The 56,754-nt window shown below is 62.5% G+C and carries 53 protein-coding genes and 1 pseudogene (1 of these 54 only partly in view); 25 read left to right on the top strand and 29 right to left on the bottom strand.

Annotated elements, in window-relative coordinates; all coding sequences use genetic code 11:
• Nucleotides 1–1,304, bottom strand: the 5' portion of a protein-coding gene (locus NFJ07_RS12595; protein WP_269994785.1) for an amidohydrolase family protein. 85 nt of this gene lie to the left of the window's left edge; only the first 1,304 of its 1,389 coding nucleotides appear in the window; its start codon is at nt 1,302–1,304; its stop codon lies off the left edge, out of view.
• An 81-nt stretch (nt 1,305–1,385) separates the two neighbouring features.
• Here NFJ07_RS12595 and NFJ07_RS12590 point away from each other — a divergent pair, with 81 nt between their 5' ends.
• Nucleotides 1,386–2,306 (top strand): polysaccharide deacetylase family protein, encoded by a 921-nt coding sequence (locus tag NFJ07_RS12590; protein WP_269994783.1) that lies wholly within the window; start codon nt 1,386–1,388, stop codon nt 2,304–2,306.
• On the opposite strand, the gene NFJ07_RS12585 is transcribed toward NFJ07_RS12590, so the two are convergent.
• The 15 genes from NFJ07_RS12585 to NFJ07_RS12515 all read right to left on the bottom strand — a co-directional run bounded on the left by NFJ07_RS12585 (nt 2,296) and on the right by NFJ07_RS12515 (nt 15,380).
• Complete coding sequence (locus NFJ07_RS12585; RefSeq protein ID WP_269994781.1) at nt 2,296–2,976, bottom strand: maleate cis-trans isomerase family protein; 681 nt, start codon at nt 2,974–2,976, stop codon at nt 2,296–2,298. The genes NFJ07_RS12590 and NFJ07_RS12585 overlap by 11 nt on opposite strands.
• Before the next feature lie 41 nt (nt 2,977–3,017).
• Nucleotides 3,018–3,635: a helix-turn-helix domain-containing protein gene (locus NFJ07_RS12580; protein WP_269994780.1), complete on the bottom strand. Its 618-nt coding sequence runs from the start codon at nt 3,633–3,635 to the stop codon at nt 3,018–3,020.
• A gap of 152 nt (nt 3,636–3,787) precedes the next feature.
• Nucleotides 3,788–4,531: an aldolase/citrate lyase family protein gene (locus tag NFJ07_RS12575; protein WP_269994779.1), complete on the bottom strand. Its 744-nt coding sequence runs from the start codon at nt 4,529–4,531 to the stop codon at nt 3,788–3,790.
• Nucleotides 4,531–4,932, bottom strand: coding sequence for a cupin domain-containing protein (locus NFJ07_RS12570; protein WP_269994778.1), 402 nt, complete (start codon nt 4,930–4,932; stop codon nt 4,531–4,533). The genes NFJ07_RS12575 and NFJ07_RS12570 overlap by 1 nt, the downstream gene beginning before the upstream one ends.
• Before the next feature lie 29 nt (nt 4,933–4,961).
• The gene (locus NFJ07_RS12565) at nt 4,962–5,885 is read right to left on the bottom strand and encodes a polysaccharide deacetylase family protein (protein ID WP_269994776.1); all 924 of its coding nucleotides are present in this window, start codon (nt 5,883–5,885) and stop codon (nt 4,962–4,964) included.
• Between the two features lie 80 nt (nt 5,886–5,965).
• Entirely contained in the window at nt 5,966–6,808 is an 843-nt protein-coding gene (locus NFJ07_RS12560; RefSeq protein WP_269994775.1) for an MBL fold metallo-hydrolase, read from the bottom strand.
• Nucleotides 6,805–7,530 carry a hypothetical protein gene (locus NFJ07_RS12555; protein WP_269994774.1) on the bottom strand — a complete coding sequence of 242 codons (726 nt, stop codon included), beginning with the start codon at nt 7,528–7,530 and terminating at the stop codon, nt 6,805–6,807. Before NFJ07_RS12555 ends, NFJ07_RS12560 begins: the two co-directional genes overlap by 4 nt.
• Before the next feature lie 29 nt (nt 7,531–7,559).
• Nucleotides 7,560–8,234, bottom strand: coding sequence for a cysteine hydrolase family protein (locus NFJ07_RS12550; protein ID WP_269994773.1), 675 nt, complete (start codon nt 8,232–8,234; stop codon nt 7,560–7,562).
• A 104-nt stretch (nt 8,235–8,338) separates the two neighbouring features.
• Complete coding sequence (locus tag NFJ07_RS12545) at nt 8,339–9,931, bottom strand: ABC transporter substrate-binding protein (RefSeq protein WP_269994772.1); 1,593 nt, start codon at nt 9,929–9,931, stop codon at nt 8,339–8,341.
• Nucleotides 9,932–10,004: 73 nt separating this feature from the next.
• On the bottom strand, nt 10,005–10,820 hold the full coding sequence (locus tag NFJ07_RS12540; protein ID WP_269994770.1) for an MBL fold metallo-hydrolase: 816 nt from the start codon (nt 10,818–10,820) through the stop codon (nt 10,005–10,007).
• Nucleotides 10,821–10,829: 9 nt separating this feature from the next.
• Nucleotides 10,830–11,654: a hypothetical protein gene (locus NFJ07_RS12535; RefSeq protein ID WP_269994768.1), complete on the bottom strand. Its 825-nt coding sequence runs from the start codon at nt 11,652–11,654 to the stop codon at nt 10,830–10,832.
• A 63-nt stretch (nt 11,655–11,717) separates the two neighbouring features.
• Nucleotides 11,718–12,779 (bottom strand): ABC transporter permease, encoded by a 1,062-nt coding sequence (locus tag NFJ07_RS12530; RefSeq protein WP_269994767.1) that lies wholly within the window; start codon nt 12,777–12,779, stop codon nt 11,718–11,720.
• Nucleotides 12,776–13,588, bottom strand: a complete 813-nt coding sequence (locus NFJ07_RS12525) for an ATP-binding cassette domain-containing protein (RefSeq protein WP_269994766.1) — start codon at nt 13,586–13,588, stop codon at nt 12,776–12,778. The genes NFJ07_RS12530 and NFJ07_RS12525 overlap by 4 nt, the downstream gene beginning before the upstream one ends.
• Before the next feature lie 2 nt (nt 13,589–13,590).
• On the bottom strand, nt 13,591–14,481 hold the full coding sequence (locus NFJ07_RS12520; protein ID WP_269994765.1) for an ABC transporter ATP-binding protein: 891 nt from the start codon (nt 14,479–14,481) through the stop codon (nt 13,591–13,593).
• The gene (locus tag NFJ07_RS12515) at nt 14,478–15,380 is read right to left on the bottom strand and encodes an ABC transporter permease (protein WP_269994764.1); all 903 of its coding nucleotides are present in this window, start codon (nt 15,378–15,380) and stop codon (nt 14,478–14,480) included. Before NFJ07_RS12515 ends, NFJ07_RS12520 begins: the two co-directional genes overlap by 4 nt.
• A gap of 272 nt (nt 15,381–15,652) precedes the next feature.
• Between NFJ07_RS12515 and NFJ07_RS12510 the strand changes: the two genes are divergently transcribed.
• From NFJ07_RS12510 to NFJ07_RS12485, 6 genes are all read left to right on the top strand, one after another.
• Nucleotides 15,653–16,630, top strand: a complete 978-nt coding sequence (locus NFJ07_RS12510; RefSeq protein ID WP_269994763.1) for a branched-chain amino acid transaminase — start codon at nt 15,653–15,655, stop codon at nt 16,628–16,630.
• Nucleotides 16,631–16,678: 48 nt separating this feature from the next.
• The gene (locus NFJ07_RS12505) at nt 16,679–17,584 is read left to right on the top strand and encodes an acetamidase/formamidase family protein (protein WP_269994761.1); all 906 of its coding nucleotides are present in this window, start codon (nt 16,679–16,681) and stop codon (nt 17,582–17,584) included.
• 33 nt (nt 17,585–17,617) lie between these two features.
• A complete protein-coding gene (locus NFJ07_RS12500; protein WP_269994759.1) occupies nt 17,618–19,042 on the top strand; it encodes a dihydroorotase in 1,425 nt (474 codons plus the stop codon).
• A 161-nt stretch (nt 19,043–19,203) separates the two neighbouring features.
• Complete coding sequence (locus NFJ07_RS12495) at nt 19,204–20,202, top strand: aldo/keto reductase (protein ID WP_269994758.1); 999 nt, start codon at nt 19,204–19,206, stop codon at nt 20,200–20,202.
• A gap of 152 nt (nt 20,203–20,354) precedes the next feature.
• Entirely contained in the window at nt 20,355–20,969 is a 615-nt protein-coding gene (locus tag NFJ07_RS12490; protein WP_269994757.1) for a PepSY domain-containing protein, read from the top strand.
• Between the two features lie 122 nt (nt 20,970–21,091).
• Nucleotides 21,092–21,979: a helix-turn-helix transcriptional regulator gene (locus NFJ07_RS12485; RefSeq protein ID WP_269994755.1), complete on the top strand. Its 888-nt coding sequence runs from the start codon at nt 21,092–21,094 to the stop codon at nt 21,977–21,979.
• 413 nt (nt 21,980–22,392) lie between these two features.
• On the opposite strand, the gene NFJ07_RS12480 is transcribed toward NFJ07_RS12485, so the two are convergent.
• On the bottom strand, nt 22,393–22,680 hold the full coding sequence (locus tag NFJ07_RS12480; protein WP_269994753.1) for a YciI family protein: 288 nt from the start codon (nt 22,678–22,680) through the stop codon (nt 22,393–22,395).
• A gap of 38 nt (nt 22,681–22,718) precedes the next feature.
• Nucleotides 22,719–24,365, bottom strand: a complete 1,647-nt coding sequence (locus NFJ07_RS12475) for a putative bifunctional diguanylate cyclase/phosphodiesterase (RefSeq protein ID WP_269994751.1) — start codon at nt 24,363–24,365, stop codon at nt 22,719–22,721.
• 254 nt (nt 24,366–24,619) lie between these two features.
• Between NFJ07_RS12475 and NFJ07_RS12470 the strand changes: the two genes are divergently transcribed.
• On the top strand, nt 24,620–25,243 hold the full coding sequence (locus NFJ07_RS12470) for a PadR family transcriptional regulator (RefSeq protein ID WP_269994750.1): 624 nt from the start codon (nt 24,620–24,622) through the stop codon (nt 25,241–25,243).
• 79 nt (nt 25,244–25,322) lie between these two features.
• Here NFJ07_RS12470 and NFJ07_RS12465 read toward each other — a convergent pair whose 3' ends face one another.
• Entirely contained in the window at nt 25,323–25,796 is a 474-nt protein-coding gene (locus NFJ07_RS12465; RefSeq protein WP_269994749.1) for a GNAT family N-acetyltransferase, read from the bottom strand.
• Nucleotides 25,797–25,900: 104 nt separating this feature from the next.
• On the opposite strand from NFJ07_RS12465, the gene NFJ07_RS12460 reads away from it, so the two are divergent.
• The 4 genes from NFJ07_RS12460 to NFJ07_RS12445 all read left to right on the top strand — a co-directional run bounded on the left by NFJ07_RS12460 (nt 25,901) and on the right by NFJ07_RS12445 (nt 31,869).
• Nucleotides 25,901–27,142: an amidohydrolase gene (locus NFJ07_RS12460; protein ID WP_269994748.1), complete on the top strand. Its 1,242-nt coding sequence runs from the start codon at nt 25,901–25,903 to the stop codon at nt 27,140–27,142.
• Nucleotides 27,139–28,557, top strand: coding sequence for a dihydrolipoyl dehydrogenase family protein (locus tag NFJ07_RS12455; RefSeq protein WP_269994747.1), 1,419 nt, complete (start codon nt 27,139–27,141; stop codon nt 28,555–28,557). Before NFJ07_RS12460 ends, NFJ07_RS12455 begins: the two co-directional genes overlap by 4 nt.
• Nucleotides 28,558–29,206: 649 nt before the next feature.
• Nucleotides 29,207–29,512 (top strand): hypothetical protein, encoded by a 306-nt coding sequence (locus tag NFJ07_RS12450; protein ID WP_269994746.1) that lies wholly within the window; start codon nt 29,207–29,209, stop codon nt 29,510–29,512.
• A gap of 164 nt (nt 29,513–29,676) precedes the next feature.
• Entirely contained in the window at nt 29,677–31,869 is a 2,193-nt protein-coding gene (locus tag NFJ07_RS12445; RefSeq protein WP_269994744.1) for an amylo-alpha-1,6-glucosidase, read from the top strand.
• 286 nt (nt 31,870–32,155) lie between these two features.
• Here the strand turns inward: NFJ07_RS12445 and NFJ07_RS12440 are convergent, their stop codons facing one another.
• From NFJ07_RS12440 to NFJ07_RS12430, 3 genes are all read right to left on the bottom strand, one after another.
• The gene (locus NFJ07_RS12440) at nt 32,156–32,917 is read right to left on the bottom strand and encodes a GntR family transcriptional regulator (RefSeq protein WP_269994742.1); all 762 of its coding nucleotides are present in this window, start codon (nt 32,915–32,917) and stop codon (nt 32,156–32,158) included.
• 12 nt (nt 32,918–32,929) lie between these two features.
• Entirely contained in the window at nt 32,930–34,453 is a 1,524-nt protein-coding gene (locus NFJ07_RS12435) for an APC family permease (RefSeq protein WP_269994740.1), read from the bottom strand.
• A 68-nt stretch (nt 34,454–34,521) separates the two neighbouring features.
• Nucleotides 34,522–35,472 (bottom strand): alcohol dehydrogenase catalytic domain-containing protein, encoded by a 951-nt coding sequence (locus tag NFJ07_RS12430; protein WP_269994738.1) that lies wholly within the window; start codon nt 35,470–35,472, stop codon nt 34,522–34,524.
• A 113-nt stretch (nt 35,473–35,585) separates the two neighbouring features.
• Here NFJ07_RS12430 and NFJ07_RS12425 point away from each other — a divergent pair, with 113 nt between their 5' ends.
• The 5 genes from NFJ07_RS12425 (at nt 35,586) to NFJ07_RS12405 (ending at nt 41,382) form a co-directional block, all read left to right on the top strand.
• Nucleotides 35,586–36,929, top strand: coding sequence for a glutamine synthetase family protein (locus NFJ07_RS12425; protein WP_269994736.1), 1,344 nt, complete (start codon nt 35,586–35,588; stop codon nt 36,927–36,929).
• A 17-nt stretch (nt 36,930–36,946) separates the two neighbouring features.
• Nucleotides 36,947–37,693, top strand: a complete 747-nt coding sequence (locus tag NFJ07_RS12420) for a type 1 glutamine amidotransferase (protein ID WP_269994734.1) — start codon at nt 36,947–36,949, stop codon at nt 37,691–37,693.
• A gap of 46 nt (nt 37,694–37,739) precedes the next feature.
• Nucleotides 37,740–38,465 (top strand): gamma-glutamyl-gamma-aminobutyrate hydrolase family protein, encoded by a 726-nt coding sequence (locus NFJ07_RS12415; protein WP_269994733.1) that lies wholly within the window; start codon nt 37,740–37,742, stop codon nt 38,463–38,465.
• A 118-nt stretch (nt 38,466–38,583) separates the two neighbouring features.
• Complete coding sequence (locus NFJ07_RS12410) at nt 38,584–39,840, top strand: cytochrome P450 (protein WP_269994732.1); 1,257 nt, start codon at nt 38,584–38,586, stop codon at nt 39,838–39,840.
• Between the two features lie 36 nt (nt 39,841–39,876).
• Nucleotides 39,877–41,382, top strand: a complete 1,506-nt coding sequence (locus NFJ07_RS12405; RefSeq protein WP_269994730.1) for an aldehyde dehydrogenase family protein — start codon at nt 39,877–39,879, stop codon at nt 41,380–41,382.
• Between the two features lie 23 nt (nt 41,383–41,405).
• On the opposite strand, the gene NFJ07_RS12400 is transcribed toward NFJ07_RS12405, so the two are convergent.
• Nucleotides 41,406–42,068, bottom strand: coding sequence for a GntR family transcriptional regulator (locus NFJ07_RS12400; RefSeq protein ID WP_269994728.1), 663 nt, complete (start codon nt 42,066–42,068; stop codon nt 41,406–41,408).
• Between the two features lie 114 nt (nt 42,069–42,182).
• Here NFJ07_RS12400 and gabT point away from each other — a divergent pair, with 114 nt between their 5' ends.
• Both gabT and NFJ07_RS12390 read left to right on the top strand, forming a co-directional pair.
• The gene (gene gabT, locus NFJ07_RS12395; RefSeq protein ID WP_269994726.1) at nt 42,183–43,529 is read left to right on the top strand and encodes a 4-aminobutyrate--2-oxoglutarate transaminase; all 1,347 of its coding nucleotides are present in this window, start codon (nt 42,183–42,185) and stop codon (nt 43,527–43,529) included.
• A 58-nt stretch (nt 43,530–43,587) separates the two neighbouring features.
• Nucleotides 43,588–45,111 carry an aldehyde dehydrogenase gene (locus tag NFJ07_RS12390; RefSeq protein ID WP_269994724.1) on the top strand — a complete coding sequence of 508 codons (1,524 nt, stop codon included), beginning with the start codon at nt 43,588–43,590 and terminating at the stop codon, nt 45,109–45,111.
• 360 nt (nt 45,112–45,471) lie between these two features.
• Here NFJ07_RS12390 and NFJ07_RS12385 read toward each other — a convergent pair whose 3' ends face one another.
• The 5 genes from NFJ07_RS12385 to NFJ07_RS12365 form a co-directional block, all read right to left on the bottom strand.
• Nucleotides 45,472–45,930: a flavodoxin domain-containing protein gene (locus NFJ07_RS12385; protein ID WP_269994722.1), complete on the bottom strand. Its 459-nt coding sequence runs from the start codon at nt 45,928–45,930 to the stop codon at nt 45,472–45,474.
• A gap of 28 nt (nt 45,931–45,958) precedes the next feature.
• Nucleotides 45,959–47,257 carry an FAD-dependent oxidoreductase gene (locus tag NFJ07_RS12380; RefSeq protein WP_269994720.1) on the bottom strand — a complete coding sequence of 433 codons (1,299 nt, stop codon included), beginning with the start codon at nt 47,255–47,257 and terminating at the stop codon, nt 45,959–45,961.
• The gene (locus NFJ07_RS12375; RefSeq protein WP_269994718.1) at nt 47,257–47,763 is read right to left on the bottom strand and encodes an HtaA domain-containing protein; all 507 of its coding nucleotides are present in this window, start codon (nt 47,761–47,763) and stop codon (nt 47,257–47,259) included. The genes NFJ07_RS12380 and NFJ07_RS12375 overlap by 1 nt, the downstream gene beginning before the upstream one ends.
• A 204-nt stretch (nt 47,764–47,967) precedes the next feature.
• Complete coding sequence (locus NFJ07_RS12370; RefSeq protein WP_269994716.1) at nt 47,968–48,693, bottom strand: GntR family transcriptional regulator; 726 nt, start codon at nt 48,691–48,693, stop codon at nt 47,968–47,970.
• Between the two features lie 80 nt (nt 48,694–48,773).
• Complete coding sequence (locus NFJ07_RS12365; protein WP_269994715.1) at nt 48,774–49,931, bottom strand: CaiB/BaiF CoA transferase family protein; 1,158 nt, start codon at nt 49,929–49,931, stop codon at nt 48,774–48,776.
• Nucleotides 49,932–50,124: 193 nt separating this feature from the next.
• On the opposite strand from NFJ07_RS12365, the gene NFJ07_RS12360 reads away from it, so the two are divergent.
• From NFJ07_RS12360 to NFJ07_RS12340, 6 genes are all read left to right on the top strand, one after another.
• On the top strand, nt 50,125–51,300 hold the full coding sequence (locus NFJ07_RS12360) for an acyl-CoA dehydrogenase family protein (RefSeq protein WP_269994714.1): 1,176 nt from the start codon (nt 50,125–50,127) through the stop codon (nt 51,298–51,300).
• Between the two features lie 133 nt (nt 51,301–51,433).
• Nucleotides 51,434–52,252 (top strand): HpcH/HpaI aldolase/citrate lyase family protein, encoded by an 819-nt coding sequence (locus tag NFJ07_RS12355; RefSeq protein ID WP_269994712.1) that lies wholly within the window; start codon nt 51,434–51,436, stop codon nt 52,250–52,252.
• Nucleotides 52,249–53,247, top strand: coding sequence for a hypothetical protein (locus tag NFJ07_RS12350; protein ID WP_269994710.1), 999 nt, complete (start codon nt 52,249–52,251; stop codon nt 53,245–53,247). The genes NFJ07_RS12355 and NFJ07_RS12350 overlap by 4 nt, the downstream gene beginning before the upstream one ends.
• Nucleotides 53,244–54,446: a CaiB/BaiF CoA transferase family protein gene (locus NFJ07_RS12345; RefSeq protein WP_269994708.1), complete on the top strand. Its 1,203-nt coding sequence runs from the start codon at nt 53,244–53,246 to the stop codon at nt 54,444–54,446. Before NFJ07_RS12350 ends, NFJ07_RS12345 begins: the two co-directional genes overlap by 4 nt.
• 50 nt (nt 54,447–54,496) lie before the next feature.
• A complete protein-coding gene (locus NFJ07_RS25925; RefSeq protein WP_333482056.1) occupies nt 54,497–54,739 on the top strand; it encodes a hypothetical protein in 243 nt (80 codons plus the stop codon).
• Nucleotides 54,688–55,941: an NAD-dependent succinate-semialdehyde dehydrogenase gene (locus NFJ07_RS12340; RefSeq protein WP_333482055.1), complete on the top strand. Its 1,254-nt coding sequence runs from the start codon at nt 54,688–54,690 to the stop codon at nt 55,939–55,941. Before NFJ07_RS25925 ends, NFJ07_RS12340 begins: the two co-directional genes overlap by 52 nt.
• 582 nt (nt 55,942–56,523) lie before the next feature.
• Here NFJ07_RS12340 and NFJ07_RS12335 read toward each other — a convergent pair.
• A pseudogene (locus NFJ07_RS12335) lies at nt 56,524–56,754 on the bottom strand (NADP-dependent phosphogluconate dehydrogenase); the annotation flags it as partial.

Below are 56,754 nucleotides of genomic sequence, written 5' to 3'. Positions count from 1 at the left end.
TCGGCGCTGGCCACTACGACGTCGGCATCCCGCCCCGCCTCGATCCGCCCACCGTTCGGTGCAATCCCCGGAATCAGCCCGGTCACTGCCGACGTCGCCATGGCCACTGCCCCGGCCAAGGATCGATAGCGGTGCTCGGCGACATCCTGCACGGCCGAGATCAATTCATCGTGATGGCCCTCGTGGCCGTAGTCGGTGGCGAGGACGTCCACGAGCCCGGGCTCCTTCAGCAGAACATCCCAATGCTCCCGCGTGGTCACGGTCTGTTTGCGGTGCAGGAGATCGAAAACGGAAACTTCGGCTGACCAGCCGTGGTCCCTGCCGAGCTTGGCCAGCGCCAGTGCCTCCGCTGGGGTGTGCGAGGGGTGGTTGGCGTGGGAGGCAATGACGCTCGCCTTGGCACTGGGTGTCTTCGCGCCGCGTGTCCCGTCCATGAGTTCTCGCATGACCCGTGCTGTCGCGGCTGCGCTGTGCAGGATCGCCGGCACGCCATAACGCGCCGCGGCCTGAACGCCTTCCCGGATGCCGTTGAGTGCCGGCTCGATGGAGGGCAACACGGAATCCGCGATGATCTTCCTCAATTCAGCGAGGTCGATTTGTCCTTCCAAGCCTGCCTCAGCGGCCGCGGCGCCCAGTTCGGCCATGTCGCAAGCGTCCGGGTCGATGAACCGGCCAAGCACGGCTTCCTTCATTCGCCGGGCCTGCGCCGAGTGCACCCGCACGCCGCTCGCCCTTTCGATGGCGCGCGGGATGTAGCTCAGATCCTGCCCTCCCCCGCCGAGGGTCTGCCCGCCGCCGAGCTCACCGATCGCGATCGCGCCGTCGTTGAGCATCTTCTCCACGGTGCTGTGGCCGGACTGCGCGGGCAGTCCCCTGCCGTCAGCCATTCGTGCGGCCCGCTCAGCCTCGGGCAAGTACGTTGTGGCTCCCCGGACATGGACCGCATGGCGCCGGTCCGCTTCCCGGACGTGGTCCATGGTGCAAAAGCCGCAAAGGTTCAGCACTGTGGTGGTTCCCGCAAGAAGGTGCCGGTCAAGATTCGCCAGCCATTCGTCGTCGGGCAGCGCGGGGGCGCCGCTGGGCATGAGCGGGCCGGGAGTCACCCCGTGGACGTGGCTATTAATGAGGCCAGGCATCACGACGCATCCGCTCGCGTCGATCACCTCGCCGTCGAAGGCTTGATCGCGATCCCAACGCTCGAGAACGTCGGCGACGCGCCCGTGGCGCAGGATGACCGCTCCTGATTCGACCACCATATTGCCCGTGCCTGGCACTACGGTGCCACCGTGGATGAGCGTAGACATTCGACTCCCTATCGATTACGTTCATGATATCGAAGTATCTTCACTATAACCACAGATAAAAGCCGCAGAGGAGATTCCATAGTGTCCGTCCCCTCCACCACCCGAGATTTCGTTGGCTACGGCGAGGATCCACCGGAGTTCCGTTGGCCTGGAGGCGCACGCGTCGCCGTGTCCCTGGTGATCAATGTCGAAGACGGCGCTGAGCGCAGCATCGCACGCGGAGGCCCCGCGGACGATCTCGGAGCGCATTGGATCAAGCACCCCGCCCACCCCGCGGTCCGGAATCTCACGCTGGAATCGGCTTTCGAGTACGGATCCAGGGCAGGCATCTGGCGCGTTTTGCGCATTCTGAGGCGCCACAACGCGAGGGCAACAGCTTTCTGCTGTGCCACGGCACTCGAGCAAAACGAGCAAATCTCGGCGGCACTCGTCAGGGATGGCCACGAAATTGCCGACCACGGTTACAACTGGGACACCCACGCCGGGCTTGCTCCGGACGAGGAACGCGCGCTCATTACTGCGTCCCGCGACTCCATCGCCAGGAGCACAGGCGTTCCGCCCACCAGCTGGTACTCCCGCGACGGACTCAACCCGGGTACGCGGGACATTCTCGCCGCCGCTGGATTCATGTATGAGTCCAATAGCTTCAATGATGATTTGCCACATTTTGGAACGGGGACGGAGGGAACTGAGAGCAACGGGACAGCATTGCCCGTGTTGCCCTACGCCGGGGACACCAACGACTCGGGCCTCTTCAGGCAGTTCCCGACGGCCACCGCATTCGCCCGCCAATTGTGCGGCGCGCTGGACATGATGCTTACTGACAGCCGGTCCGGCCCGTCCGTCATGAACGTGGGCCTCCACCCGCGCCTCATTGGCCGGCCCGCCTACGCAGCTGCCCTGGACGCGTTCCTGTCCCACGCGAGCAAGAATTCCGCGTGGATTGCGACGCGTTCGCAGATCATCGAAGCTTGGCTGGTGAATACCCGCCCTAAGCGGTAGCGAGGAGCGCGCCCCATCCCGGGATCGGGCGCGCGGTTCCGGCCAGTCGGAGGAGATGCCACAGCGTGGCCGTTGCGCTGTCGACGACAGGCACCCCGAACTCGGATTCGAATCCGGCCGCCAGATACGCCGAACGAAGGTTCGTCCCGATACAGACCACCGCGTCGACGTCGGAGCCAAAGGCGGGCTTCATCAGCGCGCCGATATCCGCGGCGGACATTCGCGAAATTTCCGGATTGGACATCGACGTCGCGGGCACCGAGGAACGGACTACGTCCAGGCCGCTGGCCGCGTACTCACGTTCAATGAGCGCCATAATGATTTCCGGGCCGGGAAAAACGACGGCGACCCGGCCGGCGTCGAGCGCCTCCAGGGCGGCCACAAGCGCCAGGGATGCGGTGGTCGCCGGCGCGCCGGTGGCCTCCGTCAAAGATTCGGCGAGCGCCCGGTCGCCTTCGAGGCCGGTCCAGGAACCCGACGTTCCGTGGAACGCGATGGCATCCAGCTCAGCATCACTGAGCAGCGACGGCGCGTCGCCGAGAACCTTGGCGTCGATGCGGTCATCGAGGTCCGCCGGGAGCCGGAAACGGCTGTAGTGGACCCCGACGTCCGGCGATCCGGCCAGGATGTCAGCTGTCAGGGACTCCGCGTTGGAGTTCGACGACGGCACGAGCATCCCCAAGCGGGAAGAGGGGCCAGGCGGACGGCTCGTCAATGGGACTTACCCAGCGACGGCGGCGTCGAGATCGCCACCATGACCGCGGCGGTATCCGTGAGGTTGCTCCACCAATGCGGCAGGGTTGCGTCATAGGTCAGGCTGTCGCCCTCGCCCAAGGTGAATTCCTGCCCGCCGACACTCGCAACGAGCGTGCCGGTCTGGACCACAACACATTCCTCACCCTCGTGGGAGTGCGGAACCTCTGCGCCGTCGAAATGCGCAGGGATAGTCATGTTGATGACGCCAAGCTTCCGGTCCGCATCGGGCACGATCAGTTCCATGACGATTCCCTGGGAAGGAATTTCAATGCGGCGGCGATCGGCTCGGCGCACCAGCATGTGGTTCTGCGTCTCGCTGGGATCGGTGAACATGCTCGCCAGCGGCACACCGAGGGAATTGGCCAGGCGAAGGAGCGTGGCGAATGACGGATTACCGATGCCGCGCTCGATCTGGCTGATCAGTCCGGCGCTCACACCGGCCCGGTCCGCCAATTCCTCAACGGTGAATCGCCCGGCACGCTGTTCCTTGAGCATGGCGCCCAAGTGGGTGATCCACAGGTTGCGGTGCAGAGTGTCATCGTCCTCGACTTTAACAACTTCCGTGCTTCCCAATACAGCTCCTCAGTGTTCCAGCACTCATCAGTATATCGAAGACTCGTCAACTAAACGAAGAATCCGGGTAGGATCCTCCGGCGTCGAGCCTGCCTTCATCGTCACAGCATGCCAGCATCGGCATCGCTGCAGAAGAACCACGCTGCTCAATTTCACAGGGAGTCACACCTCTTCCAGCGCGTCTCCGGAGCGACGGCATCAGCCAGCTGCGCGATCATCGAGGCGAGCTCCCGCTCCCAGTACACCGCGGCACGATCGGCACCCCGGGCGTGGACATCCCCGGCACTGGCAATGTCGGCTGCGGGAAGGCCCACGCTTTGGCCGGCAGCTCCGAGGACGTCGACGACGCGCTGGACGGATTCCTCAAGCGCGGGCGCACCGGGCCTCCCCTGCTTCAGCAGTTCGGCGGCAAGGTCCGTGGGGCCCACCCAGCCGCCGTCGAAACACTCCAAAGCCACGAAGTCTTCGACGGCGTCGACGGCTTCCACCGTCTCAAAAAGCACCGTCAGCCGGGGCTCCAGCGAATAGTCCGCCCCGAACGCCGATGCGAACGAAGCCTGTTTTGGCCGGGACCCATAAGGGCCAAACCTCGTCGCCCGGTAGGCCCGTTCAAGTTCTTTCGGATGCCGCACCCTGGGGAGCACAATCTCGTCCACGCCTGTATTGGCGAAGGCTACCAAGGTCATGTCATCAAGGTCAGGGACACGGACGGCGACCCGGGTATTGGCGCCTGACAGCCGTTGGGCCGCGTCCGCGCACTGCTGCAGCGTCAAGGTTGTCTGTTCTGCGTCGAGGACCACGAAATCCAGGTTCCGGTAGGCGACCACGGACAACAGCGTGGGGGTCGGCTCGGCCGTGATGAGTCCGACCTGCCGGACCAGCGAAGACGTTGCCATCACTCGTCCGCCACGAACTGCCAGTCGGCGGGCTTGCTGACCCCGACAACCAGGTTGACGTCTTCGTCGCCGTCGTTGGTGATGCCATGGGTGGTGCCCCGGGGAATGTAGATGCCATCGCCAGGCTTGGCCCGGTAATCCGTGTCGCCCAGATGGACGAGGGGCTCGCCCGAAATAACCACGTAGAACTCGGAGGCATCGGGATGATGATGGCAGAGGTGATGTTGCCCGGGGAGAATCCTGCCCCAGCTGACGCACAGGTCGTCGGATCCGCTCAGCTCACGTGAGATGAGCGTGGAGACGAGGCCTTGGTCCCTTTGTCCGCGAAGTCCCGTCTTCTCCAGCGCGGTGAAGCCCTGCTCATTGACGTTATGGACCAAGCGCGAAATATCCGTGGCCATTGGAGTCCTTCCTCCCGGCATTGACGTAGTCACGCGCGGCCTTCGTAAGCTGCTTCGAGTTGGCCGGCAGCAGGCGGGTTCGCGATCCACCACCGGGCAATTTCCTCCCTCGTGGCGAACCAAACGTCGTTCCTTGCAAGGGCATACTCCAGGAAGCGCCTAACCCCCAAGGCGACGCTGGGCCGCCCACCGATGCGCAAGTGCACTCCAACGGACATCATCCTGGGAACGGTTTCCCCTTCGATCAGAAGGCAGTCGAGGCTATCCTTCAGTACATTGAAGAAGTCATCCGCTGTCCCGAGGCTTCCGGGGCCCCAAAACCTCGCGTCGTTCGTGTCGCCCGAGTAGGGCACCACAAGATGGCGGGATTCTCCGGCGGAGACGAAATACGGCAGGTCATCCGCATAGGAATTCGAGTCATAGAGAAAGCCCTCGTCCTTGAGGATCGCACGGGTGTTCTCAGTGATTCCTTCGCGGACGTACCAACCCACCGGCCGAACACCCGAGACTCCCTCGATCGCCGCGACGCAGGCCCTGATTTCGGCCAGTTCCTCTGCCGGAGTCATTCCGACAGTTCCCCGCCATTTGTAGCCGTGCGCGCAAATCTCGTGCCCGTCGCGAACGATCGCCTGGGCGGCCTCCGGGTTCCGTTCCAGGGCTACACCGCAAGCCATGAAGGTCGCGGGCACGTTGTAGTCCCGGAGCAAACCCAGAAAGCGCCAGATACCTACCCTGCTGCCGTACTCGAAAAAGGATTCCTTCATCAAGCTCCGCCGGGCCGGATCTGAAGACCAGCCACCGAAAATTGTGACGTCTTCATCGCTTTCGTCACCGGCTTCTATGGAGCTCTCCGCGCCTTCCTCGTAGTTGATGACCATGGAGATGGCCACCTTGGCACCATTTGGCCAAGTCACGACCGGGGGGTTTTCCCCGTATCCAATGAGGTCTCGCATTGACTCTCTCCTTGCCGTTCGTCGCTATCAATCGAAGCGTCGCATTCTTTCATTATATTGAATTGAACTTCACTATACAATCAGTGGCCTTCCGCAAAGACCTTCCTGTGCGCGGCCAGTGACGTCCTGAGCATTCCGTCGACGTCGTCGATCACGTTGCCGTGGGCCGGGCCGATCAGCTTCGTGGGAAGCGTGTCCAGTACGGCTTCTATGCCGCCGAAGGCATCACTGACGTCCACAAACTTCGTCCAGTAGAGAGCCCGCCCAGTGCCATACGCCGCTTGCTCCACGGTGGGAGGTTCCGGCATCTCGCCGGACAACAGGCGGCACTGGCCGGGAAGGTGGACCGGTTCGTCGTCGTCCTCTGCCGCTGCGCCATCCCCGCCCGCTGCGGGGACATCGTGGATAAAGGAGAAGCCGTCCGAAACAAACATCATCCTGGCGCCGTCGTCGTGGCCCCATAGCGTGTTCTCCAGGTCCCGGATGAAAGCCGGAAGGAAGCGGAACTCCCGATCGCCAAGATCGATCCGGCTTCCCGCCGCCTGGGTCCTGAACCTGGAGCGGTACTCGGGGAAATGCAGATGGTAGTCGCGGACATCCCCCACCACGAGCGCTTCGGGATACTTGTCCAGCAGGGCGGGCAAGTTCCCGGCGTGCGGGATTTCGGGATGGGTCGGGAAGACATAATCCAGGGGGCGTTCGCCGAGAACCAACTCCAGCTGGGCGAGAAGGAGGGCACGGTGAGCCGGATCCCCGGTGTCTACCAAAAGCGCTGCCTTGGAGCCCACCACCAGATAGGACGAGACGTGATAGTGGACTTCCTGCCCCTGGGCGTTGGCCGAAAGGCAGCCGCCCAGCCAGTAGGTTCCGTCGGCAAGCCATCGGAGTTCGACTGCATCGTGCTTCACTGGATTCTCATTCACTGGATACCCATCTCCTCGATTGCCCGCGCCAGCTCGCCTGCCTGCTCAAGGCACATGTCTGTGCCGATAAAGGGAGTTCCGTAGCCGGGGCCGACGGCGCGGACATCGCGGTCCCGGAAGATGTCGCCAACGTTCCTCGCGATCGGCCTGGTATCCGCCCCGGTGAACCAGCGGAATTTCCGGAGCCCCTCGCGCGTCTCCGGGGCGGCACTCCCGCCGTGCGTGAACGCATCCGAGGTCAGCAGCCCGCCCGATTCCGGATCGAAAACCCAGAGCGTCGGCAGGAGCCGGAGGAGCGGTGAAACGAGTTCGACGACGACGCCGTCCAGCACTTCCACACGCATCGATGTTCCGGGATCCACGGCAATCCGCTTGGATTCGGCCTTCGAACGAGGCACAGTGATTCCGCCCGTGTACCAAACGGAGTCAACGGTGAAATGCTCCTCGATGGCCGGGATGTTGAGGCAGCATTCCATTTCAGTACGGGTGAGGACAATGGATAGCGGCTCTCCGGGTGACATCAACCGGCCGAGCTGTTCGATGATGTCCGCCCGATGAAGGCGAATCCCGGTGTCCACCAGCACTGAACCGGAAGGGCCCTTGAGCAAGTAGCAGTTCACCGCTTGCGTACGCCGCACGCCAGGCGGGCACCAGCTCACGCGCTCATCCAGTTCGATGTCCCCGCCGAGCCGGTGGATCCGGCCGCTCAGCAAACTGCTCATTTTCACTCCTTCCCTTGGATCCGGATGGCTCAGGAGGTGCTGGCTGTCTCCCAGACAGCAATTGCTTCATCGAGGGTGCAGACGTCGTGCCGGGCCCGCATGACGGTCAACGCGGCGTCGTGCACCACCGTGTCGTAGGCTCCCACCGCATCCTCGAGCAGCACGGCATAGAAGTCGTTGTGCACGGCGTCGCGCAGGGTTGCTTCCACGCAGCCACCGGTGGAAACGCCCACGAACGCCACCGACTCAATCCCTTGGCTGCGCAGCAGCAAGGCAAGTTCTGTGGCGATGAAGGCGCTGGGGCGTCGCTTGGTGATCACGACTTCCCCGTCTTCGGGCATGCAGGGTTCGCAAAATTCCGTCGCGGGGTCCCCTTTGGTACTGAGCTTGCCGAGGTCGATGGGGCGGCCGTTCGCCGCGGTATAAAGGGCGCGCAGCCACGCCGCCGGCGAGCTTGCCCCGTCAGGGAGGTTCTCGACGCGAATGTGGAAAACCGGCACCCCGTTGGCACGTGCCGCGTCGATGGCGCGACCGCACTTTTCGACGACGGACGGCATCATGGTCATGTCATGCCCGGAATCCCCAATCGCGCCACCGTGCGAAACAGCTCCTACCTGCATGTCGATGACAACCAAGGCAGTGGTGGCAGGATCGAGCAGTTCCTGGAGGGTGTCGCGGACGGGTTTGCCGCAGATTTCAATCATGGTCTTCTTCCTTCACGGGGATGGGGTCACAGGGATTCTGGGGTCGGGTGAGTTCTGGCCGGCGGTCGCGCCGCCGGCCAGAACTACGTGCTTCACAGGGTTTGCTACTTGCCCAGACCGGCGAAATAGACCTGGTCGTTCGTGAGCGGTACCGCCCCTGTCAGGGTGTCCTGCTTGACGATCAGGTTCCGGACCTGCACTAGCGAGAGAATCGGGGCTCCCTGGTCCACCAATCCAGCCATCTTCTTGAGCAGGGCTGTCCGCTGGTCCGTGTTCGTGCTCGGGGTGGCGGCCAGCTGAGTCCGAGTGGCATCGAATTCAGGATTGGACCATCCGGTGCTGTTGCTCGGAGCCCCGGTGGAGTAGAACGCGTAGGTGTAGAACGCGGGATCGGCGATGACGATCGGCTCGGAGTACAGGACGGCTTGGAAGCGGCCGTCGATGAGCGCTGAGGAGAAGTCGGTCGGGCTCGCCACGTTCAACAGCTGCACGGTGATACCGACCTTCGCCAGCATGGATTGGATGAGGACGGCTGAACTCTTCGCGACTGGGCCCGGGCGGCTGACGCTGTAGCTAAGCGTCAGGGGGAACCCGTTCGGGTACTGGGTCTGCGCGAGCAGCTTCTTGGCCGCCTCGGGGTCGTACTTGTAGGTGGGCGAATCCTTCACCGTGGGAAAGATCGAGCCCGCCGGGTCCGCGAGGCCGGCGTAGGCGCCCTTGGCCAGGGCGGCGCGGTCGATCGCCATGGAAACTGCCTGGCGAACCTTCTCATCTGCCAGAGGACCGGTCTTCGTGTTGAACATCATGGTGTCACGGGTCTGGCTAGTGCACTTGAGAACACTGACTCCACTGACACCGGTCATGGAGCTGTATTGGTCATATTCGAAGCCGTTGGCAATCTGGGCCTCGCCGGTCTTCACCAATTGGGTCCGGGTCGCGGTGTCGGGAACAGCCTTGACCACAACCCGCTTTACCGAGCCTCGATCGCCTCCCCAGTTCGGGTCCGCGGTCACCGTCAGGGACGTGCCGGGGGTAAACTCCTCAAGCTTCCAACCGCTGTAGTCGGCCAGGTTCTTAGAGAGCCACTTGTTTGCCGTGGGGTCATCCGGCGTGACGTGAAGTTTCGCTTCCTTGCTGTCGTGGATGTAGAAGAGATTGTTCTGCAGCGACTCGAGCGTGTATGACGTCATCCCAAGGGTGTTGAGTTCAACAGTGCGGTCGTCGATCACGGTGACGAGGTTGTCCACGTTGAATCCGCTGCTCTTGAGCGTCCCCTTCATGACGGGCTGTCGCACCATGCCAATCGCCAGGCTCCATTTCACGTCCTCGGCCGAGAGCGTGTTTCCAAACTGGCTTGTCAGCTTCCGTAGCTTGACGATGACCCCCTTGCCGTCCGGGGCGGGTACGGCACTCTCGGCGAGCCGACCGGTGACCGCGGTAGACGGCGTCGAGCATGATTCGTCATCGCTCGCGCCGGTTTTGTACTCCAGCAACTGGGAACCGAGGCCGCTGAGCACCACGTGCGATGCGCTGCCGCCCCACGGGGCGGGGGTGAGACTGTCGGGGAGGGCGCCGACTGCGATGACCACCGACTCCGGTTTGGCCACCGCTGCGGTGGGAGTGGCTCCCCCGCATCCGGTGAGCGACACAGCTGCCGCGGCTGCGACCCAGCCGAGCAATATACGCGAATTCTTCATAAGCCTGGTTCCAATTTCTGTACAGAGGGAAAGGACGTGTTACGAGTAGTGCGCTGCTGATGTGGGCAGTGGATTAGTAACGGTAGGCGTGCTTGTGGCCGGCCCGGATGATGGGCGCCACCTCCGGTATATTGGTGATCACGTTGCCGTGGGTGGGCGCTACGATCTTGACCCCAAGGTCATCCATCAGCTTGCCGACGCGGTCGTAAACCTGGTCGGCGTCGTTGGCGAATCTGGCCCAGTACAACGCGCTGCCGGTGAAGAAGGCTGCGTTCTCGACCGCGATTGGCGCCGAGAGTTCATCTGTTGTCAGGCCACATTCGCCGGGGAGGTGCACCGGATCCTCATCATCGAGTTCCGGGCGGTGCATGTAGCAAAAGCCGTCGGCCGTGAAAAGCACGCCCGACTTCGGCACAAAGCCCCATTGGGTGTTTGGCAGGTCCCTGATCATCGCCTCGACGATCACGAATTCATATCCGCCGCCGAGATCTACCTTGTCCCCGGGAACCCGGGCGTGAAGGTTGGGAACGATCTGGGGATAGAAGAGGTGGTAGTCCCGAATGTCGCCAACAACCTTGATGTCCGGGTACTTCTCGACGAGGCGGGGAAGGTTTCCCGTGTGCGGAAGCTCCGGATGCGTCGGGAAGACGTAGCTCAGCGGCTTGTCCCCCAGCAACCCGTCAAGGGTTTCCGAGATGATGTTCCAGCTGGAGGGGTTGCCCGTATCAATGAGGATTGACGACTCGGTCCCTTGTGCGAGGTACGTGGAGGTGTGCCCGTGGATAACGCGGTCCTGGAGGTGGAACGGCAGGCACGAGCTCATCCAGGTGACGCCGTCGGCTACCTCACGCGGAAGGTCGCGGCTCATAGTTTCTACTAGTTCTTCCATGGGATTCTCCTAAGCCTTTTCGGGTGCCAATGCGGCGAGCATGAAATCAAGGTGCCGGCGGACGAGCTCACGCCCGCGGATCACGCAGCCACGGGAAGGGGCGATGGTTTCAGGGGCCAACGTCTCGAACTTGTCCGAGAGCCATTCCCGAAGCGGCTCGCACGTGGCCCGCGGGATCCACTCGTATTTCGCGTAGAGGTGCTCCGCGACCTGCTTGGCCGTGGTGGTGTCCTGGGCTAGCGAGTCAATGATGCGGGAACCGTCCGGACTCGTCATGGTTCCGTGCGTGAAGGTATCGGAGGTAAAGATGGTTCCGGTATTCGCATCCCAACCCCAGAAGGTCGGGAGGAGCCGCAGGAGCGGCGACTCGATGGTCAAGTGACGGCCGGGCGCGACCTCGATCTCGGGGGTGCGGGCCATGGAATCTCCGCCCTCTCCCTTCTGGTCGATCTGCTGCCGACGGCCACGGAGCGCGAGGCGGCTGAGGTCATCGAAGGCATCGAAGGGGTTGATGGCGCCACCGGTGAAGAGGCGCTCGATGTCGAATTTCCCGGCGATAGGTTCCAGGTTCGAAACGCAGTCCATCTCGCTCCGCGTGAAAAACATGGAGAGCCGGCCGTCGTCGTCGAGCAGCTCAACCAGGTCATCGAGGATCTCCTGGCTGTGGACTGCGAGCCCGGTGTCGACCAACAGCCGGCCGGACCCCTCACTGAGGAGATAGCAATTCGACGGCTGGAAGCCGGTTGCTCCGGCCGGTACCCAGCTCACGCGACCGTCGAGCGGAATGGTTCCACCGAGGGCGATAACTTTATCTTCATGAACTTTAGTGAACATATCTTCAATCTATTGAAGTCAGGAGTTGTCTGTCAAGACTTCTCGGAGGTGGCTAAGGGTTTCTTAGGAGATGGCTGTTGGCGTTGCGCCCAGGCGCCGCTGACGGCGTCCGGCCACGGCTTTGCTGCGTGTACGGGGGTCCAGAAGGGTTATCAAGGCGTCGAGAATGACATAGCCGAGCAAACTGGTGGTTCCCATGATGAGCACAAAGCCTTGAATAACGGGCACGTCGCCTTTGAGCACGCCGTCGAGCGACCAACCGCCCACTCCAGGCCAGGAAAAGACACTTTCCACAATTGCCGCTCCGCTGAGGGACGCGGCAAAAAGAAGTACCAAGTAGGTCATGAGTGACCCGCGAATGTCGCTGAGGGCATACCGGAACACCTGGCCGGGACGTAGTCCGCAGGCCCTCGCAAACTCGATTTGTGGTGATTGGAGCACCTGCAATAGTCCTGAGCGCACTGTCTTTCCGAACGGGGCCGCGAAGAACAAGCCCATAGTGACGATGGGAAGGACGGCGCGGCCGAGGATTGACGAAAACGTTCCCCACTGGCCGGCAATTATCGCGTCAAGAGGGATTGATCCCGTGACGTGCGGCGGAGTTATTTGCGCACTGGAGAGCATGCCGATCGGCGCGGGCGCGATGCGCAGTTGTTGATAGAAGACAAACAGCAGCAAGAGGGCCAGCACGAATTCCGGCATGGCCATGAGGATGGATATCCAGAAAGTGAAGGCCTTGTCGGCGAAGCGTCGGTAGCGATAAGCCGCGAACGTTCCGCTCGCCATGCCGACGATGAGGGCCAAGGCGAGCCCCGGCACCAAATAGATCAAGGTATTGGGGAGCCTGGTCAGGATTTCGCTGGATACCGAACTGCCGGTGAAGAGGGAATGGCCAAGATCGCCGCTCAGGGTTCTGGACATGTAGCCGAGGTAGCGGTCCCAGAAAGGCAAGTCCAGGCCAAGTTCCGAGTGAATGCGGGCGACGTCTGCCGGAGTTGCGTATTCACCCAGAAGGGCCACCGCCGGGTCGCCGGGAAGAAGGGATACGAGGCCAAAACTGAGGGTGATGAGGCCACACAGCAGTAAGGCTGCAATCACGAGCCTTGAAATGATATAGCGGATCATGAAATCTGCCCCTGGGAATTCGTAGTGCCAACGACGGCGGAATAGGGAACCACCGGCAACGCAGCGGAAATGAGCGACTGCGTATAAGGGTGCTGCGGCGCCATCAAGACGTCCTGGGTGGGGCCAACCTCGACGATTTTGCCGCGATGCATGACAGCCACCGTGGAACAGAAATGCCGCACGGTTTCGATGTCATGCGAAATGAATACATAGGTGAGGCCCCGCGAAGCCCTGAGGCGCGCGAGGGTACGCAGGATCGAGGCCCGGATCGTCAGGTCCAGCGAGGACGTTGGCTCGTCCAGGACCACCAGGCTGGGATTCGTGACGAGGGCGCGTGCGATGCCTACGCGCTGTTGCTGCCCCCCGCTCAGGTTTGCCGGACGCCGGTCCATGAAATCGGCCGAGAGGCCAACCTCCTCCAAGGTCGCCAAGACTCGCAACCGCCGCTCGGCTCGGTTGCCCATCCGGGCAACGATGAGCGGCTCCTCGACGATCTGCCGGATCGTCAGGCGCGGGTTCAATGACGCGAAGGGTTCCTGGAAGACGATCTGCCAATGGCGCCGCTTCCGGCGGAGTTCGCCACGGCCGAGGGCCAGCACATCCTGTCCCTCGATGACGACCGATCCGGAATCCGGCTCGGTCAGTCTCAAGATCAAGCGGCCGAGCGTTGACTTGCCGGAACCACTTTCGCCGATGATGCCGAGCGTCTCGCCGGCTTCCACGGACACGGTAATTCCATCAACGGCACGCGCTTCTCCATGGGGAGTGCGGAAAATCTTCGTGACATCCACGAGTTCAAGGAGCGGCATTCTCAAGACCTCCGGGCTTCGGACAATTGGACCTTCGGGGAGTCTGGCGTTTCCGGCTCCGCAGTATCCGCTTCTTCCGCGCTCCCTGGGACGTATTGCGTCTCTTCTTCGGGACGCACCACGGAGTTGAGCAGGGAGATCGTGTAAGGATGCTGCGGACGGACGAAAACGTCCTCAACGGGTCCTTGTTCCACGATGTTTCCGCGATACATGACAAGCACGCGGTTGCAGTATGCGGCCACCACCCCGAGGTCATGGGTCACAATCAGCATCGAGCGGCCGCTCTCGATCGTCAGGCGGCGAAGGGTGTCAAGAACCTGGCGCTGGACGGTGAGGTCGAGCGCCGTCGTCGGTTCATCAGCGATCACCAGCTGCGGATTGAGGTAAAGCGCCATGGCGATGACGACGCGCTGCGCCATGCCGCCGCTGAGTTCATGCGCGTAGCCGCGCATCACGCGCTCCGGATCGCGGACTCCCGTCGATTCCAACAGCTGCAGTGCCCGGCTGCGCTCCGAGGCATCGACCTTCACTCCGTGCGCCTTGGCGATATTGGCAAACTGCTTTTCGATGCGGGTCACCGGGTTCAGGGCGCTGAACGGATTCTGGGCAATGAATCCGATGTCCTTTCCCCTGATTTGGCGCATCTCCCGTTCGGGCAGGTCCAAGAGGCTGCGGCCAGCGAAGATAACGTTGCCCGCGGACACCTTGCCCGGCGGCATCAACAGCTTGGTGATGGAACGGACCACCGTCGATTTGCCTGATCCGGATTCACCGACGATCCCGACAATCTCGTTGTCCTGGACCTCAAAGGAAACGCCGTGCAATGCCGGGACCACACCCCGGGGCGTGTGGAACTCGGTTTCGAGTTCCCGGACTTGGAGGGTCTTGTTCATCGGGTGTGCTCCACTCGTTCCATCTTGTTCTCAATGGCGCCGGCAATGATGTTGAGCGAGCCGATGACCAGGAGGAGGGCCAGCGCGGGAAAGGCCACGGCCCACCACTGGCCCCGGATGAGCATGCTGACGCCGTCTTCGATCATTGCGCCCCAACTTGGCTGGGGCGGTTTGACGCCGACGCCGAGGAAGTTCAAAGCGGCAATCGTGCTCAGGGCGCCGGCAGTGGTCAGCGTGGCTTGCACGAGGATCACGCCGTAGGCGTTCCTGAAGATGTGGTTGAAGGCCACCCGGATGGGCGAACAGCCGATGGCCACCGCTGCCTCCACGTACCTTGACGAGCGGAGCGAAATCGCCGCTGCACGGGACAAGCGAACAAAGCGCGGAGCCGCAACCAGGGCTATGGCGAGGATGACATCAGTGGCTCCGCCGCCCATGAGCTGGATAGACACCACCGCAATCACGATGATGGGGAGCGCAGCGAAGGCGTCGACTACGCGCATGATCGCCTCGCCAGCCACGCCGGTAGTCGCGAACAGTCCCAAGGGAACGCCGATGACAAGGGCAATAGCCGTCGCCGCCAGCGAAATGGGAAGGTCGAGCCTCGCCGATTCAATCGTCCGGGAGAACACATCCATGCCGTTGCCGTCCGTGCCGAACCAATGAACGGAATTGGGGGCCAGGGCCATGGATTCCACGTCCGGTTGCAGGGGGTTTTGGGGAAGGTGGAGAAAAATCGCCGCAAGTGGGAGTCCCACAATGATGCCGGCAGCGACGACGGCGAGGACCGCCCCTGATCGCTTGTACGCCCAGGCCCTGCCTTGCTTGGCCAAGCTCGACGCACGTCCGCCCAGGGACGTCACTGGAGTCCGGGACTCGACTGTCGTAGTTTCACTCAATTGGCACTCGATCCGGTTGACGGGTGTGGGTGAGAGTCATCTTTTGACTGGCGCATCCGGGCTCCAGCCACTCGACATCCTGCCGAGAATTTGCATATCGAAGTTTCATCACTTTATTGAAGTCCTTGATCGAGTGTCAATGGTCACTGTTGACAGGACCATCAACCATCTTCATTATGGTGACAACACCGACAGTAAGATGAAGACGGATGTCAACCTTGGTTTGAAGCCGAGCCCCTGATCTGTTTTCCGAACATGATTTGGAGACAACAATGACCAATCTGAGTGAATCCGCAACTGTGACCGACATCAAAGCGCCCGCATTCGAGCCCAGCGTTCGCTATCTGCTCCGTGACGGCGAACTGGTGGAGTACGCAGATGCCAAGCTCCATGTCCTGAGCACCACGTTGAAGTACGGCGTCGGCGTATTCGAAGGGTTTCGTGCCTACTGGAGCGATGAGGACCAGCAGCTCTACGCCTTCCGGGTGGCCGACCACATGCGCCGGTTGATTGACTCGATGCGGGTGGTGGAAATCGACGGGCCGCGCGACATCGGCGTTCTGAGCGAACAATTGCTGGGCCTTGTCCGGGCGAACGAGCTGCGCGGGAACCTCCACATGCGCGCACAAGTATTCGTCGACTCGAGCGATGGCAAGCCGGAGGACACTGGACCGGTCACCGTATTCATGGCGGCCATCCCCATGGGCAACTATTTCGGGGCCAGCGGACTGGACGTGCAGATCAGCAGCTGGGCCCGCCTGTCCGACCGCTCCATGCCGCCCAGGGTCAAATCGATCGCCAATTACCAAAACGGACGCCTTGCCATGCTGGAGGCCCGACGCAACGGGTACGACGCAGCCCTCCTGCTGACCGAGGACGGTCACGTTGCCGAAGGTGCAGGCTACAACGTGTTCATGGTTCGCCAGGGCCGGCTATGCACACCCCCTGCAACGGACAGCATCCTGGAGGGAATAACCCGGGACAGCGTCTTGCATCTGGCCCGAAACGTGCTCGGCGTCGACGTCGACATCCGGGCAATCGACCGCACGGAACTCTACTCGGCTGACGAAATCTTCGTGTGCGGCAGCGCCGCCGAGATCAACCACGTCTCTTCCGTGGACCGCACGCCGATCGGCGACGGAACTGCCGGCGAACTCACCCGCCAACTGCAGCAGGCCTACCGGCAGGCCGTCGTCGGACGAGTAGCCGCCGATCAAAAGTGGGCCCTGCCCGTCTACCCCACCGCATAACTCCACCCCACCGCACACCACAGTTCGGCACAGAACGAAAGGGGCAGCATGCTGAACATGCTCCATGCAAGCCACGAATCGGCGTCGGGATCCTTTGACCGCGACGCTGTCCCCGTGATTGAAGTAAGCCAGGGCGAGCAGTTCTCCCTCGCCGCCCGGAGCCTACTGACTGGCGGCCTGTTCGAAAGCACCGGCGAGTACGAGAAGTTGTCGATCCCGGTGACCGGGCCGGTGTCGGTGCGCGGCGTCAATCCAGGAGACACACTCCGCATTGATGTCCACGAGATCCGGATCGCTGATAGGGGCGCCATGGTCACGCTTCCTGGGCGCGGCGGTTTCACCGGTGGGTTGGGCCGATCCGGCCGGGTTGTCGACATTGTGGACGGGAGTGTCCGGTTCGACGACGACATCCGTATTCCCATCCGGCCCATGATCGGCAAGATCGGCGTGTCACCGGCCGACGGGAATCCGAACTCAAGCACGGTTGGGACGCACGGCGGCAACATGGACTGCAAGGACGTGACCGCCGGTTCCGCCGTCATCTTGCCCGTCCAGAGCGCGAACGCCTTGCTCTACGCCGGCGACCTTCATGCAGTACAGGGCGACGGCGAGTGCTCCCTCACCGCCGTCGAGGTCGAGGGCAGCGTTGTCCTCTCCTGCCACGTTCTGGCCGGGGTCACCGTCAAGCGGCCGGTGGTCTTGTCCGGGGGTTCCGTCATCACGATCGGCGACGGCGAGACCCTCGACGACGCCGCGCGGCTGGCTCTCGACGACATGCTCGAACTCCTGCAGGCGGACCGGAAGTGGACCCGCGAGAAGACGGCGATGCTGATGAGCGCAGCCGCAGATGTTTCCGTGTCCCAGCTCGTCAACGCCCGCGCCTCGGTAAAGGTCTCCCTCGCCGCCCGCTACTTCACGTCCGCACCGTTTTCCCTGAACCCCCACCAAAACTGAACCCTCACCAACACTGAAAGGCGCGACCCCCTGATGCTTGATCTCGTTCTCACCAACGGCCTGGTCGTTACCCCGTCCGGCGCCAAAACCCTGGACATCGGCATAGCGGGGGGCAAGATTGTGTCCCTTCGCGAGACTGGCCTCGGCCCCACGGAGGAGGCAACACGTACGGTCGATCTCCGCGGCCAGTTGGTTGTCCCCGGCGGCGTGGACCCGCATGTCCACACCAACTCCGTTCTTCCGACGGCGGCCGAAAGCGGAATCAAGTGTTTTGGCCCTGACCGGGTGAGCGAGGGCGCCATCTACGGTGGCACCACCACCCTGGTGGACTTCGCGCATTGGCAACCCGGCGATGAGCTCTCGGAGTCCTTTGCCCGCAAATCGGCCGAGTGGGCAGGGTCAAGCTACACCGATTACGCCTTGCACGGCACGTTCAAGGAACCGGAGATTCCGTTCGAAGTGCTCGAACAGATTCCCGACGCCGTGGCGGCCGGCCATGGAAGCTACAAGGTCTGGATGACCAACACCACCCCGACGCGCCCCAAGCAGAAGACGGACCTCGGCAATATGTGGGGGCTCATGCAACAAACAGCCCAGGCCGGAGCAATGCTCGCAGTGCACGCCGAGGACGACGACATCGTCATGTACGCCTACAAGCAACTGCAGCGCGAAGGCAGGATCGGGCTGGAGAACATGCACCACGCCCACAACAACCTCTCGGAAAAGTTGTCCTTCCAACGGGTCATCACGCTCGCCGAGCACGTCGGTGCGCCCATCTACCTCATGCACGTCAGCGCCCGCGAAGGCGTGGACGCCATCCGTGAGGCGAGGGGGCGCGGTCAAGCGGTCTACGGGGAGATCCTCCCCCATTATGCGTACTTCACGGCCGAAGACTACAAACAGAAGAACGGCGCGATTTACCACACCTACCCTTCGTTGAAATCGGAAACCGACCGCGACTCCATGTGGGAATCGCTGCTCGAAGGCTCACTCAGCACCCTGGCAACCGACGGCGTGTGCACGGACCTCGAGGTGAAGACCCGCGGCAAGACCATTCTTGACGCCACGGGCGGTCATGCCGGCGTCGAGATGCGCATGGCCGTCGCGTACACCGAAGGGGTGGCCAAACGCGGGCTCGATCTCACCCGCTTTGTTGACATCACCTCCGCAAACGCGGCGAAGATCCTCGGGTTGTACCCGCAGAAGGGCGTGATCGCGGTGGGCAGTGACGCCGACTTGGCGGTCCTGGACACCACAGTCAAGCGGGCCATCCACGCTGAGGACCTGCACGAGGCCGACTACACCCCGTGGGACGGATACGAGGTGGCCGCATGGCCCAGCATGACGATCCTCCGCGGGCAGGTCATGGTTGAAAACCGCGAGCTGAAGGCAGAAGCTGGAGGTTCGCTGCTCAAGCAGCATGTCTCGAGCGACGTTCGGAACCGGCCGGCCTGCTGACAGGCAGCGCCCGACGGCGGCGGACCGCCGTCGTCGGGGGTTCCCTCCTGAGAGAGGTAATGACAGGGACTCCCTGCCAGTACTGACGTATCCCTAGTGTTGACGGCAAGGCTGGACCTTGAATTCACGACACAGGGGTTCACGACACAGGAGGACGAACGATGGAAAAGCGCACACTGGGCACCAACGGTTTGGAAGTCTCCGCAGTCGGACTGGGCTGCATGAGCATGACCGGTGGATACAGCGACAAACCGGACCGGCAGGAAATGATCTCGCTGATGCGCGCCGCCGTAGACCGGGGCGTGACGTTCTTCGACACTGCCGAAATCTACGGACCCTACGCCAACGAGGAGCTTGTGGGCGAAGCCCTCGCCCCGTACAAGGGTCAAGTGGTGATCGCCACTAAGTTCGGTTGGGACATCGATCCCGCAGAACGCAAGCCGAGCGGGCGCGTGAGCAGCCGCCCCGAGGTCATCAAGGACGTCGTGGACGGCTCTCTGCGCCGGCTCGGCGTCGACGCCATCGACCTCTACTACCAGCACCGGGTGGACCCCGACGTTCCCATCGAAGACGTAGCGGGTGCGATCAAGGAGCTGATCGAGGCCGGCAAGGTGAAGCACTTCGGCATGTCCGAAGCATCCGCAGGAACAATCCGCCAGGCGCATGCCGTCCAGCCCCTAAGCGCTGTCCAAAGCGAATACTCCCTCTGGTGGCGCCGCCCCGAGGAGGAAGTGCTGGCCGCGTGCGAGGAACTGGGCATCGGTTTTGTCCCCTACAGCCCACTCGGAAAGGGCTTCCTGACAGGAACCATTACCGCGGCCACGAGCTTCGATGCCGGCAACGACATCCGCAGTACCATCCCCCGGTTCGCGCCGGAAGCGCTCCAGCACAATGCCGCCGTCGTCGAACTGCTCGCGAACATCGCCGAACGCAAGGGTGCCACGCCCGGCCAGATCGCCTTGGCATGGCTCCTGGCGCAGAAGCCCTGGATCGTCCCGATCCCCGGCACGCGCAAGCTGCACCGCTTGGAGGAAAACATCGGCGCCGCCGTCGTCGAATTGTCCGCCGCGGAACTCAGCGAAATCGAGGACGCTGCCTCCAAGATCCAGGTGCAGGGCGGGCGCTACAACGACGCCGCGGAACGGATGACCAACCTCTAGGCATTCGCGTGGTGCCACGCTGCCGGATCCTGTGAGCCGGGCGGAATTGTCACAGTTCAGGCACAGCACAGGTATAGAGGCGCCAAAGTGTGGGGTTCGAGGGTGGATATAGCTTCGAACCCCTCGGAGTTGAACCTCTAAGGAGCAACATCGTGAACAATGTCCGGAAAATCGCAGTGGGCGCCGCCCTGATTGGCGCCGTCGCGGGCGGCGGAGCCCTCACCGCCATGGCCCTGCCGGCCAACGCCGCAACTACTAACACGTCGACCGCCAGCCCATCCGCCCCCGCCACGGACGGCGGCACGCACGGTAACGAAACGGCCCTGACCGGTGACACCGCAACCAAGGTCAAGGCCGCCGTGCTGGCCGCCAACTCCGGTGCCACGGTGGAAAACATGACCACCGAAGACGACGGCAGCGCCGCCTACGAAGCCCACATCACCAAGTCGGACGGCACCCACGCCACCGTCAAGCTCGATGCGAGCTTCAAGGTCACCGCAACCGAAACCGGCGGCCCGGGCGGCGGAAAGGGCGGCCACGGCAACCACGGTAACGAAACCGAGCTGACGGGTGACACCGCAACCAAGGTCAAGGCCGCTGTACTGGCCGCCAACTCCGGCGCCACGGTGGAGAACATGACCACCGAAGACGACGGCAGCGCCGCCTACGAAGCCCACATCACCAAGTCGGACGGCACCCACGCCACCGTCAAGCTCGATGCGAGCTTCAAGGTCACCGCAACCGAAACCGGCGGCCCCGGTCACTAACCCCCAGCCAAACTAACCAGTGTGGGCGGATACGGCACCCAGCCGTATCCGCCCATAGCTGGCCGCGAGCGGTGTACTGACAGGACCTCCCACACGTGCACCGCCCGAAGTAGCCTGAATCCATGGACAGTCGAAACGATGTGAGTGAGTTCCTGCGCTCCCGCCGGGCCAAAGTGACACCCGAGCAAGTGAACCTCATTGTGGGTGCCAACCGCCGGGTGCCTGGGCTGCGGCGGGAAGAAGTCGCAACCTTGGCTTCAGTCAGCGTGGACTACTACGCGCGGCTGGAACGCGGCAACCTCACAGGCGTCTCCGACGAAGTGCTCGAATCGATTGCCCACGCCCTCAGGCTGGACGAGGCCGAAACCGCTCACTTGTTCGATCTCGCCCGCGCCGCGCAGCCCGGGCCGGCCCGCCGCCGTCGGGCAGTCACGCCTGCGCAACAGGTCCGCCCGAGCCTCCAGCGATTCATGGACGCGATCACGGGTGCCCCGACGTGGGTGCGGAACGAGCGCATGGATCTCATCACTGCCAACCCGCTCGGCCGCGCCCTTTACTCGCCTCTTTTTGCCGATCCCGTCCGGCCCGTGAACAACGCCCGGTTCGTGTTCCTCAACCCCGAGTCACGCAACTTCTATCCCGATTGGGAGCAAGGCGCGAACGACATTGTCGCCACCCTCCGCAGTTACGCCGGGCGGCAACCGCACAACAAGGGCCTGAGCGATCTGGTCGGCGAGCTCGCCACCCGAAGCGAGGAATTCCGCACACGCTGGGCCGCCCACAACGTCCGTTACCACCGAACCGGCACCAAGCGCATGCACCACCCGGTGGTCGGGGATCTCGAACTCAGCTACGAGGCCATGGAACTGCCGGCCAACCCCGGGTGGACGATGTTCGCCTACACCGCGGAACCCGGGTCAGCGAGCGACGAGCGCCTGAAACTGCTCGCGAGCTGGGCGGCGACCACCGCAGTTGAACTGGCTGCGCCGGCGTCGATCTCCGAAGGGTAGGACCGCCAGTCCTAGGAAAAGCAGGGAGCGGCACAGTTGCTGACATCATCTTCCGGAGCGCTTAGCGTATTTAACAGAACCTTGAACGACGGCGGTTCCGCCTTTGAGTATTCGGGTTTCTTCCAGCCGCAAACTGATTTACCAGTTCAGGCTCCACGCTTAGATGAGAAGAAGATAACTATGGAATTTTCGTTGATGATGGCTTGCGCAGTCATCAGCATCGTGAACAATGACAGCCGCAGTGCCCTGCCGGGGGCACCGGTTGTTCCAGCACGTCCGGCAAGACGCCTGCGGCTGGCTCGGCTGCGGGGTTGGCTCGCGACCGCATTACACCGGGCGGCGTGGGGAATCGAGCCTAAGGTTCCGGCGTTCGTGGAGACTTGCCGGTGAGGTGCCCGGACGTTGACCGAATGTCAGGCGGGATCCTGTGAGCTGAACATTACTGCGTTCCATTCCCGGATCTCGCTGGGTACTGCCAGCCCTTCCAGGACGAAAGGATCGCCCGCGATGAACTGCTCCGCCCTTTCCTTGCTGGTGAAGATGCCCATCGAACCGTTCACGGCGGGATTGTTGAAAGTTCCGATGCCGATCAGGCCGCCCTCGGCAGCGAACGCCTGCATATATTCAACGTGCCTGGGGTAGACGGCCTGGAGCCCCGGAAGTGCCGAAAGATCCGAGCTGTAGAAGACGACGAATTGCATTGTTAGCCTCAAATGTCGGGTTCACTCATTAGTTGTACTCAATGTCGTTCAATGACCATCCTAAATTCCGAGGGAGCCAACGGCCGAGAGATCAAATACCCCTGGGCTGTGTCGCAGCCCAGATCGCGCAAGATATTCAATTGCTCCTGGCGTTCCACTCCTTCGGCGGTTACCCGGACCCCCATGGCGTTGAGGGTTTGGATCAGCCCTCGGACAATGGTCGCAGTGTGCGGTTCACTATCGATGTCCCTGATGAACGCTTTGTCGATTTTCAGAGTGGTCAGCGGAAGGACCCGAAGCATGGCCAGGGACGAATAGGCGCTCCCGTAATCGTCCAAGGCGACACCAAGGCCCATGTCGATCAATTCCCGCAACTGCGATGCCACGGAGGGGACGTCCACTATCGCCGTTCCTTCGGTGATCTCAATTTCCAGCATCCGGGCAGGAATTCCATGGCGGTCCAAGGCGGCTCGGATTTCGGACGGAAGAGTTCCGCCCGCGAATTGGACCGGGGATACGTTCACGGCGATGTTTCGAGGCGTGCCGGCGTCAATCCAGGAGCGGGACTGGGCGCAGGCCTGGTCCAGGACCCACGCCCCGATCCTGCGGATCTCCCCGGTATGTTCTGCGAGCGGGATGAACTCATCCGGGGCCACTGGACCGATTTCCCGATCGTCCCAGCGCAAAAGCGCTTCGACGCCGGCGTCCTCCCCGGTCGCAAGATCCAGGACTGGCTGGTACTGGAGGGTCAGCGCCGAGTCGTCAACGGCAGAGGAGAGCCGACGCCGGATGTGCGCCTGGCGTGCGAACGGTGCCGGTTCTTGGCAGGGTCCGATGCGGCCGATGCGTCGCTTGCCTTCCTGCTTGGCCCGGAGCATCGCGCCGTCCGCGTGCCGGAGCAGGACTTCGGGACCTGCGAGCATGTCCTCCGCAATGATGTCGACTCCCAGGGCCAGTCCGATGGTCGCACTGATGTGCAGCTCGCAACCGTCGAGCGCGAAAGGCTCTTCCAGGCTGTCCAGGATTCCAGCGGCGACCGCGAAAGCGGAGTCCTCATCGACGTCGGTGAGAAGCACAGCGAACTCGTCGCCACCCAGGCGCATCAGGGAGCCGTGGTTTCCGGCGCTGCGCGCCAGGCGCCGGGCGAACTCTGTGAGCACGGCGTCACCGGTGCGGTGGCCGTAGGTGTCGTTGACCGATTTGAAATCGTCGAGGTCAATGAACAGGATTCCGACGCCGGGCAGCCCGGCGCTCGCGCCGATGTCAGGGCAATGCTCTTCGAGCATCCTCCGGTTGGGCAACCCCGTGAGGGGGTCGTGAAGTGAGGCGTGGCGGAATTGCGCGGAAACGGCGGCAAAGATGTCCGATACCGTGACAATCCGGGGGCCCGTGGCGCTCAGAACCAACAGATCCTGATACCGCTCGTACTCAGGCCTTTCCAGGACGGCTTGCGCAGCGGACTGCAGATCCAAGTCGGCAGCCATGGACGAGCCCACGGCGGGCAAGAGTTCCGAAGCCGTCCTTCTCGTGTTCAGTGCGCGCCCGTAGCCGAGCCGGCCGGTCAGCATGAACTCCAGATGGTCCCGAGTCAGTAGCCCGAATGATTCGCCCTGTTCTGATTCGCCCTGTTCTGATTCGCCCTGTTCGACCACGACTGCCCTGAGGCCGCGGTCATTCCTAAACATGGCATCAATCTCCGTGGCCGAAACGGTACCAGGCACAACGAGGGCCGCCACCCCCAGGTCCCCTAAACAGGACGGAAGTGGACGCAAGAGGGAAGGCACCGGGCTACCGCCTTTCGAACACACGATCTTCTTCTTACCATCCGGACATGAACCGGCTCTTGTTTAACGACACTCAGCGATATATCGTTAACTATCGCAGAACAAATTGCGAGCCTCAGGGCAACTCACAAACACACTGAAAGGACGATGCCGTTATGAAAGGCATTCACGACAACAAGCACACAGATTGCGGTCCAGATATGGAACGCTTCGGACGCGGCCGGAGCCGTCGCGGACCCCACGGACACGGCGGATTCGGACCAGGCCGCGGGTTTGGGCCAGGCCGCGGTTTCGGACCGGGGTTCGGGCCGGGGTTTGGACCAGGCTTTGGTCCCGGCGGCCCGCGTCGAGCCAACAAGGGCGACGTTCGTTTCGCGATCCTCTCCCTTCTGGCCGAAGCGCCATCCAATGGATACGGACTCATCAAGACGATTGCCGAGAAGACGTCCGGATCATGGCGCCCGAGCCCGGGTTCCGTCTATCCGACGCTGCAGCAGCTCGTTGACGAGGAGCTCATTACACCCGTCGGCGAAGGCCGCCGCACCGAGTTCACACTCACCGATGCCGGAAAGGCGTACGTGGCGGAGCACGCCGAGGAGCTGGAAAATGCGTGGAACATCGATCCAGAGGGGTCAGGACCCGCGTTTCACCAGAGCGTTGCAAAGCTCATGGGGGTTATCCACCAATTCCGCTTCGCCGCAACCGACGAACAGCGTACGGCCGCGATGGAAAAGATCGACGAAACCCGGCGAGCGCTGTACCACATCCTCGCTGACTAGTACCGCCCTTCCGAAGCCGCGATGCGTGACTCTCATTCTGCTCGCAGCTTCGGAAACGTCCTGCTGGCGTGCCGCTCGTTCAGAGGCGGAGTTCCATGAAAGCGCTATTTGGATCCAGTGTGTAGTCGGCAAAAGGTGGGCACTCGGTGAATCCATTGCGGACATACAGGCGCCGTGCGGGAGCGAAATAGTCCTCACTTCCTGTCTCCAGGAAGATGCGTTCGTAGTTTCGACTTCGGGCTTCGTCCACGATGTGCTTGAGCATAAGGGTAGCGACGCCGCGCCCGCGCGCACCGGCCGTGGTGCGCATGGACTTGATTTCGCCGTGCTTCGCTGAGCCGTCCGGGGAATCAATGAGTTTGAGCGCGCCACACCCGAGGAGGGTGCCGCCGTCGCGGGCCGTCCAAAACGTGATCGACGGTTCGGATAGCGCCGAATGATCCAGTGCGTGGACACTTTCGGCCGGCGACGTAGCGAACATGTCAGCCAAGTGCTCGCTCAGGAGTTGGTGAACGTCCGCACGCGCGGGATCGTCGGGCTCAACGTGAATCATCGCCTCAATTTACACTCCCCCGGTTCGGTTTCCGGGTCTATGCTGGGTTTCCCGGTTGCGCCGGCTCGCCAGGCGCCCCGAACTGCTACTGAGAGCGATGGTCCATGAGCGGTTGCGAAGCAGTCCTGGCAGACCTTGAAGCAGAGCTCGGCTGGATCCGGGATACGTACATTGACCTGCATAGACACCCCGAGCTGAGCCTCAAGGAGCATCGGACTTCGAAGCTCCTCGAGGGGAAACTCGCAGCGTTCGGCTATGCCGTAACCCGCATCGGGGGCACCGGCGTCGTCGGGATCCTCGCAAACGGGGACGGCCCAACGGTCCTTGCCCGCGCAGACACGGACGCGCTACCCGTCGCCGAGGCCACGGGGCTGCCATATGCGTCCGCCGTGGACGGCGTCATGCACGCGTGCGGGCACGATTTGCACGTCGCTGCGCTGCTCGGTGCGGCCAAACTCATGGCCGACGGGCGTACGGCATGGTCCGGGACGTACATCGCGCTTTTCCAGCCCGGCGAAGAGATCGGGGCCGGATCCCAAGCAATGGTCGACGACGGACTCGTCGCCAAAGTGCCGCGGCCCGACGTCGCCTTCGCCCAACATGTGATGCCGATCCCGGCAGGGATGGTCGCCACCACGGCCGGGCCGGTCCTCTCGGCCGCGGACTCGCTCAAGATCACCGTGTACGGGAAGGGCGCGCACGGCTCCATGCCGCACATGTCCGTTGACCCCGTGGTGCTGGCCTCCTCGATCGTGCTGAGGCTGCAGTCCATCGTCTCGCGGGAGACGAAACCCGGCGACTTCGCGGTTGTCACGGTGGGGGCGCTCAACGCCGGAGCGACGTCGAACATCATCCCCGACCGCGCCACCCTCCTGCTCAACATCCGCACTTACGACACCCAGGTTCGTGCGTCCGTTCTCGCGGCAGTTGAGCGGATAGTCAAGGGCGAGTGTTCCGCCGCCGGATCACCGCAAGACCCTGATTTCGAGTACTACGAGCAGTTCCCGCTCACCAGCAACGACCCGGCGGTGACAGAGAAGGTCCGGGCCGCATTCTCTGCACACTTCGGGGAGGACTCAGTGCGCACCGCATACAGGCAGACCGCTTCCGAGGACTTCAGCCGAATTCCGGACGCCTTCGGTGTGCCATACACGTTCTGGCTCCTGGGCGGTGTGGATCCCGCAACGTACCGGGCCGCCGTCGAGCGCGGAACAGTAGCCCAGGACATACCTGCCAACCACTCCCCTCTCTTCGCGCCGGTGATCGACCCGACTCTGTCCATGGGCGTCCAAACCCACGTGGTCTCAGCACTGTCTTACCTGGCCACGGAAGGCGCAACACCATGAGCATCGAGGATGTGGACCTGTTGGTGGTCGGCGGTGGAAAGGCCGGGAAAACCCTGGCGATGGACCTGGCCCGGGCCGGCAGGAAAGTTGCGATGATAGAACGCTCGATGATCGGGGGGACGTGCATCAATGTCGCCTGCATCCCCACCAAGACCCTCATCAACAGCGGCCGGGTACTGGAAACGGTCCGCCGGGCCGCCGAATTCGGCATTTCCGGGGCCGAGGATCCGCTCATGGACCTCAAACTGCTACGCCACCGCAAGGAAGACGTCGTGGAGACCATGGTCGGGGGCCAGCTATCCTCCTTCGTTGGATCGGGAATGGACTTCATTCTCGGCGAGGCGAAGTTCGTCGCTCCCCGAACGGTCGAGGTGACCCTGAACGACGGCGGCGTGCGCACTCTGCGCGGCACCGACGTCGTACTGAATCTCGGTACCGAACCGCTCCTGCCGGCCATCGAGGGCCTGCCGGAATCGAAAGTGCAGACCAGCAACACCCTGTTGAAACTGGAATCCCTGCCTGAGAGCATCATCGTCCTCGGCGGCGGATATGTCGGCTGCGAATTCGCGGACCTGCTCAACACCATCGGGGTAAGCGTCACTATCGTCCAAAGCAGCGGGCAGCTGCTCCCTCGGGAGGACCCGGACGTTGCCGCTGCCATCGAGCAGAACTTCACGGACGCCGGCATAACCGTGCGGCTGGGCACCAGGGCACAAAGGATCAGCCGCGCCGCAAACGGGGCCGTTACCCTGACGCTCACCTCCGGTGACGCAGTCACCGGAGGTGACGCAGTCACCGGAGGTGACGTCCTGGTGGCGGTGGGACGCAAACCAATGACCGACGGCATCAATCTCGAAGGTATCGGCGTGGAACTCGACCATCACGGATTCATCAGGGTCGATGATCAGCTGCACACCACTGCGGAAGGAGTGTGGGCAGCAGGCGACGCCGCAGGGACGCCCCAATTCACGCACGCTTCCTATGACGACTACCGCGTGTTGAAGACCAACCTGGCGGCGAGGAACGGCGTTGGCAAGCCGCGCAGCACCGCCGGCCGGCTGATTCCCTACTGCGTGTTCACCACTCCCGAGCTTGGTCGTGTTGGACTGGGCGAGCGGCAGGCCCGGGACGCCGGCTACAAGGTCCGCATCGCGAAAATGCCGGTTTCGGCCATTCCCCGGGCCCGGACCGTGGGACACCTGGAGGGTGTCTGGAAAGCGGTCATCGACCGCGAGACCAACAAAATCCTGGGCGCGGCCCTGCTGGGCGTCGAAGCCAGCGAAGTCATTGCCGTGGTGCAGATGGCAATGCTGGCCGGACTGGACTACACCGCTGTGCGCGATGCCATCATCACCCATCCGACCATGGCAGAGGGCCTGAACCTTCTGTTCACGCCAGCCTTCCTCGAAGACTGAGCAACGGACGACGGCGGGGCCTCCCGCCGTCGTCCCATGCGTTAAGTGACGCGGCAGTTAAAGTGACTCTGCCGTTAAGTGACTCGGCCGTTAAGTGACTCGGCTCAGGAATACCACTGCCACTCAGGCGGGGCCCAGCCCGGGGGAACCTGGTGATTGTCGCCTGTACCGCATCTGGGACAGCTGTAGCTTGCCGACGGCGGCCGCAATCCGCTGCCATCAACGGCATAGACCGCCGGAACATACTCATGGAATGTCAAAGGAAACCCCGGGCCGCACCGCCCACAAGCCGGAACCCTGGGCAGCGCCGCGGGGACACAGGGACGATGAGTAGCCATTCGATGTCCAGCACGAGCAAGCGTCATGTTTCTCCCTCACGTCTTCATCATTCGGGAATCGGCGTCGGCCAGATCCCGCGTTCAAAGTTCATGCCCGAACGCCCACATCGTGCGGATAAACCCAACGGGGCAGCCAGCGGGTAGTGGGTCAAACCCTATGCCAGGATTCCCTTAAGGGCCATGGGCCAGTCAGAACAGATGGTTCGCAATCAGTTAAGAGCTCGGCGGAGGTAACTGTTGCCTGCGTCACATCCACCGTTTAGTCTTTGTTCCGGGCCGCAGCGTCGCGGTTCCTGATCGGAAGAGGACTCATGACCGAAAAAATCCGGCTTCTCGTAAAAATGGACATCGACGGTGCCCAGGTCCGCATCACAGCCCATGGGCATCTAACCGCCCGGAGCCTCCACGCCCTTTATGTCGTCGCGAGGCGGGCCAACGCACTCATGCACGGTCTGGCCCTTGAAATCGACATCAGCGGGGCCAACGTCGACCCCGCGGCCAGGGAAGCGCTCCGCCGCTGCTCGCAATCCCGCCGCCTTCCGGCCCTGATCGATCCCCAACAGTCAGATGTCAACATCTCCGTCCGGTCATCGGGTGGCGCCGTGATGGCCGCCTGAATCCGGGCGGCCGAACCGCGGGTCCTCTGGGGCGCATTTGACCAAGCGCCGAAGTCTAGCTTGGGAGGGCAAGCAAGCGTACCGTCAGTTGAAGAAATTGCGGTGACGGCAGCCCTTTATCGGCAGGTAAAGGCACTGTTTGTAGTTTCCTAAGGGGAACCACCATGGCAGGGTGGAATGCTGACACAGCGGCAGGGCCGCTGGGGGCCGGAACGGTCACTTTGGTCGAGGGATCGTCCTTCTGCATTTCCTTGCCGAACGGGGACATCAATGCCGAACATCCGCATGGTCTTTTCGTCCAGGACGCCCGTATCCTGTCCGGCTGGAGCCTGACGGCTAACGGCCAACTCGTTGAGCCGTTGGCCGCGGAGACGAAGGAGCCGTACAGGGCGCTGTTCGTCGGAAGGGTACCCCGCTCCGACGGCTACGCCGACAGCCCGCTGATCGTGGAGCGGCTGCGCGAAGTGGGAGCCGGTCTCCAGGAGCAGATCACGGTTCGCAACTACTCCCTGGAACCGGCCGAATGCTTGATTTCCCTGAGAATTGAGGCGGACTTTGCCGACCTCTTCGAGGTTAAAGAAGCACGGATCCAGCGGCGCTGGAACGAAACCCGCAAGGTTGACCGCGATGCGCTTACCATCCGGGCCGCGTGGCAGGAGATCCGGAAGGGCACGGTTGTACAGGCACCCGGAGCGAACATCACGCCGGAAGCACTCACCTACCAGGTGACCGTCCCGCCACACGGCCATTGGAGCACTATCGTGACCGTGCTGCCCAGCATCGAGGGAGCCGTTTCCGCGTCGGCTTTTGTGCACCCTGGCGGAGACGGATTGTCCCCCCGGGACCGGCGCCGGCAGGACTGGGTGGCGAAAATTCCGGTGCTGCACATTGGCAACCGGTCGATTGAACGGACGTTGAGGCGCAGCTACGACGATCTGGGCGCCCTCCGCATCGAGGACCCGAACCACCCGGACCGGGTGGTGGTGGCCGCCGGTGCGCCGTGGTTCATGACGCTGTTTGGCAGGGACTCGTTGTGGGCTTCCCAAATGGCGCTTCCGGTGGACCCGTCCCTGGCCCTTGGCACACTGCAGACGTTGGCAGACCACCAAGGGACAGTGGTAAATCCGATGACCGAAGAGGAACCAGGCAAGATCCTCCACGAGGTCCGGCTCGATGTATCCAGCGCGTTATCCCTGGGCGGCAAATCAACCTACTACGGCAGCGTGGATGCCACGCCGCTGTTCGTCGACGTCCTCGGATCAGTTAGCCGTTGGGGTTTCGCAAAGGACACCATCACTGCGCTGCTGCCCCACGCGGACCGGGCGCTCGACTGGATCCGGGACTACGGGGACAAGGACGGCGATGGCTTCGTCGAGTACCAGCGCCTCAACGACCAGGGGCTCATTAACCAAGGCTGGAAAGACTCCTGGGACGGCATCAACTTTGCCGACGGGACCCTGGCCGAGCCGCCGATCGCGCTCTGCGAGGTCCAGGGCTACGTCTACGCCGCGTATACAGCCCGCGCTTGGATGGCGTACGACGACGGCGACACGGAGCTGGCGAACGAACTATCCGATCGTGCGGAACAGCTGAAGAAACGGTTCAACGAGGAATTCTGGATCCCCGAACGCGGCTACTACGCCATCGCCCTCGACGGCAAGAAGCGGCAGGTTGACGCCTGCGCTTCGAACATGGGTCACTGCCTTGTTTACGGTCTCGTGGATGAAGACAAGGCCCCTCAAGTGGCCGAACGGCTGATGTCCCCCGAGATGTTCAGCGGCTGGGGCGTGCGCACCCTGGCAAGCGACATGGGCGCTTACAACCCTGCCAGCTACCACAACGGTTCGGTCTGGCCCCACGACAACGCCATTGTCGCAGCCGGACTCCTCCGCTACGGCTTCGTGGCCGAAGCGCAACGGATCGCCACCGGCATGCTGGAGGCGGCCGAATACTCCGACGGCCGCCTACCCGAGCTGTTCTGCGGCTTCGGCAGGGACCAGCTTGCGGCACCCGTCCCCTATCCGACGGCGTGCTCGCCGCAGGCCTGGGCGGCGACCACACCGATCCAGTTGGTGACGAGCCTCATGCGGTATGACACCCACGTTTCCCGCGGTGGCGTCTGGTTGGATCCCGTTCTCCCGGAGTCCTATGGAGACCTGCATATCACCAACGCGCCCTTAGGTAGTGGCCGCATTACCATCGATATCGCCAATTCCGTTCCATCCGTCCAAGGACTGCCCGAAGGGATGAAGTTCCATCGGGGATACCGTCCGTGGATGACAGAACTGGTCGAGCAGGCCGACCGCCGCCGAAAGGAGCTCACTGTCCAAGAGAAGCCTGGGAGCGCCACAACGTGAATGGCTTACTGACTCTGTAGTTGAGGCCTGTGTCTTCACGAGGCACCCACACTTCAAAGTACTCGCAGCGTTCAAATAGCTTCCGCCTCCCGGTGTCATCCTGAACCCACACAATGGCGCCGTCCTTTGTGACACCGTCGATCGTGCCGCGCGCCATTGTTTGGCCGTACTGGACTATTTCGGCAGTGGCACCATCGATGGAAGTCCAGTCGTCAACCCGCCGGCGCTTGCTGTCTTTTGCGTACATGGTCTTGCTGTTGCCTCTCGTCCTGGCCGCGCCTTGTAGCTAAGGCTCGGGGAAGAAGTTCATCCGGTGCAGGGCTTCGACCGCCCGGACACCATTGACTGACAGGTGGTTCTCCATGGCGATTCGAGCAGCCTGGGGATCACCCTGGCGGAGGGCATCGAGGATTTCGTCGTGCTCGTCGGCCGCCTGCTTGTCCCAATCGGGAATGATCTCGCCGAAGTGAAGGGACATGGTCTTGGAAAGGATCCGAATGACGGACATCAGGCGGTGGGAACTGCCTGTGCCATTGATGATCTTGTGGAACTTGAAGTTGCAGTCTTCTTTTTTCTCCGGGTCTTTCGCCGCACGCATGGCTTCGTTGATCGCTGTGAGCTCCTTGAGCTGCTCACCCGACAACGTCTTGGCTGCACGAGCGGCGGCCATTCCCGCCACTTTTCCGAAGATCTCGTAGTGATCAAGGATGTCCTCGGGTTGCAGCGCCTGGACGAAGTACCCTCGGCGCGGATAGGACTTGACCAAGCCCTCGCCTTCGAGGGTTATCAAGGCTTCCCGGACTGGGAGCTGGCTGATCCCCAGTTCTTCAGCGGCTGTGACGAGATCGATCCGGACGCCAGGCTTGAATTCACCCGAAAGGATTCTGTTGCGTAGGCTTTCCGCCACCTCTTCGCGCAGATTCCTGCGGGGCTTTAGGGGACGCTGCGGCGGATAATGGGGTGCGGTGGTCATGGACTCAGCGTATTTCACTGCCGCCCTATTGACCTCGGCGTCGTGGAGATGCGGGCGGGCAACTTCGGTGCCCACCCGCTTGCCCCATCAGGAAACGAATTCCTTCAAGACCTCATCGTCGCTCTTCTTGCGCTCCAGAATGAATCCGTAGGCGAGCGCGATCAGGAACGTAGCGAACGGCAGTGCAGCCAGCCACCATCCGGTGGCGTTCATTTCCCACGCTGCGCTGTCCGCGCCCGCCGTTCCGCTGATGAGGCCAAACCGCGAGAGCAACAGGTACTCGGCAACGATGATAGATACCAGACCGAGCAACGGTGCAATCAGGGTGTTCCAGACACGGGTGTCTGCCCGGGTTTCCCTGAAGAAACGGATGACTGCGACGCAAACCAGTCCTTGGATGAAGGTCAGCCCGAGAATGGCGGTGATCGCGAACCAGTAGAACAGCGTGACTACCGGGTCGAGCCCCGCCAGGGCAAAGGCCACGATGGTTACGAGGCCGATGACCGTCTGAAGCACTGATGCCCGGACGGGGGTCTGGAAACGGCCGGTGACGCCGAAGGAAGCCGGCAGCAGCCCCGAGCGGCCCATCGCGTAGAAGTAGCGGGTCGCTGAATTGTGAAAGGCAAGGATCCCGGCGAACAGGCTTGAGATGAGCAGCCAGCTCATGACCTCGGGCATCCAGGGTCCTACGTATTGTCCGGCCACTGAGAAGAGAAGTTGGGCAGGGTCGGCCAAGGGGGTGCCTTGAAGGGTTGTGACTTCCAGGGTCTTGTTCACGATGTCTGCGGAACCGGCCCCGGAGATGATGGCGAAGGAGGTCAGGGCGAAAATCAAGGTAATGATGGTGACTGCGGTATAGGTAGCCCTGGGAACGGTCCGCTTCGGATCACGGCATTCCTCGCCGTAAATGGCCGTGGCCTCAAAGCCGATGAATCCGGCGAAGGCAAAGGCGAAGGCAATTCCGGGGGCACCGGCGAAGATGTTGTCGAGGCTGAAGGATGCTGAAAGGTTCAGGCCGTTAGGGCCACCGCCGTGAAAGACCACGGCCAAGCCGGTGATAAGCATAGACGCCAGCTCCAGGCTGAGGAGCACCCCCAGCACCTTGGCGCCCAGGTCAACCTTCATGATGCCAAAGACCTGTACGACGGCGAGGCACACGAGGCACCAGAACCACCACGGCAGGTCGATGCCGATCGAAGCCATCTTCTGGGAAACCGTAGCGCCGAAGAAGCCGTAGATCGCCGTCTGCACCAGGCAGTACGACAACACGGAAACAAACGCCGAGGCAACGCCCCAAGGCGCCCCTAGGCCACGGCCAACGTAGGCAAAGAACGCGCCCGCGTGGGTCACGTGGTGGCTCATGGCAGCATAGCCGACTGCAAAGAACATCAGCATGATGCCCGCGATGAGAAAGGCGCCCGGGGCCGCAGCGCCGTTGCCCAGAACAATGGTGCTCGGTACCAGCCCTGTCATTCCCGCGATGGGGGCCGCGGCCGCGACGACAAAGAAGCAGATGCCGGCAACTCCCATCGAATTCCGGTGCAACTGGTTTTTTGGCGCCTCAGCGGCGGGCGCCGGAGAAGCTGTCATGGTTTCTTTCGGTGTTGTCATTGCTTTGTCCACTTCCTTGTGTGTCATAGCGAGAGGGATTTGGGAAGAGCCAGAGAGAATTTTTGGACCTAGTCCATGACCAGGACGGCCCGGCCTTTGATGCTGCCGGCCCGAAGAAGGTCGTGCGCATGCTGGGCTTGGTCAAGGGGGATGGTCTCGACGCTGTGCTGCAGCGGATGGGTCCGGGCGAACTCCAAGAGTTCCTTGAGTTCATCGAGGCTGCCCCAGATGCTCGTAGTGAGTACTGCTTCGCTGGGAAGAACCCCTACGCCGAACTCAATGCGGCCGCCCCAGAGTCCCACGACGACGATGATTCCCTGCCTGTCGATGCTGGAGGCTGCGGCCGCCATGGTCGCACCCGCCCCGACAAAGTCGATGACTGCGTCGTACTTGCCGGTGAGTCCCTCGACGCCGCATGTTACGTCGGCGCCGAGGCTGGCGGCGGCGTTGAGCTTTTCGGGTGATGTATCGACGACTGTCAGCTCTACGTCGGCCAAGGCTTTGAGGAACTGGATGGCGAATTGCCCCAGGCCGCCGGCTCCGATGACGATCGCCCTGGAGTTCTTGCCCCGCAGGTGCGGCAGGGTCCGCTTGACTGCGCGGAACGCTGTCAGCCCGCCGCAAGCGAGCGGTGCCGCCAAGGACGGATCCATATCCCCGATGGGGACGAGGTATTCACGCTTAGGAACGCGCATGTATTCGCTGTAGCCGCCATCCGAGACGATCCCGGCCTCGCGGCCGTTGGGACAGATCATTTCCAGGCCCGCGGAGCATTGGCGGCAATCGGCCCGCCCGCACCCCCACGGCGCGTAGAGAAGAACGCGGCCCAGCTCATCGTGTTCGCCCACCACTTCGTGTCCCAGAACCACGGGGTAGGGTCCGCCGAAATCGCCGTCGGCGACATGCAGGTCAGAGTGGCAGACCCCGCACGCCAGGACCCGGATCACTTCCTCGCCCGGGCCAAGCGGTACCGGGACTTCCCGGTCCACGAGCTCCAGCGGGGAGTTGGGTTTGGTCACGACTATTGATTTCAAAGGATTCTCCGTTCATATTTGGTATACGGGATACGCTATTCAGTGACTTAGATTACACTGATCAGGTATCGAATATCTAGTAGGAGATCGAGGAAGCAATGAACACCACCGCCTTGACGCCGCCGTCCACCTTGGAAGACTGTGCGAGGATCGCCCGGGAAAACGGCATCCATACCGTGGAGTGCGTCTTCACGGACACGTGGGGGCTGCCGCGCGGCAAGATGCTGCCGATCGAGCAATTTTTGACGGGTGCGGGCTTTTCCATTGCCAACGTGGCCTTTGCCTGGGACATGCGCAGCGACATCCATCCAACGCCCTGGTCACCCGAGAACAGTGAGTATCCGGACATGCACGCCGTCCCGGACCTTCCTTCATTCCGCGTGGCGGGCTGGACGACGGGCATGGCTACGGTCATGTGCGACATGTACGATCCCAAGACCCACGAGCGCATCCCCATGGACGGGCGGGGCATGGTCAAGGACACGCTCAAGGAGTTCGAGGCGCTCGGCTACCGCGTGGACATGGCCACCGAGCTGGAGTTCCATCTCTTCACCAGCGACTGGCAGCCCGTTTCGGACAAGTCCTACTGCTACTCGCTGGACCGCGCCAACGAACTTGAGCCCGTGATCGGCGCCATTCGTGCCGCGCTTACGGCCTCGGGGATCACCGTGGAAGCCAGCAATGTTGAGTATGGCCAATCCCAGGTTGAGATCAACCTGAAGTACGGCGACGCCATCACAATGCTGGACAACACCATTCTTTTCCGCCACATCGTGCGCCAAGTCGCGCGGCAACATGGCTACAACGCCACGTTCATGGCCAAGCCCATCAACGGCGGCTCCGGAAGTGGACTCCATGTGCATCAGAGCCTGTGGAACAGTGACGGAATCAATGTGTTCTCAACGAAGGACACCTCAGACCCGGTGCACTCGGACGTCATGCGCCGCTACCTGAGCGGACTTGTGGCCCACCAGCTGGAGCTCCAGGCGATCGCACTACCCACGATCAATGACTACAAGCGGATCGTGGACTATTCCTTCTCCCCGACGCAGGTGTGCTGGGGCCTGGACAACCGCCTCGTGGGTGTGCGATGCATCACCGACGCGGGCCCCGGAACCCGCCTTGAAGTGCGCTGGGCAGCTGCTGATGCGAACCCGTATCTGGTGGCCCAGGGCTACCTCCAAGCGGGCTTGGACGGCCTCAGGAACGATCTGCCGCTGCAGCCGATCTCCGTCGGGGACCCCCATGCAGACCCCGCTCTCCAGCGAGTGGCTTCAACGCTGGCTGAAGCCGTGAACACGTTCTCCGGCAGCCCGTTTGCCAAGGCCGCTTTCGGGGAGATTTTCGTGGATACCTACGGTGCTATGCAGCGGGTCGAATTGGCCGCCTTTGCCGCTCACGTCACCGACTGGGAGTTCAACCGCTACCACGACATTCTCTAGCGGGAGGCACCACTTCCATGACGAAAACCGTCCTCCTCATCACCCACGAACAGACTTCTTCGACCGACACCGGCATCATCGGGCAGGCACTGCTCGATGGCGGCCATGTAGTCAAAACGCACGAAGTGTTCTCCCTCAACCAGGCCGGGACCCGCACGGTCAATACAGAGTTCCCCCACCCCGGGGATTTCGACGCGGTCATTGCCTTCGGCTCCTTCAGCCACATCTACGAGATCACTGAAGAATGGATCACGCGGGAAATCGAGTACATTGCGGCGCTCCACCAGCAAAGGATTCCCTACCTGGGCATCTGCTTCGGCGCTCAACTGCTTGCCGAGAGCCTCGGAGGGCGAACCGTCCGGGCCGACAGGATCGAAGCAGGGCTGATCTCCTTCGAACCCGGACACAGGTGTCCGATAGTCCCGGGCCCGTGGTTCTCCTGGCACAGCGACAGGGTCGAATTGCCCGGTGAGATCGACGTGCTGGCCAAAACGGCAATTGCACCCCAGGTTTTCCGAAGCGAGCGCTCCATCGGAGTGCAATTCCATCCTGAGGTCGATGGCGAACTCATGGAGGAATGGATCAGAATCGGCGGCCACGAGTTGGAGGGGGTCCTCGACGTCGACGACCTCCGACGCGACTGGGCGGCGCACGAGCCTTCCGCCGAGCGCAACGCCAGGGAACTGCTGGATTGGTTCCTCGGCGACACAGCTCCGGTCGAGGTTCCCGGCGGTCCCATGAGGGCCACAGAACCAAAGAGTTAGCTATCAACAGGTGCCCTTGGCACCCAGATCTTGAATGGACGAACAAGTGGAAACACAACGTCGCAGGCCTTTGATTGCCGTACCGGGCCGATTCTCGGACAGTGCATCTGCGCTCAGGTACAAAGCACTCGTCAACGCCCACGCACTCATCAAGGGTGTCTACGACGCCGGCGGGGAGCCGGTGACCATACTTCCGGTAGCGGATCCCGGAACGACGGAAGACGCACTCTACGAGGAAGTTTCCCGCCGGCTGGCTTTCGCCGATGCGGTCTTACTTCCCGGGGGTGGCGACATAGCCGCTTGGCGCTACGGGCAAGAAGCCCATGCCGAATCCGATGATGGAGACGAGCTGCAGGACATGTTTGATCTCGCAGTTGCCCGGCATGTGGTGGAAAACCAGGTTCCCACTCTTGCTGTTTGCCGCGGGATGCAGATTTTGAACGTATCGCTAGGTGGCGATTTGGAGCAGCACCTTCCCACCCCCCACATGAACCAGATCCACACGATCACCCTTGACGCCGCCAGTTCCCTAACGTCATCGATCGCCCGAACCCCGCAGGTTTCCTGCTATCACCACCAAGCGGTGAGGAACCTCGGGAAGGGACTCGTCGCCACCGCCTGGGCCGAAGACGGCACCGTTGAGGCCCTTGAACTTCACGGTGCGGAGTTCTGGATCCACGCGGTGCAATGGCACCCCGAGGACACCGTAGCTTCAGATCTCGCCCAGCAGGCGCTACTCAAGGAATTCATTGCAAATATCCCGCTGGGCTGAGTCCCGACGCGGAATACAAACTACTTGCCGAGCGAGGCGACCAGGGTTAGCATACCGTATACGGTATCCGCTATTGGGGGGCCGTGGCCGACTGCCGGTATCACCAAGGAGACGAATCATGAGCCAAACCCACGTGCACACCCATGATGCACTTTCGGACCTCGCTTTCGAGGACGGGGTCCCGTACGAATACTTCGACGCGGCAAGGAGGGAAGACCCTGTCCGCTGGATCGAGGAACACGACGGCCCGGGCTACTGGTCCGTGACGCGCTACGCCGACGTCGTTGCCGTCACGCGGAATTTCCAGCAATTTTCGTCCGAGACGGGCGGAACCACCCGCGAGGACATCGCGCATGAGGACCTTATTGCGCGGCAGACCCTGATCGACACCGATCCGCCGCTCCACACAGACATGAGGCGTGTTCTTTCCCCTCGCTTCACTCCTGGCAGTGTCCACAAGGAATGGGTTGGCTTCGTCGAAGAGCTGGTCGAAAAGACTCTCGACCAGGCTTTTGCCCGGCCCCGCTTCGACTGGGTGGACGAGGTTGCCGCCGTCGTTCCCATGGTGGTGCTAGGCGAGCTGCTCGGGGTTCCGACCGAGGACCGGGCTTACCTCAAGGCCCTCGGCGACGAAATGATCGCTGGTGCCGACCCGGACCATGCTCCCCGCACGGCAGACTCGCCGGAGAACGTCAAGGAAAATAGTGGCTACCCGTTCTCCAGCCCGGCGGGAAGGGACATCTGGAAGTACGCCGATGCCCTGCGTGACCGGCGGAACGGCAATCTCGGTCATGACGTGTTTTCGCTGCTTATGACCGGGAACATCAACGGGCGGAAGCTCACGACGCGTGAGTTGGACAACTTTTTCTCCCTCCTGGTTGTAGCCGGCAATGAGACCACCCGCATGGCACTTTCCCACGGGCTCCTCGCCTTTGCCCAGAACCCGGAGCAATTCCGCCGTCTCAAGGAAGATTCTTCCCTGTTGAACACCGCCGTCGAGGAAGTGCTGCGGTGGGCGACGCCGATCCATCATTTCCGCAGGACGGCACTGGTTGACACCATGATCGGCGAAACGGTGATCAAGGCCGGAGACAAGGTGCTCATCTGGTATGCGTCGGCGAACCGTGACGAAACCGTCTTCGACGCACCCTACACGTTCGACATTTCGCGCAAGCCCAATCCGCACGTGGCGTTCGGTGGTGGAGGTCCGCACATCTGCCTGGGGAACAGCCTGGCTCGCCTTGAACTGCAGATAGTTTTCCGCGAACTTGCCAAACGGGTGGAGACCATCGAGATTGACGGCCCTGTCCACCGGCTCCGCTCCAACCTCACGCACGGCATCAAAGAACTGCCGGTCCGCCTGACGTACGCCTGATTCGACCACATTGACAAGCCAGAAAAAGGGAAAACCATGACATACGACGCAGTGATTCCGGCGGCTTCGCACAGAGTTTCAGCCGCGGCCCAAGCCTTCGTCGAACGCACCCAAGGGCTGCGAATCGGCTCCGACACGGATCGTGAAGCCAAGTCAGGGGCGACGTTCCAGTCCGTTAATCCGGCCACCGAGGAAGTACTCGGCTCCATCGCTTCCGGCTCAGCCGAGGACGTGGACTCGGCCGTGGACGCAGCCAGCGCAGCCCTCTCCTCCATGGAATGGGGCGGAGCAAGCCCCGCCGCCCGCGCCCAATACCTGTTCGATCTTGCCGACGCCGTGGACGCTAACCGCGAGCAGCTGGCAGAACTGGAAACGCTGGACATGGGCAAGCCCATCTCACAGGCGCTCGACGACGTCGGGGGCGTGGCGGCCGTCTTCCGGTACTACGGTGGCTGGCCAACGAAGCTCGAAGGTTCGATCAACCCGGTACGCCAACCATATTTCGGTATGACGCAGATCGAGCCCCTGGGCGTCTGTGGCGCGATCACGCCGTGGAACTTCCCGCTTGTGATGGCCTCCCACAAGATCGGTCCCGCCCTCGCGGCCGGTAACACCATGGTTATCAAGCCCGCCGAGGTCAGCAGCTACTCAACCCTGCTTTTGGCCGACCTCGCCCGCCAGGTGGGCCTGCCGCCGGGGGTCCTCAACGTGGTCACTGGACCCGGGCGCACGGTGGGGCAGGCGCTCGTGGATCACCCCGACGTCGTAAAGATCTCCTTCACTGGTTCCACTCCCGTTGGTCGAAAGATCCTCGAAGCGGGCAGCCGGCAGATGAAGAAGGTCAGCGTCGAACTCGGTGGGAAGAGTGCGAACATCGTCTTTCCTGACGCTGACATCGAGGCAGCCGCACAAGGTTCTGCCGAAGCCATGTGGGAGAACGCCGGACAAGTGTGCGTGGCTCCCAGCAGAATGTTTGTCCATGAGGACGTCTACGACGAACTCGTGGAGAAGCTGGCGCGAAAGACCAGCGCCTTGCGGGTCGGGGACCCGCTGCTCGCCGACACCGAGGTGGGTCCGCTTGTCTCCAAGGACCAATACCTGTCGGTCCAGCAGTACATCGACATCGCACGCTATGAAGGAGCGCACCTCAGCGTGGGAGGACGCGCCTTGGATCAACTGGGCTACTTTGTCGAGCCAACCATCTTCACGGACGTCCGGAACGACATGCGAATTGCCCAGGAAGAGGTTTTCGGGCCGGTTCTTACCTTGCTTCGCTTCCGCACGGAGGAGGAAGCCATCAGGCTCGCGAACGACTCAGCCTACGACCTTGCGGCTGCCGTGTGGACACGGGACATCGCCAGGGCCCTTCGTATGAGCAAGGCGCTGAAGGCCGGGACCGTGTGGGTGAACACTCACGGAAAGCTGGATCCCGCACAGAGCTTCGGGGGTTACAGCAAGTCCGGAAACAGCCGTGAACTCGGCCGTGAGAGTGTACTTTCCTACACGCGCTCCAAAGCCGTCATGATCGACATGTCTGCCTGAACCCAGCGGTGCAGCCCGTTAATTTAGACGACGGGCTGCGCGCTGTGGATTGAGTGCAGCCCGCGGCCGGCGAGGATGTGCTCTCGGGCAACTTTGCTGGCCAGCTCCGGGTCGCCGGACTCGGCAGCCTCCACGATCGGCCGGTGCATCTCGGGGAAATCAACGGAAGAACGGCTCTCCAGGATGTCGGCCCAGACGTGGGCGGCCATGGCAGTCTGCCAGATCACGTCGAACATACTAAGCAGGTACTCATTGTCCAGCGCCTCCACCGTGCAGCGGTGAATCGCTTTGTTGACCAGGAAGACCTCCATGGCCGTCGTCTGCGGGGCCGAAACCAGTTCCTCAAACGTTGACCTTACATACTTCGCGGCCGCCCCGCCCCGGCGCGCAACCTCGGCGAGCGCGAACGGCTCGATAGCTCCCCGGGCCGCGTACTGTTTGTCCAGTTCGGCGTCTGTCAGCTCGCGCACAATGTAGCCACGGCGGCCTCCGGGCTCGATCACCCGTTCCATCTCGAGCCGGTGCAAAGCCTCGCGCACCGGCGTCCGGCTGATCCCCAAGCGGGCTGCCAGGTCATCCATCAGCAGCCTGGCCCCGGGACCCAGATCATGCGTCAGGATGCCCTCGGCGATCTGCGCATAGGCAGCGTCAGCGAGCGTCTCACGCGCAAACTCAATTTTCTTCATGGTGTCCGCCACTTTCCTGTTTTTCACAGCCTACCGGCTATTGGCTTACTTGGGATTTGCGTATACCGTATACCTTATTCGATGGTTCTATCCAATTACGAAGGAGGCGGCCCCATGACCGCACACATCACCGTCGGCGGCCCCGATCTCATCCAGGAGCGCAGGCTCGTCACCGAGATCCCGGGCCCCCGCTCGCGCGAAATTCTTCAGCGCAAGGAATCGGCAGTCGCTCGGTCCGTCGGCCATACCCTGCCCATCGTCGCTGACGCGGCCGGCGGCGGAACGCTCCTGGACGTGGACGGCAACTCCTTCATTGACTTGGGCTCAGGTATCGCCGTTACCGGCGTCGGAAACTCGAACCCCCGCGTGGTTCGTGCGGTTCGCGAGCAGCTGGATCGCTTCACTCACACGGCCTTCACTGTGGTGCCCTACGAGAGCTACATCGCGGTGGCAGAGAAGCTGAACGAGATCACTCCCGGCAACTTCGCCAAGCGCACGGCGCTGTTCAATTCAGGCTCCGAAGCGGTGGAAAACGCAGTGAAGATTGCCCGGCGCGCAACGGGCCGCCAAGCCATCGTGGCCTTTGAACACTCGTTCCACGGACGCACCAACCTTGCGATGGCCCTCACCGCAAAGAGCGCCCCCTACAAGCAAGGATTCGGCCCGTTCGCCCCGGAGATCTACCGCGTTCCGGGCTCCTACCCTTACCGCGATGGCGGCCTCACCGGGCCGGAAGCCGCCCGCCAGGCGATCGAACAGATTGAAAATGAGCTCGGGGCCGAATCGGTGGCCGCAATCATCATCGAGCCCATGCAAGGGGAAGGCGGCTTTATCGTTCCCGCCGAGGGCTTCCTGCCAACCCTTCGCGAATGGACGGAGCGCAACGGCATTGTCTTCATCGCGGATGAGATCCAGTCCGGCTTCGCCCGGACAGGATTGTGGTTCGCAGTCGATCACGAAGGAGTTGTCCCGGACCTCATCACGATGGCCAAAGGCATAGCCGGTGGGCTACCGCTTTCTGCCGTCACGGGACGGGCTGAACTGATGGACGCCGCCCAGGTGGGTGGCCTCGGAGGTACCTACGGCGGCAACCCCATCGCCTGTGCAGCGGCGCTAGCGGCAATCGAATCGTACGAGGAGGACGAATTGCTTGGTCGCGCACGACGGATTGGGGAAATCCTCACCGGCCGCTTCACCGAATTGCAGAAGGCAGATCCCCGTATCGGCCAAGTGCGCGGACGCGGTGCGATGATCGCCGTCGAGCTTGTCCACCCGGACACGTTGAGTCCGGATCCTGCGCTGACCGCCCGCGTGGTGAAGTACGCGCACGAAAACGGGGTGATCCTCCTTGCGTGCGGCACCTACGGAAATGTCATCCGGTTCCTTCCTCCGCTGACCATCGAGGATCAGTTGCTCCAGGAAGGAATCGGAATCGTCGCGGAGGGATTGGCACGTTCATGAACCCCACCGATGCAAGCGATCTCCACTTTCTCCCCGTTCAGCAAAGGATGAACCAGCAATGACAGCACAGAGCAGCGACGTGGTCAGCAGCCTCGAGGATATTGATCCCCTGACCCAGTACAACCACTACATCGGAGGCACCTTCACCGCGCCTGAGGAAGGCGAGTACTTCGACACCCTCAACCCGTACACCGGAGAAGCCTGGGCCAGGATCGCCAAAGGCAGCCCGGCGGACGTATCCCGGGCAGTCGCTTCTGCCTCCGAGGCCTTCAAAAGCTGGAGCAGGACCAAGCCCCAATACCGCGGCAAGCTGCTCATGGACCTGGCGGATTTGATCGAGGCCAACAGTGAACACCTTGCCGAGATCGAGGTCCGCGACAACGGAAAGCTCTACGCGGAGATGTCCGCCCAGACCCGCTACATGGCAGGGTGGTACCGCTACTACGGCGGCCTGGCCGACAAGATCGAGGGCTCGGTCATCCCCAGTGACAAGCCGAACATCCTCAACTACACCCGGCTGGAGCCTCTCGGCCCGATCGCCATGATCACGCCATGGAACTCTCCTCTGCTTCTTCTGGCATGGAAGCTGCCGGCGGCTCTGGCGGCGGGCAACACTGTGGTCATCAAGCCCTCTGAGTTCACCTCCGCTTCAACCCTCGAGTTCATGAAGCTCTTCGAAAAGGCAGGATTCCCGCCCGGCGTGGTCAACACTGTCACGGGCTTCGGCCAGGAGGTGGGTGCCCCGCTAGTCAGCCACACGGATATTGCGAAGGTGGCTTTCACGGGCTCGGAGACCGCCGGACAGAAGATCTATGAGAGCGCCGCTAGCCAGTTCAAGCACGTATCACTGGAATTGGGCGGAAAGTCTCCGAATATTGTCTTTGAGGATGCGGACCTCGATGCCGCTGCTGCCGGCGTTATTTCCGGCATCTTCGCAGCAACCGGTCAGACCTGCATTGCCGGCTCGAGGCTGCTCGTCCAGCGTTCCATTCACGACGAATTCGTCCAGCGGGTTGTGGCACTGGCCGAACAAGCCAAAATCGGCGACCCCATGCTCCCCGACACGCACGTGGGACCCGTTACCACCCGTCCCCAGTTTGAAAAGGTGCTCGGCTACATCGACATCGCCCAGCGCGAAGGGGCAAAGTGCGTCCTGGGAGGCGCTGCTTACACCGGAGAAGGTTCGTCCGGGGGCCAGTTCGTCCAGCCAACGATCTTTACCAACGTTCGCAATGATATGCGCATCGCCCAGGAAGAGGTCTTTGGCCCTGTCCTCGCGGTCATTCCCTTCGACGACGAAGAAGACGCCCTCTCCATTGCGAATGACGTCAACTACGGCCTTGCCGCAGGCGTCTGGACACGGGACATTGGCAGGGCCGTCCGCCTTTCAGAGAACCTGCAGGCCGGCACGGTATGGGTCAACACCTACCGCGCCGTCAGCTTCACGTCCCCCTTCGGCGGATACAAGCGCAGCGGTTTGGGCAGGGAGAGCGGCATTGACGCAATCAAGGAATACCTCCAGGTCAAGTCAGTCTGGATTTCGACAGCTCCGGACACGTCGAACCCGTTCGTCATCAAGTAAGTAGGTATGAGCAGAAGGTCCGGGGTCCTCCCCCGGACCTTTTTGCTGTGCCCGGCAGATGCTGACGCACGAAGAGGGGCTTTCCCGCCCTGTGTATCCACACAGGGCGGGAAAGCCCCTCTCGCCACGATCCGGCTATATTTCGGTAGCTACAGCCTTGGCGGGCCGTAGGACTGTTGGGGTATCAGACCGTGCCAGCCCAACGCATCTGTCACTCGGTGCCGCAGCTTCAAGCGAGAAGCCCCCGTGGCCGGGGTGCTGGAGGGTCCAGCCGGACAGTATCCAACCCTGGAAATGAAAAAGCCCCGCGCGACCGGCCTCCCTTTCTTGTCCAGGGGCAGTCTTGCGGGGCCTCCTCGTTTAGCGGGTGGCGGACACACCCTCGAGCACGCCGGCGAACCATACTACGGCGCCCTCGCCGACCGGCTCCCAGGACGAGGCGTCATAGCGGCCGATTTCCCCGGTCCGCTGCGCCCCAAGCTCGGTGAGTTTGTCGTCGAGCTTGGTTGCACCCTGACCGTAGGTGTCCTTGTAGAACGTATCGCCGAGGCCAAACATGGCGTAACGCACTCCGGAGAGATCCGGGCGTACGACGGAAAGGTCCGCATAGAAGGGCAGCGCCGTGTTCGGCAGCTCGCCCTCGCCGTAGGTCGAGCAAAGAAAAACGTAGAGCGAGTCATGCTGGAGTTCAGCAATTGAGAACGACGACAGGTCGTGCACTTCGACTTCCTGGTTGTCGTTCCTGATCGATTCAGCGAGATCTTCGGCGGCTATCTCTGCGTTGCCGGATTCCGTCCCGAAAAGAACTTGGATCTTCATCATTTTTCTCCTGTCTAAGATGTTTGGTTTAGTTGCCGCGCTGGGCGGCGGAGCTTTCAACGAGCTTGTTGTGTGCGATCGCGACCATCTGTTCATGGCTGGGGAACTTTCGGCGGGTCCGAGCCTCTGATGCGGCTTCCTTCTCCGCGCAATCCACACGCTTCCAGGCGGCATAATCCACAGCCAGCGCACGGACTTCCTCCGGAAGGCCCGCGTATCCCGGTTTGGACTGCTGCTCCAGCGAATCCAAATCTGCGATGATCTCGTCCGCTACGGTCTTTGCGCACGATCGATTTTCGGCAATCGTTCCACGCGAACCGCGCTTGATCCAACCAGTACGGTATAGGCCCTGATCCAGGACCCCGGTCTCGGAATCCGCCTTGAGGGCGCCGAGCCCGTGCCAGTCGCCGCCGTCGAAATCGAAACCGATGGCCGTCACCACGGAGTCAGCGCCTAGACGCTGATTCGTACGATCGTCGTTGACGGATCGCAGTTCCACGTCCCGGACGTGTCCGTCTCCGTTGATACTCACCGGCGCCCATCCGAAGTGCAGCACTACCTCCGCACGGGTTTCTGGACCAGGATCGACCTCAAGCAGTTCCCCAATGGCCTTGGCCCGTGCCAGTGCGGTGCGGGGAGCGTCTTCGGCTACTTCAATGGGGTCCGAGCATGAGAATCTCACGCCACGAATGCGTCCGAGTTCCGCGAGCATCACAGGGTCGGAGGGGGCGTTCGCGATCGTCGACCGGCAGATGAGGTCGACACGGCTCACCGGCGCTTGGCCGTATTCAGCCAGCATGGCATCGTCGATGTCGCTGTTGGCGAAATCTTCCGGCTGTTTGATGAGCAGGCGCAAGACGTCAATAGACACGTTGCCGCCGCCGATAATCGCCACGGATTTCCCGAATGTCGGGACACCGGTCGGCTCAAGGGGGTGCGCGTTGAAGAGCCTCGTCAGGCGGCCGGCGCGATATACCTCGGGCAGGCCTTCCCCCGGCACCTCCATGGCGCGATCCGCTGACAGACCAGCAGCCAGCACGACGATGTGATGGGTGCTTCGGAGCTGGGCCAGGGAGATGTCCCTGCCGACCTCGATGTTCCCCGCGAAGCGGACGTTTTCGCGTTCAAACAACCGGGAAAACTGCGCCTGAATTGATTTGGTGCTCTGATGGTCCGCCGCGACGCCGTAGCGAACCAGTCCAAAGGGCGACGCGAGTCGGTCGTAAATCGTGATCTCCGACTGGGGAAGTGCCTTCCGAAGGCTTTGGGCAATGTAGCAGCCGGAGGGTCCGCTTCCTATGACGGCGATCGAGAGAGGTGCATCCATCAGTGCGCTCCTTGGGTTAGAGCCATACCGGCGCGCGGGCCAGGCAAGAGAACGTTTACAGGGGCCAACGAAGCTCCGGCAGGGTATTTGCCGAAGAACAGTTCCGAGCCCCGTTCCGTCAGCCGGAGATCAAGCATCGCGCGGCCAGCCCGCCCGGGCTCAATGGTTGCCGTTGCGAGCTCAAGGCGGGTTCCTGCCGGGGCGGCGTCGTCCACGATATACATGCGCACCACGTCCTGGAATATATGGAAGCTCGGTTCGGCTATCCGAAGCGAAAGAACACCCATGTAGGCGCGGAATTCGACGGAGCCGCCGAAGCGCAGGGTTGCCGGATCCGAGGGTGCGCCGATTCTGGGGAAATGGTAGTAGCCATCGCCATCGCGTGAGGCACCGTCGGAAAGAGTGACCGTTCCATCACCGGCCTGATTCCGGACGTAGCTATCAAAGGCCCCATCAATGCGCCATTGCAATGAGTCCGCACCCGCAGGGGTTGGCCTTGGTTTCATCACGTCATCTCCTTCAAGATCAACTGCGTCCAGTAAGCGTATACCGGATACGAAATACCTTCAAGGCTTTTTCGATCTAACTCAGCGGTTGGATGCTGCCAGCGTCTAACATCCGGGCACGCAAAATGGCCGGGCGGAACCGCATTGATGGCAGCGGACTTTCGCGAGGAGATCCCCGACCCGGACGAGAAGTAGAGGGTTCGATTACCGGTGTGACGCCTGATCCGACTGGAGGGGTTCCGCCTCGGTTGCCGGAAGGGGTGCGGCCATTCGTTCGTCGAAGTTGGCTGCGAGCAGTTCACCTGAATGGATGATGTGCGCCACCATGGATGCGCGCGTCTTGTCGGTGTCCCCCGACCGGATTCCCTCGAGCAGTTCCTCGTGGTCGGTCACCGTTGCCTGGGGCCATCCGGGAATCGAAGAATAGAACTGTCGCGGGACGTAGCGGGTGATCAGGCTGAGAGCCCAGAGAGTCTTTCGCGAGCCGGCCATCTTGTTGATGTGGCGATGAAAGGCATGATTCTTATCCTCGAGCACCTCGTGGTCATTGCGTCGTGCGGCCGCGATGAGTTCGTGGTGGAGTGCGTCCAGTTCCGCCAGGTCATCCTCTGTGCAGTTAGCTGCCGCTAGCGCTGCCAGCTCACCGGCTATCAGTGCCTGGACCCGGAAAAGGTCCCGGATGTCTTGTCCGGTCAGTGGCGCCACCTGAAAGCCGCGCCGCGGGAGCAGGTCCAGGAAGCCTTCAACGCGTAGTGCTTGGAGGGCTTCGCGGGCAGGGGTGGTCGAGATGCTGAGGGCTTGGCCCACAGTCTCCGGCCTGACGGTTGTCCCAGGCCTCAACTCTCCGGACATGATGAGTCCCCGGACGTAGGCCGCGGCTTTATCACTGAACTGCCTGCGACCACTGCCATCACTGCTGTGGTTACTCATTAGTGCCTTCTCTCCTGACGCTCCCGCTAAGAATAGAGCATCGCCGCCGGGCCCTCGGCGAGCCCGGCGGCATGAGCGATTTAGCGATCAGCGGCGGCTAGTGGCAGTCCCAGCTCGGCAAGCACTTGCTCGGTGTGCTCCCCCAACCCAGGCACCGGGCCCATGGAGAATCCGGCCTCCCTGGATGTCACCGGGGGGATCAGGCTGCGGAGGGGACCTACGGAAGACGGGACGTCACGCCACCGGTTTCTCGCGGACAATTGTGGGTGGTCGGAGAACCCATGCATGTCGCGCAGTTCAGCGTTTGCGATTGACGCCGCGTCGAGCCGTTCAACCACCACCTGAGTGGGAAGGGATCGCAGGACATTGTTGATCTCATCGTGGAGGTCGGCCCGGTGATTGACCCTGGCGTCGTTCCCTCCGAATCGGGGCTCCTCCGCCAGTGCGGGTTGCTGCAGTACTTCCCGGCAGAACTTGCCCCACTCACGCTCGTTCTGGATGCCAAAGAAGACGGTCCCGTCAGCGGTATTGAATGGCCCGTAGGGTGCGATGCTGGCGTGCTGGGCCCCGCTTCGGGAAGGGGGAGCCCCGCCGTACTCGGCGAAGAAATATGGCTGGCTCATCCACTCACCCAGCGCCTCCAGCATGGAAATCTCCAGGACGTCGCCCCTCCCGGTCGACGTCCTTTGTAGCAAGGACGTCAGTATCCCGGAATATGCGTACATGCCGGCGCAGATGTCAGCGATCGAAACCCCCACCTTCGCAGGTGAGTCTTCCGTTCCAGTAACGCTTAGCAGCCCCGATTCGCACTGGACAAGGAGGTCATAGGCCTTCTTCTGCTCATACGGTCCACCCTTCCCGTATCCGGAGACGGACACGTGAATGAGCTTGGGATTGATCGTCAAGGCGTCGTCCGCGCCAAAGCCCAACCGTTCCACCGCGCCGGGAGCGAGGTTTTGCACAAGGACGTCGGCCTTGGCAACGAGCCGCCTAAGAGCTTCGAGGCCCTGGGCGGATTTGAGATCGAGGACGATGCTCTCTTTGCCCCGGTTGAGCCATACAAAGTAGCTCGCCATGCCGTTGACTTTGCTGTCATAACCACGCGCGAAATCGCCCGTATCGCGTTCGACCTTGATGACCCTCGCGCCCAGATCAGCGAGTTGGCGCGTGGCAAAGGGAGCGGCTACGGCCTGTTCCAGCGAGACAACCGTGATTCCCTCGAGAGGTAAACGACTCATGAAATTCTTCCTTCTCCCGACTCGGCGATGAGTCGAATATATTAGAAACCTACTTCAGGGTAGAGGGCAAAATTCCCTAAATCAAGGGCATGTAAGGGGGCATCACGAACTTTCACCACTAGAAACTGCCACTTGTGTTCTGGCTAATATATTCCGTATCGTGAGTTCAGCACACCAACCTCAAGGAGCAACGATGCCCAACAACAAGCCCCAGATCGAACAGCTGCGGGAAAAGACCCGTTCCCTCTGTGCCCTGTTTCCGGATGAGTACTGGCGGGAGACCGACCGCAACCGCCGGTACCCGCAGGAGTTCGTGGACAGGCTGACCAAGGAAGGCTTACTCGCTGCGTTGATTCCCACCGAGTACGGCGGCCTGGGTGTCGGCCTCACCGAGGCGAGCGTGATCATGGAGGAGATCAACAAGTCCGGGGGCCACTCCGCGGCGTGCCACGCACAGATGTACACCATGGGCGCCCTGCTCCGTCACGGAAACGAGGAGCAGAAAAACGCCTACCTTTCAGCGATCGCCTCCGGGGACCTTCGGCTCCAGGCATTCTCGATCACTGAAGACGCAGCGGGTTCGGATACGACGAGCATCGAAACCGCCGCCGTCAAAGACGGGGATGACTACGTCATTACCGGCCACAAGAGCTGGACCAGCCGGATCGAGGAGTCGGACCTCGCGTTCGTGCTCGCCCGCACCTCCGAAAAGCCTCAGGGTCAGGGAGCAGACCGCACCCACGGACTCACACTCTTCCTGGTGGACCTGCGCCAAGTGCGCACCGAGCAACCGGAGACCCTGGAAGTCGTCAAGGTCCGCACGATGTTCAACTACGCCACCAACCAGATCTTTTACAAGGGCATGCGCGTCCCGCAGTCGGCCGTCATCGGGGAGGTGGGCAAGGGCTTCCGCTACGTCATCGACGGATGGAATGCGGAACGCATTCTGTTGGCATCGGAAGCCATCGGCGACGGCTACTGGTTCACCACCCGGGCCGTCGACTACGCCAACAAGCGCACGGTCTTTGGCCGCAAAATCGGCGAGAACCAGGGCGTGCAGTTCCCCATCACCGACGCCTATATGAAGGTTCGCGCGGCGGACATGATGCGCTACGAAGCGGCACGGCTCTTCGACGCGGGAGAACCCTGTGGCGCCGAAGCAAACATGGCAAAGCACCTCGCGTCCGAAGCAAGCTGGGCCGCCGGCAACGCCTGCCTGGACACGCACGGAGGTTACGGCTTCGTCGACGAATACGACGTCGAACGAAAGTTCCGCGAAACCCGCATGTTCCAAGTGGCGCCAGTCAACAACAACATGATCAAGTCCTTCGTGGCCACCAAGGTGCTCGGCCTCCCCCGCTCGTACTAAGGATTTCCTTGTCGGCATTCCGTATTTGGTATACGGTATTTCCGTGGATGTGGTGACCTCTCAGGCCGTGGTCGAAACACTGCACAATGGCGGACGCACCATCTAAATCCATCAAAGAAAAGGAACAACGAACATGACTTCTGCACGCAGCATCTTGTCCGTGCCCGGATCATCACAGCGCTTCCTGGACAAAGCCGCCAACTCGGCCGCCGACGTCGTGATGGTCGACTGGGAAGACGGCGTCGCGCATGGCGATAAAGCCGCCGCCCGGGGACTTACGAACGGTTTCCTCCAGACCTCCGCCCGCCGCGTTTGGGTCCGCGTCAATGCAAGCCTCACCGAGCAGTTCGCCCATGATGCTGCTGCTGCAAACCAATGGACCGAGAGAAGCGTCCCGCTGGTCCTGCCAATGTCGACCCTTGCATCGGCAGCCCTGGCTGCGCGGAGCATTGCCGGAGCTCCGCTGATTGCGATGATCGAGACTCCTGAGGGCGTGGAGCAGGCGGCCGACATTGCCCGCTTGCCGCGCGTGGTTGGGTTGATGTTCGGCGAATATGACTTCCTGGCCACAATGGCAGGCACCGGCGCCTCGCGCATGACCCACACCGGGTGGGCCAAATCGCGCATCATCAACGCAGCCGCGGCCACCGGAAAGTGGGCGATCGCGGGCCCAAACGCGGACTTCAGCGATCCGGAATCGCTACGGCAGCAGGCCGCCCAAGAAGCGGGCCTGGGTTTCGCGGGGAAACTGTGCATCCATCCATCCCAGATCGACACCGTCAACGAAGCTTTCGGTCCCGCTCCTGAGTACGTGAGCTGGGCCCGGGACCTTTTGGAGGAGATCACCGAACGAAACCACGACGGCGCTTTCCGGTTCCGCGGCCAGATGATCGACGCGCCCGTGATCGAGCGTGCCCGCACTGCCGTCCGTCTGGCCGGAGCGGTCCGATGAGCGTATGGGAACCCTACGCCGAAGAACTCGTCGTAGGCATACCCCTGCCGACAGCGCCGGCCATCACCCTCACCGAGGGTTTGGCCGCCCAGTACCAGGCCATCACCGGCGACGCGCTGCGCTTGCCCCTCAGCTCGCCCCTGTCGCAGCAAGTCACCGGAGGTGACCGGCTCGTCAATCCGGCCTTGGTCCTTCAGGTCGCCATCGGCCAGTCCACGGTGGCCACCCGGCGCGTCATCGCCAACCTGTTCTACCGAAACGTCCGGCTCCTGCGCCAAATACCGGTAGGGACAACCCTGGAAACGACGGTCACCCCGAAGGCGGCCAAACTCGCCCGGCCGAACGCCGGCGTTGAGCGCGCCAAGGTGCTTCTGTCCATGACCACACGTGACGAATCCGGGAACATCATCGCTGATTTCGAGCGCCTGGCGCTGATCCCCGTCAAGGACCGTTCCGCGTTTGAGGAAGCCGGTGAAATCGGAGCAGCCGAGGAACACCTCGACCTCGGCGCGTACATCCAGCTCGCCCCCGGAGCATGGGACCTGGTCGGAATGCCCGCTACAGCACTCCCGTCCGAGGGCGTCCAGGTGCACGATCCTCTGCGGGAACCTGTCACCGAGGCCCAGACGCTGGTCCGCATCACCCAGAACCTTGCGGCCGCACACCGGGATGTCGCCCGCGGCCAACAGGGCCGCAGGCTGGTCTACGGAGGCCACACGGTAGGACTCGCGCAAGCCGCCTTGAGCCGGATCGACCCCGCCATCGCCACGGTGCTCGGCTGGCACTCCTGCGACCACCTGGCCCCTGTCTTCGAAGAAGACCTCCTGAGCTTCACGGCAGTCCTGGAAGACTTCACACCCCACAAACAGGGAAACATCGCGGCGTACCGCGTCATCGCCACGGCCCACCGGCCCGGTTCCGAGCCCGTCGACGTGCTCTCCTGGGTCCCCGTTGTTTGGACAGCGGCCCAGCCCGATTCCGAAGGAAGGCCATGAGCGAAACACCCCGCCTCCTCGAAGGCATCCGCGTTCTCTCCCTCGAGCAGTACATCGCAGGACCCTACTGCACTTCGATCCTCGCCGACGCCGGCGCCGAAGTCATCAAGATCGAACGGCCCGGCACCGGAGACCCACGCCGCGTGTACGAGCCCCGCAAAGGCACCGACGACGATTACATCAGCGGCGGCTTCGCCTCCTACAGCCGGGGCAAAAAATCCATCACCCTTGACCTGGACTCCCCCGAAGACAAGGAACAGTTCGCCGTCCTGCTCAAGACGGCCGATGTCCTGGTTTCCAACCTCCGCCCCGGCGCCCTCGCCCGCCAAGGCTTCAGCCGCGAGGACCTCCGTGCCCAGTACCCGCGCCTGGTGATCTGCGAAATCACCGGATTCGGTGCATCCGGCGGACCGTACGCCAAGTGGCCAGCTTTCGACTCCGTCATCCAGGCCATGAGCGGCCTCAGCAGCCTCATCGGCCCGTCTGCCGATGCCCCTCCCGGGCTGGCACCGATGTCCACGATGGACCTGCTCGCCGGTATCTGGGGAGCCCTGGGCATCCTCACCGGGCTCGCGGGACGCGCGACCACCGGCCAGGGCTGCCACGTCGACACCGCCATGTACGACGTCGGAGCCGCCCTGCTCGAACGCCCCCTGACCCTGCACGAATTCACCGGCGCCGTACCCACCCGCGGGGCCGACGAGTTCAGCCCCGTGGGAGCCTTCCGCGCCGCCGACGGAGGATGGATCTCCATCGTCATCCCCACCGACGACATGTGGCAGCGCTGCTGCAACGCCATGGAACGCCCCGAACTCGCCAGCGACCCCGAACTGGACACCGTGCTCAAACGCGCCAGCAACATGAAGACCCTGATTCTGCCAGCCCTGGAAGAGTGGGCCGCCCACGGAAACCTCTCCCGCGACGAAGCCACGGCCAAGCTCCGTGAAGCCGGCCAACCAGCAGGCGCCGCCCAGACCATCGAAGACGTCCGCAACTGCCCTCAACTCGCGCACCGGAACCTCTTCACCCCGCTCGAGGACCCCAGGGCGGCCCACCAAGACGGCACGCCCCTGATGCTCCCCCGCTCCCCTCTGGTCTTCGACGGCTTGTCCGCCCGGCCCGGACCGGTGCCGGACCTGGGCCAGCACAACGCAGAACTGCTGCACCCCTTGGTGAAGACGGCGCCCCCATCCACTTGACCGCCACGCTTCGCGAAGCTGTGGAACCACGAGCGTTGTAAGGAATAGCAATGACAGACTCTTTCACCGGCCCCAGCGGGCTCTTCATCGACGGCGGATTCCGCCACGCCTCAGACGGCTCTGTTTTTCCGGTGGAGGATCCCGCCACCGGGAAGACGATTGTCGACGTCGCCAACGGCTCCGTGGTCGACGGACTTGCGGCCGCTGAGGCTGCGCACAGGGCACTTGTTCCTTGGGGTGCGTGCACCCCCGGCAGCGAGCTGAAGTTCTCCGGTCCGGTTTTGAAATCCTGACGGCGCACCGGGAAGAGATCGCTGACCTGATCATCGCCGAAAACGGCAAGGCGCAGGCTGACGCCCTCGCGGAAGCAGACTATGCTGCGGAATTCTTCCGGTGGTTCAGCGAAGAAGCTGTGCGGCTGCCCGGTTCCCTCCGGGAATCCCCCACCGGGAACCGCCGGATCATGGAGATATCCCAGCCCGTCGGCGTCGTTCTCGCCATCACGCCATGGAACCTGCCCGCAGCCATGATCACCCGCAAACTGGCGCCGGCGCTGGCCGCAGGCTGCACCGTCGTCGTCAAGCCGTCCAACCAAACACCCCTCACCGCTTTGAGGATCGCCGAACTCCTGACCCAGGCAGGCGTGCCCAACGGCGCAATCAACATCGTGCCCACCCGACGGGACAAGGAGGTCGTGGCAGCGCTGATCGAGTCCAGCCCCGTTCAGATGCTCTCGTTCACCGGTTCCACCGCCGTGGGCAGGCAGCTGCTTGCCCAGGCCAGCGGCCGTGTCCTGAACACCGGCATGGAACTTGGCGGCAACGCGCCCTTCATCGTCTTCGAAGACGCAGACGTGGACAAGGCGGTGGACGCGGCCATGACCGCCAAGATGCGCCACAACGCCGAAGCCTGCACGGCGGCAAACCGCTTCTACGTCCACAACGCCATCCGCGCGGAATTCACCGCCAAGTTCGTCCAGGCCATGGAATCCCTGCGCCTGGGCCCGGGCCACGACGCCTCAACCGAGGTCGGTCCGCTGGCCAGCAAGGCCGCGCTCGAAGGCCTGCAGGACGTCGTGGAGTCCGCCCTCCAGGCGGGAGCCCAGCGTGCCACGGCCACGGAAGTTCCCGCCGGTCCCGGCTACTATTTCCCGCCCACGGTATTGACCGACGTGGCACCGGACGCGGCCATTCTGAATCAGGAACTCTTCGGGCCAGTCGCCCCGGTCGTGGGTTTCACCGACGAGGACCAGGTGGTCGCCATGGCCAACGCCACGGACATGGGACTCGGCTCCTATGTCTTCAGCGCTGACCTCGCCCGCGCACTGCGGGTCGCCGAGCGGGTCCACGCAGGCATGGTGGGCGTGAACACCGGCATCTTTTCCGACCCGGCAGCACCCTTCGGCGGCGTCAAGCAAAGCGGCATCGGACGCGAAGGCGGCCACCACGGCATTCACGAATTCCTCGAGACCAAGTACATCGCCGTCGAATGGTGACAGCACAGCCGTCACCCCTGGCGGCGCCCTCCGTCCTGCCTGTCTACGTCAACTCCGGGGTCGTCAACGCGATAGCCGAACAATTTGGCGCCTTCACGCGCCCTGCATTCAGTCCTGGCAGGGCATCCTTGTTACGAGCGCAATCACAAAGCCTTCAGTGTCGCGCTCGTGGACGAATCGACCGCCCGTGGCGTTGCCATCTGGTTTCGAGGTAGCCGTGATCCAGGTCGCCCGGTGCAAGGCGGACAGCGTGCGGTTCGAGGTCTCAGGAATTACCAGCCAACCCTAGCCCATAATTTTCAGCGCCAGATGCTTTTCGAGCGCCATTCGTCTTGCTTTGGTAGGACGTTCCGCGGAGGAGGCGTCCCCGCTGAGGCCACTCACCCAGACGGAAAACTGTCATGCCTCAAACTGACACGAATCCTCCCGGGCGCTCACGCGGCTTCCTGCCTCTGATGGAGAAACGCCCAACTGTACTAACCCGGCGGCCGACCAATGAGGTGCGGCGTGGGGCCTGGTAACACTGCGGAAGCCAAGCAACCGACCCGTTTCTCTGGTTAGTACGGTGGACCCAAACTCGCGCTAGTGCGTGTCGATTGCCGAGATCTCGGACTTGTCTTCGCCCCACAGGGTGTGGAAGGTACCCTCGGCGTCGACGCGGCCGTAGGTGTGCGCACCGAAGAGGTCGCGCTGTCCCTGGATGACCGCTGCGGCGAGGCGCTTGCGGCGAAGTCCATCGTAGTAGGCCAGCGAGGAGGAGAACACGGGAACCGGGATGCCCAGCTGGACAGCCGTTGCCACCACGCGGCGCCA

Origin of the sequence: Arthrobacter sp. B2a2-09 (assembly GCF_027587375.1) — a bacterium.
Taxonomy (GTDB): domain Bacteria; phylum Actinomycetota; class Actinomycetes; order Actinomycetales; family Micrococcaceae; genus Arthrobacter.
This window is presented reverse-complemented; position numbering and strand designations above follow the sequence as displayed.

What these genes read in the sequence shown, in the direction of transcription:
- NFJ07_RS12565 (WP_269994776.1), bottom strand. Translation starts at nt 5,885, where the DNA reads ATGCGAGACCTCATTGGATACGGGGAAAACCCCCCGGTCGTGACTTGG.
- NFJ07_RS12360 (WP_269994714.1), top strand. Translation starts at nt 50,125, where the DNA reads ATGCCCAACAACAAGCCCCAGATCGAACAGCTGCGGGAAAAGACCCGT.
- NFJ07_RS12425 (WP_269994736.1), top strand. Translation starts at nt 35,586, where the DNA reads ATGAACACCACCGCCTTGACGCCGCCGTCCACCTTGGAAGACTGTGCG.
- NFJ07_RS12545 (WP_269994772.1), bottom strand. Translation starts at nt 9,931, where the DNA reads ATGAAGAATTCGCGTATATTGCTCGGCTGGGTCGCAGCCGCGGCAGCT.
- NFJ07_RS12370 (WP_269994716.1), bottom strand. Translation starts at nt 48,693, where the DNA reads ATGAGTAACCACAGCAGTGATGGCAGTGGTCGCAGGCAGTTCAGTGAT.
- NFJ07_RS12435 (WP_269994740.1), bottom strand. Translation starts at nt 34,453, where the DNA reads ATGACAACACCGAAAGAAACCATGACAGCTTCTCCGGCGCCCGCCGCT.
- NFJ07_RS12505 (WP_269994761.1), top strand. Translation starts at nt 16,679, where the DNA reads ATGCTGAACATGCTCCATGCAAGCCACGAATCGGCGTCGGGATCCTTT.
- NFJ07_RS12345 (WP_269994708.1), top strand. Translation starts at nt 53,244, where the DNA reads ATGAGCGAAACACCCCGCCTCCTCGAAGGCATCCGCGTTCTCTCCCTC.
- NFJ07_RS12390 (WP_269994724.1), top strand. Translation starts at nt 43,588, where the DNA reads ATGACAGCACAGAGCAGCGACGTGGTCAGCAGCCTCGAGGATATTGAT.
- NFJ07_RS12420 (WP_269994734.1), top strand. Translation starts at nt 36,947, where the DNA reads ATGACGAAAACCGTCCTCCTCATCACCCACGAACAGACTTCTTCGACC.
- NFJ07_RS12525 (WP_269994766.1), bottom strand. Translation starts at nt 13,588, where the DNA reads ATGCCGCTCCTTGAACTCGTGGATGTCACGAAGATTTTCCGCACTCCC.
- NFJ07_RS12470 (WP_269994750.1), top strand. Translation starts at nt 24,620, where the DNA reads ATGAAAGGCATTCACGACAACAAGCACACAGATTGCGGTCCAGATATG.
- NFJ07_RS12355 (WP_269994712.1), top strand. Translation starts at nt 51,434, where the DNA reads ATGACTTCTGCACGCAGCATCTTGTCCGTGCCCGGATCATCACAGCGC.
- NFJ07_RS12500 (WP_269994759.1), top strand. Translation starts at nt 17,618, where the DNA reads ATGCTTGATCTCGTTCTCACCAACGGCCTGGTCGTTACCCCGTCCGGC.
- NFJ07_RS12350 (WP_269994710.1), top strand. Translation starts at nt 52,249, where the DNA reads ATGAGCGTATGGGAACCCTACGCCGAAGAACTCGTCGTAGGCATACCC.
- NFJ07_RS25925 (WP_333482056.1), top strand. Translation starts at nt 54,497, where the DNA reads ATGACAGACTCTTTCACCGGCCCCAGCGGGCTCTTCATCGACGGCGGA.
- NFJ07_RS12465 (WP_269994749.1), bottom strand. Translation starts at nt 25,796, where the DNA reads ATGATTCACGTTGAGCCCGACGATCCCGCGCGTGCGGACGTTCACCAA.
- NFJ07_RS12480 (WP_269994753.1), bottom strand. Translation starts at nt 22,680, where the DNA reads ATGCAATTCGTCGTCTTCTACAGCTCGGATCTTTCGGCACTTCCGGGG.
- NFJ07_RS12400 (WP_269994728.1), bottom strand. Translation starts at nt 42,068, where the DNA reads ATGAAGAAAATTGAGTTTGCGCGTGAGACGCTCGCTGACGCTGCCTAT.
- NFJ07_RS12550 (WP_269994773.1), bottom strand. Translation starts at nt 8,234, where the DNA reads ATGATTGAAATCTGCGGCAAACCCGTCCGCGACACCCTCCAGGAACTG.
- NFJ07_RS12575 (WP_269994779.1), bottom strand. Translation starts at nt 4,531, where the DNA reads ATGGCAACGTCTTCGCTGGTCCGGCAGGTCGGACTCATCACGGCCGAG.
- NFJ07_RS12450 (WP_269994746.1), top strand. Translation starts at nt 29,207, where the DNA reads ATGACCGAAAAAATCCGGCTTCTCGTAAAAATGGACATCGACGGTGCC.
- NFJ07_RS12405 (WP_269994730.1), top strand. Translation starts at nt 39,877, where the DNA reads ATGACATACGACGCAGTGATTCCGGCGGCTTCGCACAGAGTTTCAGCC.
- NFJ07_RS12445 (WP_269994744.1), top strand. Translation starts at nt 29,677, where the DNA reads ATGGCAGGGTGGAATGCTGACACAGCGGCAGGGCCGCTGGGGGCCGGA.
- NFJ07_RS12535 (WP_269994768.1), bottom strand. Translation starts at nt 11,654, where the DNA reads ATGTTCACTAAAGTTCATGAAGATAAAGTTATCGCCCTCGGTGGAACC.
- NFJ07_RS12540 (WP_269994770.1), bottom strand. Translation starts at nt 10,820, where the DNA reads ATGGAAGAACTAGTAGAAACTATGAGCCGCGACCTTCCGCGTGAGGTA.
- gabT (WP_269994726.1), top strand. Translation starts at nt 42,183, where the DNA reads ATGACCGCACACATCACCGTCGGCGGCCCCGATCTCATCCAGGAGCGC.
- NFJ07_RS12485 (WP_269994755.1), top strand. Translation starts at nt 21,092, where the DNA reads ATGGACAGTCGAAACGATGTGAGTGAGTTCCTGCGCTCCCGCCGGGCC.
- NFJ07_RS12555 (WP_269994774.1), bottom strand. Translation starts at nt 7,530, where the DNA reads ATGAGCAGTTTGCTGAGCGGCCGGATCCACCGGCTCGGCGGGGACATC.
- NFJ07_RS12410 (WP_269994732.1), top strand. Translation starts at nt 38,584, where the DNA reads ATGAGCCAAACCCACGTGCACACCCATGATGCACTTTCGGACCTCGCT.
- NFJ07_RS12455 (WP_269994747.1), top strand. Translation starts at nt 27,139, where the DNA reads ATGAGCATCGAGGATGTGGACCTGTTGGTGGTCGGCGGTGGAAAGGCC.
- NFJ07_RS12530 (WP_269994767.1), bottom strand. Translation starts at nt 12,779, where the DNA reads ATGATCCGCTATATCATTTCAAGGCTCGTGATTGCAGCCTTACTGCTG.
- NFJ07_RS12495 (WP_269994758.1), top strand. Translation starts at nt 19,204, where the DNA reads ATGGAAAAGCGCACACTGGGCACCAACGGTTTGGAAGTCTCCGCAGTC.
- NFJ07_RS12510 (WP_269994763.1), top strand. Translation starts at nt 15,653, where the DNA reads ATGACCAATCTGAGTGAATCCGCAACTGTGACCGACATCAAAGCGCCC.
- NFJ07_RS12570 (WP_269994778.1), bottom strand. Translation starts at nt 4,932, where the DNA reads ATGGCCACGGATATTTCGCGCTTGGTCCATAACGTCAATGAGCAGGGC.
- NFJ07_RS12380 (WP_269994720.1), bottom strand. Translation starts at nt 47,257, where the DNA reads ATGGATGCACCTCTCTCGATCGCCGTCATAGGAAGCGGACCCTCCGGC.
- NFJ07_RS12520 (WP_269994765.1), bottom strand. Translation starts at nt 14,481, where the DNA reads ATGAACAAGACCCTCCAAGTCCGGGAACTCGAAACCGAGTTCCACACG.
- NFJ07_RS12475 (WP_269994751.1), bottom strand. Translation starts at nt 24,365, where the DNA reads ATGTTTAGGAATGACCGCGGCCTCAGGGCAGTCGTGGTCGAACAGGGC.
- NFJ07_RS12385 (WP_269994722.1), bottom strand. Translation starts at nt 45,930, where the DNA reads ATGAAGATCCAAGTTCTTTTCGGGACGGAATCCGGCAACGCAGAGATA.
- NFJ07_RS12460 (WP_269994748.1), top strand. Translation starts at nt 25,901, where the DNA reads ATGAGCGGTTGCGAAGCAGTCCTGGCAGACCTTGAAGCAGAGCTCGGC.
- NFJ07_RS12365 (WP_269994715.1), bottom strand. Translation starts at nt 49,931, where the DNA reads ATGAGTCGTTTACCTCTCGAGGGAATCACGGTTGTCTCGCTGGAACAG.
- NFJ07_RS12375 (WP_269994718.1), bottom strand. Translation starts at nt 47,763, where the DNA reads ATGAAACCAAGGCCAACCCCTGCGGGTGCGGACTCATTGCAATGGCGC.